The following is a 56,106-nucleotide window of genomic DNA, read 5'->3' on the forward strand; positions in this document are numbered from 1 at the left end:
TCTGACATCTCCTGAGCATCGTCACATGTGAGAGGGCGGGAACGCATCAGGGCGCTCCCTGACTCCTGCCCTGAGGGCTCGGGGACGAGTCAGGGGTTCCCCGGATGGTGAGGCGGCCCCCCGACCGGCCACGATGGTTTCATGACCGAACCAGGCGGTGCCGGCACGGCGCGGGACACGGGCGCCGACCCGGGCGAGCGGCGCGTCCTCCAGCGTAGCGACGAGGGACGCATGCTCACGGGCGTGTGCGCCGGGCTCGGCCGCGCCACCGGGATGGACCCCGTGATCTTCCGGGTGGGCTTCGCCGTCCTCGTCGTGGGCTCGGGCATCGGCATCATGCTGTACGTCGCGGCGTTCCTTCTCATGCGGAGCGCGAACGGCGGCCCCGGGTACGTCGAGCAGTGGAGCCGCAGGTCCTTCGACACCGAGACCGTGATGGCGCTGCTGGCCGCGATCTTCGCGCTCGGCCTGGTGATCAACCTGGCGGCCGACGGCATCGGCACCGCCACCGTCGTCGTGGGCACGCTGCTCGCCATCGCGCTCCTCGCGGCGCACGCGCGCGGCGTGGACCTGCTGGCCCTGGCCAAGAGCCTGCCCGAGCGGGTGAGGCGGCGGGGCGAAGAGCCGGTCGGCGACTTCCAGCTCAGCGGCTCCCTGCTGGGCCGGCCGTTCGGGCAGGCCTCCACGGCCGGGTTCGCCCAGGCCGCCGCTCCGGCGGACGCCCCCGGCGCGCCCCCCTCGGACGCCCCGCGCCCGTACACGCCCCCCTCGGACGCACCCGTCCGGGACGCGTCCCTTTCGGACGCGCCCGTCGCGGACGCGCCCCTTCAGGACGCGCCGCCGCCCGGCCAAGGGCCGAGGACGCCGGGAGACTTCCGGCAGGCGGCGCCCGGCGCGGCGCCCCGTCCGGCGTACGAGCGGCCCGCCCCGGAGTACCGCCGCCTGTCCGACCTCGCGCGGGAGGCCCGCCCCGGCGGGTTCGACTCCTCCGGCGAGCCTTTCGCCCCGCACGGCCCGTACGGCTTCCGGGGCCCCAACCTGCCGTACGAGCCGCACGACTGGGCTCACGGCGGGCGCGCCCCCGCCGCGCCGGCGCGGCCCAAGCGCCCGAAGTCGTTCATCGGCGGCATAACGATGCTCGCCGCGTTCGTGGTCGGAGGAATCATGGTCGCAACGCAGTCGCCCGCGGGCACGCTGAACTTCCCCGTCGTCGGGGCCTCCGTCCTGATCACCATCGGCGCGGGGCTGCTGGTCGCGGCCTGGTTCGGCAGGGGCGTGGGCCTCGTGGCGACCGGCACGCTGATGGCGGTCGTCCTGGTCGCCGGGTCGACGGTGAACAGCATCCCGAAGAGGATCGGCAGCTACACCTGGCAGCCCACCGACGCCGCCGTGGCCGTGCGCGCCTACGACGTGGGCATCGGCGACGGCACCCTGGACCTGCGCGACACCAAGTTCGCGCCAGGGTCACGGACGCGCTTCGACGCCTCGGTGGGCATCGGCGAGATGAAGGTGATCGTGCCGCCGACGGCCCGGGTGGAGGTGTTCGGCCGCACCAGGCTCGGCGACGTGAAGATCGAGCACGTGGTGCAGGGCGGGACGGACGTCCGGCACGACAAGGTCCTGGAGCCGGACGTCACGCCGCCGGGCAGCCCCGCGGTCATCGAGCTGCACGTCAAGGCGGGCATCGGCGACGTGGAGGTGCGCCGTGCGGCATAAGACGGACTGGCTTTCGCTGCTGTGCGGCCTGCTGTTCATCGGCCTCGGCGTCCGCTACCTCACCCGTCCCGCGCCCGACACGGCGCTCATGGGTCTGATCCTCGTGGCCGGCCTGGGCTTCGCCGGGTTCGTCGCGGTGATCGCCAAGGCCGCGCGCAAGCGCTGACCCGGCGGCGGCGCCCGTTCGCGGCGGGCCCGCGCGTGGGTATGCCCAGGCGAGGGCCCACCTGACCGGGGAGCCGCCGTGACGACGTCGTTGAGGCCGCCGTTCACCGAGGAGACCGCGCGCGCGAAGGTCCAGGCCGCCGAGGACGCCTGGAACACCCGCGACCCGCGCCGCGTCGCCCTCGCGTACACGCCCGGCTCGGTGTGGCGCAACCGGTCGGAGTTCGTGACCGGCCGGGAGGAGATCATCCGGTTCCTCACCGCGAAGTGGGCCAGGGAGCTCGACTACGCGCTGCGCAAGGAGCTGTGGGCGTTCACCGATGACCGTATCGCCGTGCGCTTCCAGTACGAATGCCGCGACGCGGCCGGCCAGTGGTGGCGCAGCTACGGCAACGAGCTGTGGGAGTTCGACGCGGACGGGCTGATGCGGCGGCGCGAGGCCAGCATCAACGACGTCCCGATCGGGGAGGCGGACCGGCGCGTCTTCGGGTCCAGGCCCTCGGCGGAGCTGGGACGCCCGTTTCCCCTCCGGTGAACGCGCCACGGCGGTCCGGAATGGGCGGGGCTGGGGAGACGCGGGGCAACGGCGGCGTGTCCTGGGCCCTGGGGGGTTGACCTCGCACGTCAGGGGCGTACGTTCACAATGTCGGCTCCCGCCCCGGCGAGTGCCCGCGGGGGCGCGCACGATGCCGCGCACGGCGACGGAAGCACACGGCCACCTGTCCTGGAGGTCCAATGACCCGTATCACCGTCACGGTCGACGGCGTCGCCTACGAGGAGGAGGTGGAGCCCCGCCTGCTCCTCGTCCACTTCCTGCGCGACCGGCTCGGCAAGGTGGGCACGCCCATCGGCTGTGACACGAGCAACTGCGGCGCGTGCACGGTCCTGCTGGACGGCAGGAGCGCCAAGAGCTGCGCGGTCCTCGCCGTGCAGGCCGACGGCGGCGACGTCCTCACCATCGAAGGGCTCGCGGACGGCGACACCTGGCACCCCATGCAGCGGGCCTTCCACGAGGAGCACGGGCTGCAGTGCGGCTACTGCACGCCCGGCATGATCATGGCCGCCCTCGACCTGCTCAAGGACGACCCCGACCCCTCCGAGGAGGCGATCCGCTCGGGCCTGGAGGGCAACCTGTGCCGGTGCACCGGCTACACCAACATCGTCAGGTCCGTGCGCCGCGGCGCCCGGGACATGAGCGGCCGTGAGGTGACGCCGTGACCGAGCTCGACGCCGGGGTGATCGCCCGGCACGTCGCCGAGAGCGGCGACCTCGGCGAGCCCGCGCGCGGCGGGCCGGAGATCGGCGCGGCGCGCAGGCGCAAGGAGGACGCCCGGCTGGTGACCGGGCGCACGCGCTGGACCGACAACATCCAGCTCCCCGGCATGCTGCACGTCGCGTTCCTGCGCAGCCCGCTCGCCCACGCCCGCGTCCTGCGCGCCGACGCCTCCCCCGCCCTGGGCAGGCCCGGGGTCGTCGCCGCCTTCACCGGCCGCGACCTGGCGGGGGAACTGGGCGGCCTGCCGTGCGCCTGGCCGGTCACCGAGGACATCGTCATGCCCGACCACCCCCCGATGGCGGCGGACGAGGTCAGGTACGCGGGCGAGGCGGTGGCCTGCGTGATCGCCACCGACCGGTACAAGGCCCACGACGCGCTGGAGTACATCGAGATCGACTACGACCCCCTGCCGGCCGTCGTGGACCTGACCGCCGCCCTCGCCGAGGGCTCCCCCACCGTCCACGACGCCGGCAACCGGGCGTACGTGTGGAAGTTCAGCGCCGGCGACACCGAGGCCGCGTTCCGCGACGCGCCCGTGGTGATCGAACGCGCCTACCTCCAGCAGCGGCTGATCCCCGCCGCCATGGAGCCCCGCGCAGTCGTCGCGCAGACCGACGGCGAGACCTTCACGCTGTACTCCTCCACGCAGATCCCGCACGTCCTGCGCGTGATGCTGGCCCAGGTCACCGGCATCCCCGAGCACAGGCTGCGCGTCATCGCGCCCGACGTCGGCGGCGGCTTCGGCTCCAAGCTGCAGGTCACGGCGGAGGAGGCGCTGGCGCTCCTGCTCACCCGCAGGCTCGGCAAGCCGGTGAAGTGGACCGAGTCCCGCACCGAGGGCAACCTGTCCGTCCACCACGGCCGCGGCCAGCTCCAGCGCGTCGCGATCGCCGCGGAGGCCGACGGGCGCCTCAGAGGGCTGCGCGTCGACCTGCTGGCCGACCTCGGTGCCTACCTCATGCTGATCACGCCCGGCGTGCCCGTGCTCGGCGGGTTCATGTACCCGGGCATCTACAAGATGGACGCCTACGACTTCACCTGCACCGGCGTGTTCACGACCAAGATGCCGACCGACGCCTACCGGGGCGCGGGCCGTCCCGAGGCCACGTTCGCCATCGAACGGCTCATGGACGAGCTGGCCGCCGAACTGGGCCTGGACCCCGTCGAGGTGCGGCGGCGCAACTGGATCGCCCACGAGGAGTTCCCGCACACCACGATCGCCGGCATGACGTACGACAGCGGCAACTACGAGGCCGCGACCGAGAAGGCGCTCACGCTGTTCGGATACGACGCGCTGCGGGCCGAGCAGGCCCGCCGCCGCGACCGCGGCGACCCCGTGCAGCTCGGCATCGGCGTGTCCACGTTCACCGAGATGTGCGGCCTGGCCCCGAGCCGGGTGCTCGGCTCGCTCAGCTTCGGCGCCGGAGGGTGGGAGCACGCCGCCGTCCGCATGCTGCCCACCGGCAAGGTCGAGGTCGTGACCGGCACCAGCCCGCACGGCCAGGGGCACGTGACCGCCTGGAGCCAGATCGTCGCCGACGCGCTCGGCGTGCCGTTCGAGGACGTGTCCGTCCTGCACGGCGACACCGCCGTCGCCCCCAAGGGCATGGACACCTACGGCTCCCGTTCGCTCGCGATCGGCGGGGTGGCGCTGCTCCAGGCGTGCGACAAGGTCAAGGAGAAGGCCCGGCACGTCGCCGCCCACATGCTGGAGGCGTCCGCCGACGACATCGAGTTCTCCCAGGGCGTGTTCCGGGTGCGCGGCACCGGGTCGGGCACGACGATCCAGGAGGTCGCGCTCGCGGTGTTCGGCGCGCACGACCTGCCCGACGGCGCCGAGCCGAGCCTGGACTCCGACGCGACCTACGACCCGGTGAACTTCTCCTTCCCGCACGGCACCCACCTGTGCGCGGTGGAGGTCGACACCGAGACCGGCGCCACCACGATCAGGTCGTACGTCGCCGTGGACGACGTCGGCAAGGTGATCAACCCGCTGATCGTCGAAGGGCAGGTCCACGGCGGCCTCGCCCAGGGCATCGCGCAGGCCCTGTTCGAGGAGGCCGTCTACGACGCCGAGGGCAACCTGCTCACCGCCACGCTGGCCGACTACCTGGTGCCGTCCGCCGCCGACCTGCCCGGCTTCGTCACCGCCAGGACCGAGACGCCCGCCACCAGCAACCCGCTCGGCGTCAAGGGCGTCGGCGAGGCGGGCACGATCGCCTCCACGCCCGCCGTGGTCAACGCCGTCGTGGACGCGCTGCGGCCCTACGGCGTCCACGACGTCCCCATGCCGTGCACTCCCGAACGGGTATGGCGCGCCCTCCAGGGCGGAACCGGCGCGGCCCACCGAACCACTGTCCCGGAGGGTGGCTCATGATCCCCGCGGCCTTCGATTACGTGCGCCCGTCCTCACTGGAGGAGGCCGTCGAGGTGCTGGAGGACGCCGGCGACGAGGGCAAGGTGCTGTCCGGCGGGCAGTCCCTGCTGCCCTTGCTGCGGCTGCGCCTGGCCTACCCGAGCGTGCTCGTCGACATCGGCCGGCTGCCCGGGCTGAGCGGCGTCCACGACGAGGGCGGCCACGTCCACATCGGCGCCACCACCACGCACGACGAGATCGTCCGCTCGCCGGTCGTCAACGCCGCGTGCCCGCTGGTCGCGCTGGCCACCGCGACCGTCGCCGACCCCGCCGTACGGCACCGGGGAACGTTCGGCGGGTCCATGGCCCACGCCGACCCCGCCGGAGACCTTCCCGCCGTCGCCCTGGCCCTCGACATGGAGTTCGTGCTCCGGTCCGGCTCGGGCGAGCGGGTCGTCGCCGCCCGGGACTTCTTCACCGACTACCTGGAGACCGCGCTCGAACCCGGCGAGATCCTCACCGGCGTCCGCGTGCCCAAGCTGGGCGAGGGCTGGGGGTTCCACTACGAGAAGTTCCACCGTACGGCCCAGGCGTGGGCGATCGTCGGCGTGGCGGCGGCGGTCCGGGTCTCGGGCGACGGGCCACGCGTCGAGGAGGCCCGCGTGGCCCTCACCAACATGGGGCCCACGCCCATACGCGCCACCGCCGTCGAATCCGCCGCCCGCGGCGCCGCCCTCACCACCTCCTCCGCCCTGAACGGCTTCACCCCGGCGAACCCGGGCGCCGCACGTGATCCGGGCGCTCCGGGCGCGTCCAACGGGCTGCGCGACGCGCTGCGCGAGGCGGCCTCCCACGCCGACGAGGGCACCTCCCCCACCGCCGACCTGCACGCCACCCCCGACTACCGGCGGCACCTGGCCCGCGTCCTGACCTACCGCGCCCTGAGATCCGCCGCCACGGCCGCCCGGCGGCTCCCGCCTTCCTGACGCGACGGCGGGCGAGGGCCGGGTCAGGAAGGCTGGCTCCAGCCGAGGCCGGTGGTGGCTCTGAGGGCCAGCTTCCGCGCTCCGGCGCGCCCGCCGCCGGGCAGGACCTCCAGCGCCCCCGCGCCGTACACGCCGGGAAGCCCTGCGATCAGGTCGGCGCGGGCGTCGCCGACCACGTCGGCCAGGCGCAGGCTCGTGCCGTACCTGGTCTCGTAGGCGTCGTGCGCGTACGTCCGGACCGGCCGCGCTGTCACGCCGGTGGAGGTGCCCGCGTGCAGGACGGCCCGGTCGTGGTCGCCTTCGCCCGCGACATGGACGGCCAGGTCGGCGCGCCCGTCCCCGGTGACGTCGCCGAGCGCGACGCCGGCCGGGTGGTCGTCCCCGTACGCCAGTGCCTGGGCGGGCCCGAACCCGGTGCCCGTGCCGAGCTGGACGATCACCCGGAACGCCGGGTTCGCCGCGTCGGCGGAGGTGACGCGGACCAGGTCGGCCCTGCGGTCGCCGTTGACGTCCCCCACGGCGAGGGCGCGGGCGGCCCGCTCCGCCGGAGTGATCGACCAGGCCCTCTTCAGCGACAGCCCGGACCTGGACCCGGGCACGACGGTGATCCGCTGCGGCCCCACCGGGTCGGGAGGGGCCGGACGCCGCTCGGTCGCCACGAGATCGGCGAGCCCGTCGCCGGTCACGTCCCCGGCCGTGAGGTGCGCGCCGAACCGCTGGGCGCCGTTGGCGAGACCGGCCATGCGCAGGCCTCTTTTGCCGCCACGCAGCACGACGATCCGCTCGTCCCCGGTGACGGCCGCGTCCCCGTACCCGTCGCCGTCGAAGTCGGCGGCGGCCATGGCGGGCTCGGCGACCGGCCACGGGATCACCAGCGCGGGCTTCCCGCGCAGCCCGCCCTCAGAGCCCCGGAAGAGCACCAGCCTCCTCCGCGCGGACGCCAGAACGTCGGCATACCCGTCCCTGTCGAAGTCCGCCGTCACGAGCACCCGCCCGAGGTTCTCCTTCGCGACGGGATCCCCCACCGTGACGACCCGCGCCCTGGAGGAAACCGCCTTCGCTCCCCCGAGGTAGACGACCACGCCCCCGGCGTCGCTCTTCCCCTTCACCTTCAGCAGATGAACCCCGGCGATCACGTCACTCCGCCCGTCCCCGTTGACGTCCCCCGCCCGCGCACCCGCCGCCGACGCGCCCCCGGACGTCCCGAGGACCGGCCGGAGCGCCGCCGCCTCAGCGGGGACGAGCCCGCCCGGCCAGACGAGCCCCGCCACGACGACCGCCGCGAGCCCGCCCTTCCCCATCCCCGTGATCCCCTTGTCGCTGACACGCATGACCGGCTCCTTCGGCGTAGACGACCAGTCCGCCACCGCCAGTCAGACACCGCCCCGGACCGCGAAGCCGGCGAAGCCCGAAGAATTCACCTCCCGACCACCGGATGGCAACCGGCGCCGAAGCGGTCGGCGACGCGCCCCCTTGCCCATGGCCTCCCGGAGAAGCGTGACCGCGGTATGAGGGGTAGCAAGGTACTGGGAGGAGTTGGGCGGTCATAATGGCGCGAGGGCGACAACGGCCGTTCAGTCGTTCTTCGGCTGGTACTCATACAGGAGCGGCGCGATGGCGATGCGGTTCGAGCACGACTTCACGGTTCCCGTGCCGGTCGAGCAGGCGTGGTCGGTGCTCCTCGACGTGGAGCGGGTGGCCTCGTGCCTGCCGGGGGCGACGCTGGACGGCGTGGAGGGTGACGTCTTCACCGGGCGGATGAAGGTGAAGGTGGGGCCGATCACCGTCACCTACCGCGGGGAGGCGTCGTTCACGTCGGTGGACAAGGACGCGCACACGCTCAGCCTCAAGGCGTCCGGCAAGGAGGCGAGGGGCACCGGCACCGCCGGCGCGGTGGTCACCGCGACGCTGGCGGGTGAGGGCCCGCGCACGCGGGTCACGGTCGAGACGTCGTTCACCGTCACCGGACGTCCCGCGCAGTTCGGGCGGGGGGTCATGGCCGAGGTCGGCGCCAAGCTGATCGACCGGTTCGCCGAGAACCTCGCCGCCCTGCTCCGCGAGGCGCCCGAGGAGGCGGGGACCGAGACCACGGCGGCCGACGCCGCCACGGCCGGGATCGCCGCGGCGGCCGAAGTACGCGAGGGTGAGATCGCCGAGGTCGCCGAGAGTGAGGTCGCCGCGCCCGGCACCACCCCGTTCAACGCGCCGGCCGTGCCGTCCTCAGCCGAGCCGTCCGGTCCCGGGCCCGAGGAGGTCCCCGTTCCGGGGTCCGAGGGCAGGGAGGCGGGGCAGCGGCATCTCACCGCCGTTCCGGATTCCTATGGGGAGGCGCGTTCCGGGGAGGCGGCGTCCTGGGAGGCGCACCCGGCGGGGACGACCCGGACGTCCCGCACCGCCGAGGAGGAGGCGCTGGACCTGCTGCGCATCGCCGGCGTGCCGATGCTCAAGCGCGTGGCCCCGCTGGTCGCGGCCCTGACCGCCGTGGCGGTCCTGGCCTGGCTGGTGCGCCGGGGCCTCAAGCGCCGCTGACGCCGACACCATCCGCCGAGGCGATCCGGCGTCGGCCATGCCCCCTTGCCGGCCGCGATTCCGTCTGCCGCGCCTGGTGGGCGCAGCTCGCCGGCTACTTCGGTAAAAGTCGGAAATGAGCTGGTCAGCAGTCCTCTTTGCGGGGCAGAGCGGGGGATTGCGGGGGAATACACCCGGGCAGCGTCGGTGCGGACTCGGGGGAACGAACCATGCAGCCGGATGTCAGCGTTGTCCTTGTCACGTGCGACGACCCGGCCGGCCTGCGGCGCGCGATCGACTCGGTTCTCGGCCAGTCCCTGCGCGACCTCGAACTGATCGTCGTGGACGACGCGAGCGCCGGCGACACGCCCCGCGTGGTCGCCCGCTTCGACGACCCGCGCGTGCGTTACCTGCGCAGGCAGGCGCCCGGCGACGGCCAGGGCGCGTCGCGCAACAGCGGCGCGGACGCGGCCCGCGCCCCGTACGTGATGTTCCTCGACGGCGGCGACGAGCTGCCCCGGCACGCGTGCAAGAGCCTGCTGGAGGAGATCGAGCGCACGGACGCCGAGTTCGTGGCGGGCCAGCTCTCGCGGGTCCTGACGGCGACCGGCCCCGCGCGGGGCGACCGGCGCGCGCGGGGCGCGGCGCGCACGCAGCGGTACCGGCCCGCCCTGTACGGCCCGCGGCGGGTGGTCGAGGGCATCCGGGCCGAGCCGGGGTTCTTCCTCGACGGGTTCGCGACGAACAAGCTGTACCGGGCGGACTTCCTGCGCGAGCACGCGCTGAGGTTCGAGGAGGGCGTCCGGTACGAGGACCACGTCTTCACCGCCGCCGTGTACTGCGCGGCGCGCCGGTTCGCCGTGGTGCCCTGGGTGGTCTACCTGTGGCGCGGCCTGCCGGGGACGGCGTCCGGGGACGAGATCGACGACGTGCGGGCCCGGGTGCGGGCGGCGCAGCTCGGCGACGCGGTCCTGCGCGAGCGCGGGCACGCCGACCTGGTCGGGGCGCGCCAGGACCGTTTCCTGCGGCAGGACCTGCGCGTCCACCTGGAACGGCTCCCCGGGCGCCCGGCGGTGCGGGTGAAGGAGTTCGCCGCGGTGACGCGGCCCTACCTGGACGAGCTGGAGCCGGGCGTGGCCGACCGGGCCGACCCGCTGGTGCGGGTGTGCTGCCATCTGATCCGCACCGGCCGCCCGGAGGACCTGGTGGTCGCGGCGCGGTCGCTGACCGGCCCGAAGGCGGCCCCCCGGCACGCGCTGCGCGTGGACGGCCGCACGTACTGGGGGACGCGCGCCGATCCGGCGATGGACATCACCGCGCTGCGGCTGGGAGAGCTGCCGTTCTCGGCGGCGCGGATCCGGCACGAGGTGACGGAGGTGTCGTGCGCGGGGACGGTGGTGTCGCTGACGGTCCGCACCTATGACCCGTTCGCGGTGCTGCGGCGCTGGAAGACGCGGGCCGAGCTGGTGGTCAAGGGCCTGCGGGTGCCGCTGGAGCCGGCGCGGCAGTCGGACGGCAGCTACCTGACGCGGGTGGAGCTCGACCTGGCCCGGGTCAGGCCGGGCAGGGGCCGCCGCGATCCCCGCGTGTCGTACGTCCGCGCGGACGGGCACCGCACGAGCGACCGGCTGCTGGTGGACCCGGCCACGGCGCCGCTGACGTGCGCCGTGGCCGGGCACGAGGTGACGGTGGGCCCGGTGGGCGACGCCGCGGTGCTGGCGGTGACCTGGCGGCCGGCGCCGCGCCGGGTCTCGCGGCTGCGCGCGGCGGCGTCGGGCGCGGACCTGAAGCTGTGGGCGTACCGGTGGCTGGTCCGCGTGGTGCCGCGCCGCCGCGACCTGGCGTTGTTCGAGTCGGAGAACGGCGCGGCGTACACGGGCAACCCGCGGTACGTCTACGAGGAGATCCGCGGCAGGGGCATGCCGGTGCGGGTGTGGTGGTCGGTGCGCGGCGACGCGTCCGGTTTCCCGGCGGACGTGCCGCTGGTGCCCCGGATGAGCTGGCGGCACGTCTGGATCATGGCCCGGGCGGCGTACTGGGTGGACAGCCACGGTTTCCCCGAGGGCTTCCCCAAGCCGAAGGGCACGCGCTACCTGCAGACCTGGCACGGGCAGGCGCTCAAGACGGTCGGGTTCGACTCCCCCGCCCTGCGCGGCGACCTGCCCGGGCCGCGCGAGCGGTGGCGCGCGTCCGTGGCGCGGTGGGACGCGCTGGTGAGCCCGGGCGCGGAGTTCGAGCGGGTCTTCGTGCCGTCCAACGAATACGCGGGCACCGTGCTGCGTTTCGGCTCGCCGCGGTGCGACGTGCTGGTGAACGGCGACCCGTCGGCCGAGGCGCGGGTGCGCGAGGCCCTGGAGATCCCGGCGGACCGCAGGATCCTGCTGTACGCGCCGACGTACCGCGAGGGGGCGATCGGCGCGTCGGTGCGGGCGGACCTCGACGCGCTCGGCGAGGCCCTGGCCGACGAGTGGGTCGTGGTGCTGCGCCCGCACCCGGCCGAGCGGTTCCGCGTGCCCGAGCGGGTGCGCCACTTCGTCCGGGCCGCGGGCTCGTACCCGGAGGTGAACGACCTGATCCTCGCCTCGGACGCGCTGCTGAGCGACTATTCCTCGATCATCTGCGACTACGCGTGCACCGGCCGCCCGATCCTGCTCTACGCCGACGACTACGACGCCTACGCGCGGGTGGAGCGGGGGCTGAACTACGACCTGCGCGAGATCGGGCCCGGCCCGGTGCTCGCCACCACCGAGGAGCTGGTGGCCGCGCTGCGTGACCTGCCGGCCGTCGCCGCCGAGCACGCGGGCCGGTACGCCGACTTCGTCGCCCTGTTCTGCGCCGAGGAGACGGGGAAGGCCGCGCCGCGGGTGGTGGACGCCTTCTTCCACGGGACCGGGCCGCGGCCATGACGTCCCGGGCCGCGGCGTCCGGGCGTGGACAGGCGGTGGTGTTCGCCTGCATGGACGCCGACACGCTGGGCGGGGTGCAGCAGGTGACGCACACCGTCGCCCAAGGGCTGGCCCTGCGCGGCCATGACGTGCACGTGGTGGGCCTGCACCGCTCGCCCGACCCGTTCCGCTTCGTCGAACGCCCGTTGTACGAGCGGCACGTGGTGCAGCGGCGGCCGCTCGGCGCGGGGCGGGTCTGGGCGGCGCGGGGACGGGTGTCCCGGCTGCTGTCCTCGCTCGGGCAGGGGTACGCGGTGCTCACCTCGCCCGCGGTGGTGTCGTGGCTGGCGGGCGCGCTGCCGTCCCGGTTCCCGGCGATCGGCCAGTACCACGGGTCGTACGAGCACGCCCGGGGCACGTGGCACTTCGCCTCGGTGCGCCGCCACTACGGCGACCTGGCCCGGTCGGTGTTCCTCAGCCCTGAGGACGCGGCGCGGTTCGCCGAGCAGGCGCTGCTGCCGAACGCCGACGACGTGCCGAACCCGCTGCGGGCCTGGCCGGAGGCGCCGTCGTTCCTGGACGTGCCGCGCGTGCTCGGCGTCGGCAGGCTGGCCTGGGTGAAGCGCTTCGACCGGCTGATCACGGCGTTCGCCCGGGCGGCGCGCACGCGGCAGGACTGGCAGCTCCACCTGGTCGGCGAGGGCCCGGAGCTGCCGCGCCTGCGCGCGCACGCGGCGTCGCTGGGCATGGCGGGCCGCGTGGTGTTCCGGGGCAGGGTGCCCGCGGCGGAGATCGGCCGCGAGTACCTCAACGGGGCCGTCCTCGGCCTCACCAGCGAGCACGAAGGGTTCCCGCTGGTGGTGGCCGAGGCGGCCTCGTACGGCATGCCCGCGGTGGCGTTCGACGTCTCCGGAGGGGTGCGCGCGCTGGTCCGGCACGGCACGACGGGCGTGCTCGTGCCGCCCGCGGACCTGGACGCGCTGACCGGCGCGCTGGCGGGCCTGATGGCCGACCACGCGCGGCGGCGGCGGCTCGGCGCGGCGGCGCGGGCCCACGCCGAGGCGTTCCGGCTGGAGCGGGTGCTGGACCGCTGGGAGGAGGTCTTCGCGCGGATCAGCCGGTGAGGACGGTCAGCGGTCGACGAGCCGGCTTGAGGCGGCACGGGGGCGGGGGACGCCGACGTGGGAGAGCTGCCCGGAGGTGAGCATCGCGGCGAGGGGGCCGGGCTCGCGCATGCGGTTGACCCGGTCGCGTGCCACCTGCTCGGCCCGGGACAGCGCGCGCCGCGCGGCGGTCCTGCGGTAGGCGAGCAGGTGCCGGACGGACGCCCCGGAGCCGCCCGGGACGTCGTAGCCGTAGGCCCGCAGGCGGCGGCCGAGCACCTCCTCGCACAGCGCGATCTCCCACGGCGCCAGGCGGGTGCTCCAGGTGCCGACCCGGGCCTGGGTGACGGCGTGGTGGGTGTTGCTGTGCCAGACCTTGCGCGCGGGCACCGCGACCCGCGCGACGCGGCTCGGCTCGCACATGGCGGGGTCGTAGTCCTCGCCGAGGAACGCGCAGACCTTGGCCAGCTCGGTCGCCGGGTCGGCGGTGAGGTCCTCGTAGCGCAGCTCGTGGTAGGCGTCGGCGGGCAGCCGCGCGGCGTGGCGGCGGCCGTGGTCGATGGTGGCCGCCCAGATGGCGATGGCGTGGTAGACGTCCAGCGTGAACCAGGGCATCTCCTTCAGCGAGGCGACGCAGTCGCGCCCGTCCCTGATCAGGTGGATGAACTGGGCGTCGGGGAACAGGCGCAGCACGACGTCCACGTGCTTGGAGTAGCTCGGCCGCTTGTCGCCCCAGCGGGGCTTGCGGAAGCGCTCGGCGTACCCGCGGAACACCTCGCCGATCACCGAGCCGAGCGAGCCGGGGCCGTCGGCGGCCTTGCGGATGTAGGCGTCGCGGTCGACGCCGAGCTCGCGGAACTTGGTGCTCTTGTCGGTGGCGATCCACTCGGCGAGCGCCCGCCGGTTGCCGGGCACGCGCATGTCCCCGTGGATCCGCCGGTGGTAGTAGGCCTGGAGCAGGAAGCGCGTCTCGGGCGGCACGGCGATGCGCGGGTGCGCGTGCAGCATGAGCTGCAGCATCGTCGTGCCGGAGCGCGGGCAGCCGATGATGAAGACGGGCCGGTCTGAGCGCATCGATCTACACCCCCGTGAAGAAAGGATCGGTCCGCACGTGCCGCTGGTCGTCCTCGCCGGAGGCGCCCGGCGCGGCCTTTCCGAGCGCCCGGGTGGACTGCCACATGCGGTAGACAAGAAAGATCTCGTTGGCGACGAGCAGGCCGCCCGCGAGCGCGGTGACGGGAAGCAGCGCGGCCGGGCCGATGACCGGCGCCACGACGAACACGGCGGCGTGGAACTCGATGCCGCTCATCAGGTGGGTGCGCACCCGGTGCCGGGCCAGGAAGTGGCCGACGCGCCGCCGCGGGCCCACCGGCCCCTCGCCCTCCCCCGGCGGCTGGGGCGGCGCCTGGTCGTACCCTTCCGCCTCGTACCTGCGGACGTACTCGGGCAGGTCGCCGGCCATGTCCGACTCCTGGTCGTACACCTCGTCGCGGGGCGGGGGCGGAAGGATGCGGGGCATGGGCGCGGGAACGGGCCCGGGAATGGGCCCAAGAATGGGCGCGGTGGCGGCGAGGGAGTCCGGGGAGCCGGACGCCTGCCGGGGAATGGCCGGGCCGTCCCAGGCGGCGCCGGGGGCCTGGGCACGCGGCGCCGGCGCCTCGCCGTCGAGGCAGGGGTCGGGGGCGGGCGGGTAGTCCAGCGGGCCGTGCGGTGGAAGCGGGTAGTCGTGGAACTCCTCGGCGGTCGCGGCGTGGTCGTCGTAGGCGACCACGGCCCTGGCGTCGCCGGGGTCCCGGGCGAGCGAGTCGACGGCCATCGCCTCGCGCACCGCGGTCAGTTCGTCGCGGCGGGCGGCGCGGCGCCTGGCCTTGACGGTCTGGCGTACTCGTTTCATCTGCGGGGCGTTGACGTAGCGGAACAGGTCCAGGATCGCGATGCCGGCGCCGAGCAGGACGAAGGCGAGGCGGCCGGTGGCGGCGTACTGCCCGTAGGCGATGCCGGCGGCGCAGCAGACGACGCGGATGCGGTCGCCGACGTAGTCGAGCCAGAGCCCGAACGGCGTGCCGGTGCCCTTGAGCCGCGCGATCTTGCCGTCCACACAGTCGATCATGAAGCTGACGTAGAAGAGCGCCGCGCCGAGGACGAGCCGGTTCGCGGCGAAGCAGGCCGCCGAGGCCATGCCGAGGATCAGGGAGAGGCGGGTCAGGGCGTTGGGCGTGATCTCGGTGCGATTCGCTACGAACAGTGCCACCCGGCACGCGACCGGGTCGACCATGAACACCGTCCACCATGAGTCTCTGCGTTTGCGCGTCGCGAGCACGTCATCCAGCGAATAGGACCTCATGGCTGCCAGCATGGCGACGTGAAGCCACCGAAATCCGACCGTCTGTAACTAACATGAGATCTCTAGATGGTTTCTTGACCGCCCCCGGCGACTGCCCCCGGCGGCTTGACCTCCCGCCACACGATCGCTTCCCGCGCGCTCGACCGCGCGCCCGTTCCTGGAACGTTTAATGCTGATTTGGTGTGATTTTTACGGTCCATTGGAAAGCGGAGTAGGGTTTGCGCGGCGTCGGCGAAGGAGGAGGACCATGGGCCCCGCACAGCGAGCTCGGCGGATGATGCGACGGTTCGTCCCGATCGCCGCGGCGACCGCCCTGATGGCGGCGGCGCTGCCCGCCTCGGCCGAGGAGCCCGCGTCCGCGCGTGCCAAGGGCGTCGACTGCGCCCGGGTGAAGTGCATCGCGCTGACCTTCGACGACGGCCCCGGCCCCTACACCGCCAAGCTGCTGGACATCCTGCGCGCCCACCGCACCAAGGTCACGTTCTTCCTCATCGGCGGGCGCGTCGAGAAGGACCCGAGGACGGCGCGCGCGATCGCGCGGCAGGGTCACCAGGTCGGCAACCACACCTACGACCACCCGCACCTCACCACCCTGTTCGACGACGAGATCCGCGACGAGATCGCCCGCGCCCAGGACGCCATCCAGGCGGCCACCGGACGGCGGCCCGACATCCTGCGGCCCCCGTACGGCGACACCGACGCGCGGGTGGGCGCCATCGCCGCCGAGTTCGGCCTGTCGCAGATCGTGTGGAACGGCAGCTCGCGCGACTGGGAGCTCCAGAACGCCGTGGCGATCCGCGAGAAGGTGCTGGGCCTGGCCAAGCGCGACCGCGTGGTGCTGATGCACGACATCCAGCCCGCGACGGTCACGGCCATGCCGAAGATCCTCACCGCGTTGGAGAAGAAGGGCTACCACGTGGTGACCGTCGAGAAGCTGCTGCGCGGCCGGCGGCTGAACGCCGGCGAGACCTTCCCCGTCGGCGGCTGGAACTGACGATCGGCGGAATCGCTTGCGCCGCCGCCCCGCGCCGGTCTTAAGGTGGGACGAGGCCGCGGCCAGGCGCGACATCGCCTGGATTCCGGCGGCGTCTTCCCCGATCCGTCATGGCCGTTTCCCGGCCGTCACACGAGGAGACCACGAGCGATGAGCGACGTACAGCAGAAGGCCGAGCTCTACGCCATGGACATCTCGGACGCGACCTGGCTGAGCGCCCCCGGGAGCACCTCCGAGGACCGTATCGAGATCGCCTACCTGCCCGGCGGCGCGGTCGCCATGCGCAACCCGTCCGACCCCGCGGGCACCGTCCTGCGCTACACGGCCGCCGAGTGGAACGCCTTCGTCCTCGGCGTCCGCGACGGCGAGTTCGACGACTGACCCGCCGCCTCAGGGCCCGGCGGCATCGGAGCGCCCGCGCGCGCCGCTCAGGCGGCGCGCCGGGCGCTCCACGTACCGGTAGGTCAGCGCGCTCACGCCGAGCACGACGGCGACGAAGGCGAGGGCGAGCAGGGCCTGCACGAGCAGCGGGCGCCCGCCCGGGTCGCCGAAGAGGGCCACGAACAGCTTCAGCAGCGGGACGTGCACCAGGTACACCGAGTAGCTGATCAGCCCGAGCCAGGCGAGCGGGCGAGGCACGGCGCGGTGGCGCAGGGCCATGCCGGCGGCGAACGTCGCCCCGGCGAGCGCGACCGTGGTCATCCAGACGTGCGGGTACGCCCACCATCCCGTCCGGTAGGCGAAGAACGGCACGATCAGGAGCAGCGCCGTCACCACCGCGACCGCGCCCGTGGCGGACGCCTGCCCACGCTCCCAGCGGTACAGGACGGTGCCGGTGAACATCACCGCGAGGATCCCGGGGCCGAGCCACGGCGTCCGGCCGCCGAGCAGCAGCAGCGTCACGCCGAGCGCCCCGAGCGCGAGCGCGCCCGCCGTGCGCGCCCGGCCCCGGCCCGCGAACACGCACCAGAACCCGGCCGCGAAGACGGCCAGCGAGACGAAGGCCGCCGGACCGCGGGGCAGCACGGGGCCCGCCAGCAGCAGCCCCACGACGACCGCGACGCCCGCGAAGACCACGGCCCACAGGGCGCTGCGCCGGTGCAGCCCGGTCGCGAACAGCGCGGTGACGACCAGGTAGAAGACCATCTCGTAGGACAGCGTCCACATCGGCTCGGTGACCCCGCCGGACCCGACCACGTCCAGGAGCATGGTGACGTGCGCGGCGACGGTGGCCAGGTCCGGCGTGACCTCGGCGCGGATCGGCACGATCGGCGCCAGCGCGAGCACCAGGCAGACGACCACGATGTACAGCGGGTAGAGCCGGAGGAACCTGCCCACCCAGAACGCGCGCACGTCGCCGTGCCGCTCCAGCGACGCGGGGATGATGTAGCCGCTGACCAGGAAGAACACCAGCACGCCGTACATGCCGAGGCTGAACCAGCGGGGGCTGAGCCCGGGCGTGAAGCGGTACAGCATGTGCTCCAGGAGCACGGCGGTGGCGCCCAGGCCCCGAAGGGCGTCCAGCCACGCCAGCCTGGAGCTCCTCTGGGCGGCGCTGTGCGGCGCGCCCGTCCCGGCCGTAAGCATTGGACGGAATTTACCGGAGCATGAACCCGCCCGGCCGTATCACGGACCTTTGTCCTGTGCAGTCCGATTGGGCGGGTTCACGTCCTGCCGGGGGTCACTCCCACTCGATGGTGCCCGGCGGCTTGCTCGTGACGTCCAGGACCACGCGGTTGATCTCGCGGACCTCGTTGGTGACGCGGGTGGAGATGCGGGCCAGCACGTCGTACGGGACGCGGGACCAGTCGGCCGTCATGGCGTCCTCGCTGGTGACCGGGCGCAGCACGACCGGGTGGCCGTAGGTGCGGCCGTCGCCCTGGACGCCGACGGAGCGGACGTCGGCGAGCAGCACGACCGGGCACTGCCAGATGTCCCGGTCGAGACCGGCGCGCGACAGCTCCTCGCGGGCGATGGCGTCGGCCTCGCGCAGCACGTCCAGGCGGTCCTGGGTGACCTCGCCGATGATGCGGATGCCGAGCCCCGGGCCGGGGAACGGCTGGCGCCACACCATGGCCGGGGGCAGGCCCAGCTCTTCGCCCGCGCGGCGCACCTCGTCCTTGAAGAGCGTGCGCAGCGGCTCGACCAGGGAGAACCGCAGGTCGTCCGGGAGGCCGCCGACGTTGTGGTGGGACTTGATGTTGGCCGTGCCGGTGCCGCCGCCGGACTCGACGACGTCGGGGTAGAGCGTGCCCTGGACCAGGAAGTCGACCGGGCCGTCGGCGATGATGGCGCGCTGCTCGTCCTCGAAGACGCGGATGAACTCACGCCCGATGATCTTGCGCTTCTCCTCCGGGTCGGTCACCCCGGCCAGCGCCTTCAGGAAGCGCTCCTGGGCGTCCACGACGCGGAGCCTGACGCCGGTGGCGGCGACGAAGTCGCGCTCGACCTGCTCGGCCTCGCCCTTGCGCAGCAGACCGTGGTCGACGAAGACGCACGTGAGACGGTCGCCGATGGCCCGCTGGACGATCGCGGCGGCCACCGCCGAGTCGACGCCGCCGGACAGGGCGCAGATCGCGCGGCCCTCGGGGCCGATCTGGGCGCGGACGGCCTCGACGGCGTCCTCGACGATGTTGAGCATGGTCCAGGTGGGACGGCACCCGGCCGCGTCCAGGAAGTGCTTCATGACGGCCTGGCCGTGCTCGGAGTGCAGCACCTCGGGGTGGAACTGCACGCCGTACAGCCCCTTGCCGGGGTGCTCCATGGCGGCGACCGGCGTGTCGGGCGTCCAGGCCGTGACCGCGAAGCCCTCGGGGGCCGCGACGACGCTGTCGCCGTGCGACATCCACACCGACTGGGCCGCGGGCAGGCCGGCGAACAGCACGCCCTCGGCGCCGACGGTGAGCCGCGTGCCGCCGTACTCGGCGATGCCGGTCTGCGCGACCTGGCCGCCGAGCGCCCGGGCCATCTCCTGGAAGCCGTAGCAGATGCCGAAGGTCGGGACCCCGGTCTCGAACAGCCCCTCGGGGGCGGCGGGCGCCCCCTCGGCGTAGACGGACGAGGGCCCGCCGGAGAGGATGATCGCCTTGGGCTTCTTGGCGAGCATGTCGGACACCGGCATCGTCGAGGGGACGATCTCGGAGTACACGTGGCACTCACGGACCCGTCGTGCGATCAGCTGCGCGTACTGCGCGCCGAAATCTACGACGAGGACCGTGTCGAACTCAGACACCGGAAAGACCCCCCAAAAGACGCCGCGGTCCTCACAGTTTAGCGACGCCCGGAGATGCCGACGCTGCCGGTGATCTACCTCGCGCCGACCCGGCCCTGAACCGGGCCCGGGCGTGATGCGTCGTAGGGGCATGAGGACTTCGATCGGTACGGCAGCGGCCGCCGCGCTGGCCTGCGGGCTCCTGACGGCGGCGTGCACGGGCGGCGGGGCCGCGAAGCCCTCCGCCGCCCCGCCCGTCACCCTGGGGGGGATCAAGCTCGTCTCGTACTCCGGGTGCGACGACATGCTGGAGGGCCTGCGCGGCGCCGCGGCGAAGAACGTGGGCCCCTGGGGATTCGGCGGCAACATGATCATGTTCGCCACCGGGGAGGTCACCGCGAGCCGGGACGCCAAGGCCGCCCCGGCCTACTCCACCACCAACGTGCACGAGGCCGGCGTCGACGAGCCGGACATGGTGAAGACCGACGGCGAGCGGATCATCAGCTACGCCGCCGGGGTGCTGCGCGTCGTGGACGTGGCGACCAGGAAGGAGACCGGCACGCTGCGCCTGGTGCCAGAAGAGCAGCGCTGGGCGCCCGGCGAGCTGCTCGTCCACGGCGACCGCGCGCTGGTGATCTTCAGTGCGGGCGACGTGGTGCCCTTCGGCGCGACGGCCAAGCGGGCCGCCGTGTCCGGCCCCCGGTACGTGCTGGTCGACCTGAAGGACATGAAGCCGCTCGGGACGATCACGCCGAAGGGGTCGCACGTCGACGCCCGGATGACCGGCTCCACCGTCCGCCTGGTGGTCAGGTCGCAGCCGGACATCACCTTCCCCGAGTCGCGCCCGAACCAGAGCGAGGACGATCTCACCCGGCGCAACCAGGACATCGTGCGCAAGGCGCCCATCGACGCCTGGCTGCCCACCTACGAGGTGTCGGCGGCCGGGCAGCCGGCCCGCACGGAGAAGCTGAAGTGCGAGCAGGTCAGCCACCCGGACGACTACACCGGCACCTCGCTGCTGAGCGTGCACACCATCGACCTGGAGGCCGGGCTCGCCTCCGGCGACCCGATCGCCGTGGCCGCCGACGGCGACACGGTGTACGCGACGCCGACGAGCCTGTACGTCACGAGCAACCCGCGGTACTGGTGGCCGCGCCCGATCGACGCGCGCCCGATCGAGGACACGCCCCCCGTGGAGGCCACCCCCGCGCCGGCGACCCCCGCCCCCGTCTCGCCGGGGGCCGCGCCGGCGGATTCCCCGACGGTCGTCGCGCCGCGCGACCCGGTCACCTCGCCGCCCGCCGAGAAGGTGGAGCCGTCCGCCGATCCCTCGATGCCGACCCTGCTCCCCGAGCCGACCCCGTCGCCCTCGGCCCCTGAGTCCCCCACCGCCACGCCGACCGCGGTGACGCCGTCGCCGGACAAGAGCGGGTCCCCAGAGGACGAGGCGCCGCCGGACCGGACCGAGGTGCACCGCTTCGACATCAGCGGCGCCGGCGCGCCCCGCTACGTCGCCTCCGGGGCCGTCCCCGGGCGGCTGCTCAACCAGTACTCGCTGTCGGACTTCGACGGGCACCTGCGGGTGGCCACCACGATCGACGCCCCCATGGGCGGCGCGAACGCGTCGGCCGCTTCCAGCGGGGTATACGTGCTGAAGGCGGACACGCTCGCCCAGGTCGGGCAGGTCACCGGCCTCGGCAAGGGCGAGCGCATCTACTCCGTGCGCTTCATCGGCCCGGTGGGCTACGTGGTGACGTTCAAGCAGGTGGACCCGCTGTACACGCTCGACCTGCGCGACCCGGCGCGGCCCGCGGTGCGCGGCGAGCTGAAGATCACCGGCTACTCGGCCTACCTGCACCCCGCCGGCGACGGGCGGCTGCTCGGCATAGGCCAGGAGGCGAGCACGCAGGGCAGGACGCTCGGCATGCAGGTCTCGCTGTTCGACGTCGGCGACCCGGCCGCGCCCAAGCGGTTGTCGCGGTTCCACCAGAAGGAGTCCGCGTCCGAGGCCGAGTGGGACCCGCACGCGTTCCTGTACTGGCCCGAGTCCGGGCTGGCCGTGCTGCCGGTGAGCAGCTGGGGCGGGAGCGAGGCCGGGGAGTCCGACATGGCGGCCATGGTGCTGAAGGTCGGCGACGACGCGATCACCCAGGCCGGGCTGGTCAGGCACCCGAAGCCCGCCAAGAGCCAGGACCCGGTCCAGTTCGACGCCCGGATCCAGCGCTGCCTGATCATCGGCGACACCCTGTGGACGCTGTCCGGCGCGGGTCTCAAGGCGAGCGACGCGACCAGCCTGGCCGACCAGGCGTGGATTCCCTTCCGGGTATAACGTTTCCAGGGGCTTTTCCGGCTTCCGGGCCGTATCGCGCAGTACGGCCCGGAGCGCCCCGGCCGCGCGGCCCGTGCTTCCCGGTGACGGGGCCGGCGCCGCGCGGCCGAGCGGCGAACGTCAGCTCCTCTTGGCCGCCGGCCGCCTCGCGGTCGTCTCGCCGACCGGGACGATCTCGGGGGCGCCCAGGCGGATCGCGTCGGCCTCCTGGTCGGTGTCCTGCTCCTGGGAGGCCCGCTCGGCCTCGACCCGCTTGGTGTAGTACTCGACCTCGCGCTTGACCTGCTCGTCGTCCCATCCGAGCGGCCCGGCCATCAGCTCGGCGGCCTCCTGCGCGACGGCGGTGCCCCGGTGGAAGGTCTCGATCGAGATGCGCGTGCGGCGGGTGAGGACGTCGTTCAGGTGGCGCGCGCCCTCGTGGGTGGCCGCGTACACGACCTCGGCCCTCAGGTAGTCGTCGGCGCCCGACAGCGGGCGGCCCAGCGAGGGGTCCTCCCGGACCAGGTCGAGCACCTCGTCGATCATTGAGCCGTACCGCTGCAGGAGGTGCTCGATGCGGGCGACGTGCAGGCCGGAGGCGCGCGCCAGCCGGTGGCGCTGGTTCCACAGCGCCTGGTACCCCTCGCCGCCGAGCAGCGGGACCGCGTCGGTGCAGGACGGCGGCACCCGCTGGTCCAGGCCGTGCGCGACCGCGTCCACGGCGTCCTTGGCCATGACCCGGTACGTCGTGTACTTGCCGCCCGCGATCATCACCAGGCCCGGGACCGGGTGGGTGACGACGTGCTCGCGCGACAGCTTGGAGGTCTCCTCGGACTCGCCGGCGAGCAGGGGGCGCAGGCCCGCGTACACGCCTTCGACGTCGTCGCGGGTGAGCGGCACCGAGAGCACGGCGTTGACGTGGTCGAGCACGTAGTCGATGTCCTGGCGGGAGGCCGCGGGGTGGACCTTGTCGAGGGACCAGTGGGTGTCGGTGGTGCCGACGATCCAGTGCCGGCCCCACGGAATCACGAAGAGCACCGATTTCTCGGTGCGAAGGATGATTCCGGTGAGCGAGTGGATCCGGTCCCGCGGGACCACCAGGTGCACGCCCTTGGAGGCCCGCACGTGGATCTGGCCCCGCCCGCCCACCATCTCCTGGATCTCGTCGGTCCACACGCCGGTCGCGTTGACCACCTGCCGGGCGCGGATGTCGTACTCCGCGGTGCTCTCCAGGTCGCGGACCCGCACGCCCGTGACGCGCTCGCCCTCCCGCAGGAAGCCGATGACCTGCGTGCGCGAGACGACGTGCGCGCCGTAGGAGGCGGCGGTGCGCAGCATGGTGGCGACGTAGCGGGCGTCGTCCACCTGGGCGTCCCAGTACTGCACGGCGCCGGTGAGCGCCGACCTGCGCAGCGCGGGCGCCAGGCGCAGGGCGCGGCGGCGCGACAGGTGGCGGTGGCCGGGCATGCCCCGGGTGAGGCCCGTCGAGAAGCCGAGCGTGTCGTAGAGGGTGAGGCCCGCGCCCACGTACGGCCGCTCCCACACGTGGTGGGTGAGCGGGAACAGGAAGGGCACCGGGCGCACCAGATGGGGGGCGATCCGCTGGAGCAGCAGCGCGCGTTCCTGCAGCGCCTCGCGCACGAGGTCGAAGTTGAGCTGTTCGAGGTAGCGCAGCCCGCCGTGGATCAGCTTGGACGAGCGCGAGGAGGTGCCGGACGCGAAGTCGCGGGCCTCGACCAGGCCCACCGACAGCCCGCGGGTGACGGCGTCCAGAGCGACGCCGGACCCGACCACGCCGCCGCCGACCACGATGAGGTCGAGCTCGTGCGCGGGGTCGGCCATGCGGGCCAGCGCGGCCGCTCTCTCCGCCGGCCCGAGCCGGGCGGAGTGCGTGCCGCCGCCCTCCCTGGCCAGGGGATGGGAGTCCGCGCGCCGGGCGCCGGCCTCCCCCTCCCGCGCCGCCCGTTCCCTCGCACCGTCCTGGCTGTCCATCGCGCTCCCCCTGGGGTGCGGCCGTCGCGCCTGCGTCCCGTTCCTACCCGAGAGTAGATACCTGCATGCCCGGGCGGGCCTCCGGCGGGCACGACGCCTCTCGCGGGCGTGGACCGCCGACGACCTGCCTTCTCCTCGTCAACGAGGGGTCGGCTCACCGCCATCCCCTCGCCGGTAGATCTTTCCGCTCCCGGTGGGCGGGACACGATTCCCGACGGCCTGTGTGATCTCCGGCCGCGGAGACGATTCCCGGTCAGGCGGAGGTCACACCCGCAGGACCTCAACACCCCTGTCGGTGAACGCGGCGACGGCGGCGTCCGAGAGTCCGGCGTCGGTGATCAGCGTGTGGATCCGGTCGATGCCGCAGATGCGCGCGAAGGCCCGGCGGCCGATCTTGGAGGCGTCCGCCACCGCCACGACGCGCCCGGCCCGTCCGATCATCAGGTTGTTGACGCTGGCCTCGCCCTCGTGGTGCGCGGAGGCGCCCGCCTCGGCGTCGATGCCGTCCACGCCGAGGAAGGCGATGTCCAGCGTCACCTGCTCCAGCACCCCCGAGGCCAGCGGGCCGATCAGCTCGTACGACTGCGGCCTGGCCACCCCGCCCGTGACGACGATCTTGACGTGCTGCCGCACGGTCAGCTCGGCGGCGATGTTCAGCGCGTTGGTCACGACGGTGAGGCGCGCGCCGGGGTCGGCGCGGGCGGCGAGGGTTCTGGCGACTTCGGAGGTCGTGGTGCCGCCGTTCAGCCCGACGACGCCGCCCGGCTGCACCATCTCGGCCGCCGCCTCGGCGATGCGCTGCTTCTCTCCCTCGTGCCGGGCCGTCTTGTACCGCAGGGGGAGGTCGTAGCTGACGCTCTGCGCGACGGCGCCGCCGCGCGTGCGCATGAGCATCTGCTGCTGGGCGAGCTCGTCGAAGTCGCGCCGGATCGTCGCCGTGGAGACGTCGAGCGTCTCCGCGGCCTCCTCGACCGTCAGACGCCCCTGCTGGGCGAGGAGCTCCAGGAGCGAGTTCCAGCGTTCGTAACGGCTCATGAGCACAAAGCGTGGCACAAGAACGCCGCGTGTCACGGCACCACCGGAGTCCCGGTCTGGCACTGCACAATCTTGCTCATTAGTGCTATAAAAAATGCAGAAGATGACATAACTGGAGGCTATGAGCATGACGGCGTACACCGAAAGTGAGATCGCCTCACAACCCGCCTGCTGGCGCCGCGCCGTCGAGCTGGCGGCGGCCGCCCCCCTGCCCCGGCCCGGTGAGCGCGTCGCCGTCGTCGGCTGCGGCACCTCCTGGTTCATCGCCCAGTCCTACGCCGCGCTCCGCGAGCGCGCCGGCCACGGCGAGACCGACGCCTTCCCCGCCTCCGAGGCCCCCCTCGGCCTCCCGCACTCGACGCGGCGCTACGACCGCGTGCTCGCGCTCACGCGGTCCGGGACGACGACCGAGGTCCTCGACCTGCTGCGGCGGCTCGACGGCACCCCCGCCACCGCCATCACCGCCGACCCCGCCACCCCCGTCATGGACCTGGCCGGCGACGTCGTCGTCCTGGACTTCGCCGACGAGAGATCCGTCGTCCAGACCCGGTTCGCCACCACCCAGCTCGCGCTGCTGCGCGCCCACCTCGGCGAGGACCTCGCCCCCGCCGTCGCCGACGCCGAGAAGGCGCTCGCAGAACCGCTGCCGTCCGCGCCGGTCGAGGCCGAGCAGATCGCCTTCCTCGGCTCCGGATGGGTGTACGGCCTGGCCCAGGAGGCCGCGCTCAAGATGCGCGAGGCCGCCCGCGCCTGGACCGAGGCCTACCCCGCGATGGAGTACCGCCACGGCCCGATCAGCATCGCCGGACCCGGCCGGGTCACCTGGATGCTCGGCCCCCCACCCGACGGCCTCGCCGGCGACGTACGGCGGGCGGGCGGCGCCTTCTTCCACCGCGACGCCGACCCGATGGCCGAGCTGGTGCTGGCGCAGCGGGTCGCGGTGGCGCGGGCGCACGCCCGCGGACTGGACCCCGACCAGCCGATGCACCTGACCCGATCTGTGATCCTGTCCTCATGAGCATCACACTCGCCGACGCCCGCGTCGTCACCCCCGGCGGCGTGCACGAGGGCTGGATCACCATCGAGGACGGCCGCTTCACCCACATCGGGCACGGGACGGCCCCCAGGGACGGCCTCGGCCTGGGCGGACGGTACGTCGTCCCCGGGTTCGTCGACATCCACAACCACGGCGGGGCGGGAGGCTCGTTCCCCTCCGGGGACCCCGAGGAGGCGCGGCGCATCGCCGCGTTCCACGCCCGGCACGGCACCACGACGATGATCGCCAGCCTCGTCACCGCCGCGCTCCCCGACCTCGCCCGCGCCACCTCCGCGCTCGCCGACCTGTGCGACGACGGCCTGCTGGCCGGCATCCACTTCGAGGGGCCGTACATCGCGAGGTCCCGCTGCGGCGCGCACGACCCCGCGCTGCTGCGCGAGCCCTCCACGGCGGAGCTGTCCGAACTGTTCAAGGCGGGGCGCGGTCACGTGCGCATGCTCACCATCGCCGCCGAACTGCCCGGCGGCATGGACGCGGTGCGCGCGGCGGTCTCCGAAGGGGTGATCGCCGCCCTCGGGCACAGCGACGCCACCTACGAGCAGGCCCTGGAGGCCATCGACGAGGGGTGCACGGTCGCCACCCACCTGTACAACGCGATGCGGCCGCTGCACCACCGCGACCCCGGGCCCATCGCCGCGCTGCTGCAGGACGAGCGCATCACGGTCGAGCTCGTCAACGACGGCGTGCACCTCCACCCGGCGATGGTCCGGCTGGCCCACACGGCCGCAGGGACGAGCCGCACGGCGCTCATCACCGACGCCATGGGCGCGGCCGGCATGGGCGACGGCGTCTACCGCCTCGGCTCCATGGACGTCGAGGTCTCCGGCGGCGCGGCGCGCCTGGTCGAGGGCCGCGCCATCGCGGGCAGCACGCTCACCATGGACGTCGCCCTGCGCCGCACGGTCGAGCAGGTCGGCCTCACCCTCACCGAGGCCTCGATCATGGCCTCCCTCACCCCCGCCCGCGTCCTCGGCCTCGACGACCGCGTCGGCTCCATCACCGTCGGCAAGAACGCCGACCTGGTCGTCCTCAACGACGACCTGACCGTCCACTCCGTCATGCACCAAGGCGCTTGGCTCCCCAGCTCATGACCCCGCCTCCCCCCGCCCGCCCGCGCCTCACTCCCGCGCCCGGCGACCCCGGCGCGGTCCGTGGAGTGCCGGCGTGATCCTGACCGTGACGCCGAACACGGCGCTGGACGTGACGTACACGGTGGACGGGGTGGACTGGGACGGGGTCAACCGTGTCCGGGTCGTGCACCGGCGGGCCGGGGGCAAGGGCGTGAACGTCGCACGCGTGCTGGCGGCCCTCGGCGAGGACGTCGTCGTCGCGGGATTCGGCGGAGGCCTCACCGGCGCGGCCATCGAGGCCGACCTGTCCGCCGCCGCGCTCCCCACCGCACTGACCCGCATACGCGACGAATCCCGCACCACCGTCGCCATCACCACCGCCCCTCAGACGCCCCCTACCACGGCCGGACCACCTTCCCCCGGTCCCGGGGAGGCACCCGCTTCCCTCGGTCCCGGAGAAACGCGTGCGTCACCCCGCCCTGGGGAGGCGCACGGTTCACCCGGTCCGGAACGGTCGCACGCTTCACCCGGTCCCGGGGAGGCGCGCGGATCGCGGGACACGCCCGCTCCGGCGCCGCGAACGGCGCTGTTCAATGAGCCTGGGCCGGAGGTGACGCCAGAGGAGCTTGGTCGATTTATGGCCACTTTTCAGGATTTAGCGGCGCGGGCGGACGCCGTCGTCCTCGCGGGAAGCCTGCCGCGCGGCGTTCCCCTCGACCTCTACGCCACGCTCGCCCAGGGCGCCCGCGACCTCGGCGTCCCGGTGATCGTGGACTGCGACGGCGCCCCGCTGCGGCTCGCCCCCGCGGGACGCCCGTCGATCCTCAAGCCCAACGCCGCAGAACTCGCCGGCGCCCTCTCCCCCGGCTCCCCGCCGTCCGGCGGCGTCGCCGCGGCGCTCGCGGGCGCCGAAGCCCTGCGAAGGGCCGGCGGCGAGGCCGTGGTCGTGTCGATGGGGCAGGACGGCCTCGTCGCCGTCACCGGCGAGGGCTCCTGGCGGGCCCGGATGCCGTACGCGGTGCCGGGCAACCCGACCGGCGCGGGAGACGCCCTGGTCGCCGGGCTCGCCCGCGGCCTCGTCAGACAGACGCCATGGCCGGAGCGGCTGCGCGCGGCCGCCGCGCTCGGCGCCGCCGCCGCGGCGACCCCCGTCGCCGGGGACGTCGACCTGCGGATCTACCGGGCGGTTCGCGATGAGATCGGAGTGGAACCATGCCCCTCGTGAGGACCGGAGACATCATGGCCACGGCGCCCGCGGGCGTCGGCGCCTTCAACGTGATCCAGCTGGAGCACGCCGAGGCGATCGTCTCCGGCGCGGAGGCCGCGGGCGCGCCCGTGGTGCTGCAGATCAGCGAGAACTGCGTCCGCTACCACCAAGCGCTCAAGCCGATCGCCCTCGCCTGCCTGGCCGTCGCGGAGTCCTCGGCCGCGCCCGTCGCCGTCCACCTCGACCACGCGACCGACCGGGCGCTGGTCGAGGAGGCCGTGCGGCTGGGCGTCGGCTCGGTGATGTACGACGCCTCCGCCCTCCCGGACGCGGCGAACGTGGCCGCGACGGCGGAGGTGGCGGCCTGGTGCCACCAGCGCGGCGCGTGGATCGAGGCCGAGCTGGGCGAGATCGGCGGCAAGGACGGCGTGCACGCGCCGGGCGCGCGCACCGACCCCGGGAAGGCCGCGTCCTACGTGGCCGCGACCGGGGTGGACGCCCTCGCGGTGGCGGTCGGCACCTCCCACGCCATGACCTCCAAGGACGCCGTGCTCGACCTGGCGCTGATCGCCGAGCTGCACCGGGCCGTGCCGGTCCCGCTCGTGTTGCACGGCTCCTCGGGCGTCCCCGACGCGTCGCTGCGCGAGGCGGTGCGGCACGGCATGAAGAAGATCAACATCGCGACCCACCTCAACCGCGCGTTCACCGGCGCCGTCCGCGACCACCTGACCGCCGACGCCACGGTGGTCGACTCCCGCAAGTACCTCGCCCGCGCCAGAACCGCCGTGACCCAAGAGGTCACCCACCTCCTGACCCTCCTCACCACCTGACCCAGAACCCCACCACCCCACCCGTCCATTACGGGGTGGATAGGAAGCGGCGGCGGATGAGCCGGGGCGAGGTCGCCTCGATGGGCCTGCGGCTGACCCGGGCACGTCGTGGGGCGTGCCCGGGTGGTGGGAGTGGGGTCAGTGGAGCTGGGGGGCGACGACTACCTCGACGCGCTGGAATTCCTTCAGGTCGGAGTAGCCCGCGGTGGCCATGGTGCGGCGCAGGGCGCCCATGAGGTTCATCGAACCGTCCGCGACGGTGGACGGGCCGTGGAGGATCTCCGCCATCGTGCCGATGGTGCCGACCTCCACCCGCGCGCCGCGCGGCAGCTCGCCGTGGTGGGCCTCCGAGCCCCAGTGGTGCCCGCGCCCCGGCGCCTCGGCCGCCCGGGCGAGCGGCGAGCCGACCATGACGGCGTCCGAGCCGCACGCGATGGCCTTGGCGATGTCGCCGGAGCTGGTCATGCCGCCGTCGGCGATGACGTGGACGTACCGGCCGCCGGACTCGTCGAGGTAGTCGCGGCGGGCGGCGGCGACGTCGCCGATCGCGGTCGCCATCGGGACGGCCACGCCGAGCACGGTGCGGGTGGTGTGCCCGGAGCCGCCGCCGAAGCCCACGAGGACGCCCGCGGCGCCGGTGCGCATCAGGTGCAGGGCGGCGGTGTAGGTGGCGCAGCCGCCGACGATCACGGGCACGTCGAGCTCGTAGATGAACTGCTTGAGGTTCAGCGGCTCGGCCCGGCCGGAGACGTGCTCGGCCGAGACCGTGGTGCCGCGGATGACGAAGATGTCGACCCCGGCGTCGATCACGGCCTTGTGGTGCTGCGCGGTGCGCTGTGGCGACAGGCGGGCGGCGGTGGTGACGCCGGCGGACCTGATCTCTTCGATGCGGCGCCCGATGAGCTCGTCGCTGATCGGCGCGGCGTAGATCTCCTGCAGGCGCTTGGTCGCCGCCTCGCCGCGCATCTCGGCGACCTCGGACAGCAGCGACGCGGGGTCCTCGTAGCGCGTCCAGAGACCTTCGAGGTCGAGCACGGCGAGCCCGCCGAGCCGTCCGATCTCGATGGCGGTCTTCGGCGACACGACGCTGTCCATCGGGCTCACCACGACCGGCAGCTCGAAGCGGTAGGCGTCGATCTGCCAGGAGATCGAGACCTCTTCGGGGTCGCGCGTACGCCGTGAGGGCACGATGCCGATCTCGTCCAGCGCGTAACCCCGGCGCCCGCTCTTGCCGCGCCCGATTTCAACCTGAGTCATGCTGTCGCCGTTCCCGTCTCGGAAAACCCGTTGTGCTTGAGAAGCTTACGAACCCGCCCCAACCCCACCTTTGGCCCCCGCCCTATCGGCCCCGTGGGACCGCCCCGGCTCGGCTCACATCACGAGCAGGCGGCAGGACCACGGCGCCATTGCCGTTGTTCCCGTCGCCGGGCCGGCCACCCGCGAGGGCGCCACCCGACGTCGCGGACAAGCCCGTGGCGCGCGCGGGGTGGCGGGGACGTCGTGGCGAGCGGGTCAGCGGCCGTGGTAGTTCGGGGCTTCTACGGTCATCTGGATGTCGTGGGGGTGGCTCTCCTTGAGGCCGGCGGCGGTGATGGGCATCAGGAGGCCGTTCTCGTGGAGCTCGTCGATCGTGCGGGCGCCGGTGTACCACATGCCCTGGCGCAGGCCGCCGACGAGCTGGTGGGCGACGGCGGCGACCGGGCCGCGGTAGGGGACCTGGCCTTCGATGCCCTCGGGGATGTACTTGTCCTCGCTGGAGACGGCCTCCTGGGAGTAGCGGTCCTTGCTGAAGGACCCGCCGCGCTCGCGGTTGCGCACCGCGCCCAGGGAGCCCATACCCCGGTAGGACTTGAACTGCTTGCCGTTGATGAAGATCAGCTCGCCGGGGGACTCCTCGCAGCCGGCCAGCAGCGAGCCCAGCATCACGGTGTTCGCCCCGGCCGCGAGGGCCTTGACGATGTCGCCCGAGTACTGGAGGCCGCCGTCGCCGATGACGGGCACGCCCGCGGGGCCGCAGGCCAGGGACGCCTCGTGGATCGCGGTGACCTGCGGCGCGCCCACGCCCGCGACGACGCGGGTGGTGCAGATGGAGCCGGGCCCGACCCCGACCTTGACGGCGTCGGCCCCCGCGTCGATCAGCGCCTGCGCGCCCGCCCGCGTGGCGATGTTGCCGCCGATGACGTCCACCCGGCCGTTGGCCTTGATCTTGGCGACCATGTCGCAGACGCCGCGCGAGTGGCCGTGGGCGGTGTCGACGACGATGACGTCGACACCGGCGTCGATCAGGGCCATCGCGCGCTGCTCGGCGTCGCCGGCCACGCCCACGGCGGCCCCGACGACCAGGCGGCCGTCGGCGTCCTTGGTGGCGAGAGGATATTGCTCGCTCTTGGTGAAGTCTTTGACCGTGATGAGGCCGCGCAGCCGCCCGTCGGGGTCGACGAGGGGGAGCTTCTCGACCTTGTTGTGGCGCAGGAGGCGGAACGCCTCGTCGCGCGACACGCCGACCGGGGCCGTGACCAGGGGCATGGGGGTCATGACCTCGCGCACGGGCCGGTCGTGGTCGCTCTCGAAGCGCATGTCGCGGTTGGTCACGATGCCGACGAGGACGCCGTCGTCGTCGGTGACCGGCACCCCCGAGATGCGGTACTTGGCGCACAGGGCCTCGACGTCGGCGAGGGAGTCGTCAGGGGAGCACGTCACGGGGTTGGTGACCATGCCGGCCTCGGAGCGCTTCACGAGATCGACCTGCTGGGCCTGGTCGGCGATGGACAGGTTGCGGTGCAGGACGCCGAGACCCCCTTGGCGCGCCATCGCCACGGCCATGCGGGCCTCGGTCACCGTGTCCATGGCGGCGGACACCAGCGGGATGCGCAAGGTGATCGAGCGGGAGAGCCGGGTGGTGGTGTCGGCCTCTCCCGGTGCCAGGTCGGAATAGGCGGGCACCAAGAGCACGTCGTCGAACGTGAGCCCGGGCTCGGTGAACTTTGCCATCTGCGACCCTCCTGCCATGGCGCTCTTCGAGACGGGGAAAGGCGCCGGCCCCCGCAGTCAGTTTAGTGGCCCGCTGGTGACGGCCTCGGCGTCCTGTGGATAACCTGAGCGCGACCGCATGGTCACCGCTTGCCTACAGGCGCCCCTCATCAGGGTAGGTCGTATCACTGCTACGCCACCACTTGCCCTCATCAGGGTAGGTGGGGGTCATAAGGTGGAAAGCGTGCTGGAAGACGTCCCCCGCGACCCATTCGCGGACGATCCGAACGACCCCGCCGCGGCGATGGGCGAACTCGACGACTCCGAGCCGCTGACCTTGGCCGAGCGGGACGAGGCGCTGACCGACCTCGCCGACGTGGAGGTCTTCCGTTCCCTCCTGGAGCCGCAGGGCGTGCTCGGGCTCGTGCTCGACTGCCCCGAGTGTGGCGAGCAGCACTACTTCGACTGGGACCTGCTGCGCGGCAACCTGCGGCAGATGATCGACCACGGCCGTCCACAGGTGCACGAGCCGGCGTTCGAGCCCGACCCGGCCCACTACGTGAGCTGGGAGTACGCCCGCGGCTACGTGGACGGCGTGATCGACACCGAGGAGAGCCGCTGATCGACGTCCTCGGTGAGGGCGCGGAGCAGGCTCACGACGATGTCGTCCTGCTCGCCGGCCGGCTCCCGGCGCGCGAGCGCGTCGATGATCGCGTCCGTCCCGAGAACCTGGGGGTCGGTCTCGGCCCCACGTTGTCGCAGTGAACGCGCCGGATGGACGGCGGTCAAGCTATCGACTCCATGTCGGCCATCGCCCGAAGCCTTGCCAGCGCCCGATGCTGGGCCACGCGAACCGCACCTGGTGACATACCGAGTACGTTACCCGTCTCTTCGGCGGACAGTCCCGACACGACCCGGAGGATGATCAGCTCGCGCTGGTTCTCGGGAAGGCGTGACAGCAGCTCGCGGGCGTGCGCGGCCTCGATGTACCGCACGACGGTCTCCTCCGGCCCGGGGCCCTGGTCGGGGCCGTCGGGGAGGTCCTGGGTGGGCACGGCCGAGCGCACGGAGCTGCGCAGGGCGTCGGCGACCTTGTGAGAGGCGATGCCGAAGACGAACGAGGCGAAGGGCCGGCCCATGTCCCGGTAGCGCGGCAGGGCGGCGAGCACCGCGATGCACACTTCCTGGGCCACGTCGTCGGCGATGTGGTAATGACCGGAGACCCGGCCCAATCGAGCACGGCAATAGCGCACCACCATCGGGCGCAACTGCCCCAGCAATGATTCGATCGCGGTGCGATCCCCCTGGACGGCAAGGCTCGTCAGATCCCTGAGGTCGGACTCATCCGATCTCGTCGCAAGCCTTACCCCAGTCTTGGCGTCGGCGACGCATCCCTCGGTCACGTTAGGCATGATGCCCGCCACGATCGCGCATGTCGTCATGGTGAACGGATACGGATTGGTCACATTGACGCGACGATAACCCTGCGTAATCGAACGCACACAGTAGCGTTTGCGTATTTCCCCCGCGCCCCGAATTCGAGTGATATTCGCCCGATGTCGCGGCAGCTCGCGGGCCCGCCGACGCCCCGGCGCCGCGATCGGTTTACCGCCGCCTCAAATCGGCCGAAGTGAAAATCGATTCAACCCAAAAAGCACGGCCCGCGTCCCGGGCGGGACGCGGGCCGTGCGCGGCGCGGAAGCCGGCCGGTGGCCGGATCAGTGGCCGTGACCGTGGCCGTGGCCCTGGCCCGCGGCGGCCGGAGCCTCCTCCTCGGGCTTGTCGACCACGAGGGCCTCGGTCGTGAGCAGCATGCCGGCGATGGACGCGGCGTTCTGCACGGCCGAGCGGGTCACCTTGACCGGGTCGATGACGCCCTGGGCGATCAGGTCGCCGTACTCGCCCGTGGCGGCGTTGAGGCCGTGGCCCACCGGCAGGTCGGTGATCTTGGAGGTGACGACGTACCCCTCCTGGCCGGCGTTCTCGGCGATCCAGCGGGCCGGCTCGACGAGCGCCCGGCGGACGATGGAGACGCCGGTGGCCTCGTCGCCCGTCAGGCCGAGGTCGTCGAGGTCCTTGGAGAGGTGCACGAGCGCGGAGCCACCGCCGGAGACGATGCCCTCCTCGATCGCGGCACGGGTCGCCGAGATGGCGTCCTCAAGGCGGTGCTTCTTCTCCTTGAGCTCGACCTCGGTGGCCGCGCCGACGCGCAGGATGCAGATGCCGCCGGAGAGCTTGGCGAGGCGCTCCTGGAGCTTCTCGCGGTCCCAGTCGGAGTCGGTCTGCTCGATCGCGTACTGGATCTCGCGGACGCGGTCGGAGACGGCCTGCGGGTCGCCCGCGCCGTCCACGATCGTGGTGGTGTCCTTGGTGACCACGATGCGGCGGGCGGTGCCGAGCACCTCGGTGCCGACGTTCTCCAGCTTGAGACCCAGCTCCTCGGAGACCACCTGGCCGCCGGTCAGGATCGCGATGTCCTGCAGCATGGCCTTGCGCCGGTCGCCGAAGCCGGGGGCCTTGACGGCGACGGAGGTGAAGGTGCCGCGGATCTTGTTGGTGACCAGGACGGCCAGGGCCTCGCCCTCGACGTCCTCGGCGACCACGAACAGCGGCTTCTTGGTCTGGGCGACCTTCTCCAGCAGCGGCAGGAAGTCGGCGATCGAGGCGATCTTGCTCTGGTGCAGCAGCACGTAGGCGTCTTCGAGGACGGCCTCCATGCGCTCGGGGTCGGTCACCATGTACGGCGACAGGTACCCCTTGTCGAACTGGAGACCCTCGGTGAACTCCAGTTCGAGGCCCATGGTGTTGGACTCCTCGACGGTGATCACGCCGTCCTTGCCCACCTTGTCGAACGCCTCGGCGATGAGCTCGCCGATCTTGGCGTCCTGCGCGGAGATGGTGGCGACGTTCGCGATCTCCTTCTTGTCCTCGACGGGACGGGCCCGCTCAAGGAGGAGGTCGCTGACGGCGCGGGCGGCCAGGTCGATGCCGCGCTTGAGCGACAGCGGGGACGCGCCGGCGGCGACGTTGCGCAGACCCTCGCGCACCATGGCCTGGGCCAGCACGGTGGCGGTGGTGGTGCCGTCACCCGCGATGTCGTTGGTCTTGGTCGCGACTTCCTTGGCGAGCTGGGCGCCGAGGTTCTCGTACGGCTTGTCGAGCTCCACCTCGCGCGCGATGGTGACACCGTCGTTGGTGATGGTGGGGGCACCGAACTTCTTGTCGATGACGACGTTACGGCCGCGCGGCCCGAGGGTCACCTTGACGGCGTCCGCGAGGGCGTTCACGCCACGCTCGAGAGCGCGCCGCGCGTCCTCGTCGAACTCCAGGATCTTGGGCATTTAAGGTCCTCTCAGCGTCAGAGGCCCCGGGGCCTAGGGACAGGCCCCGGGGCGTGACACGCAAAATTCGTAAGGCTCCGGACTGGTGGTCGCTGGCGCGCTCCGGGACTTACTTCTCGATGATCGCGAGAACGTCACGGGCGGAGAGCACGAGGTACTCCTCGCCGCCGTACTTGACCTCGGTGCCGCCGTACTTGCTGTAGAGGACGACGTCCCCTTCCTTGACGTCGAGCGGGATGCGCTTCTCGCCGTCCTCGTCCCAGTTGCCGGGGCCCACCGCGAGGACCTTGCCCTCCTGCGGCTTCTCCTTGGCGGTGTCCGGGATCACCAGACCGGAAGCGGTCGTCTGCTCGGCCTCAAGCGGCTGGACCACGATGCGGTCGCCGAGCGGCTTAACGGGAACCTTGGTGGCGGTCGTCACGTCGGACCTCCCCTTCAGATATTCGATGATTGCTGAAGAGGCGACCAGCGGCCTGCCGTCGCGGGTGTCAGACCTGCCTCGTCGCATTTTCGTCTTGGCACTCTCAATAGGCGAGTGCCAACACTGAACAGTATGCAAGGCCGCCGACTCAGTCAACACGAGGTGTACCAGTGGCGCGTAAGAGGTCTCCGAGGGCGTCGGACCAGGCCGCGCCCGGAGGGCGGTAGCGTCGGGCGGCGTGGATGTCGATGCCTTTCGTGAGCTGCTGACGCCGGACGGGCAGGAGGCGTTGCGGCGGGCCGCGGCGGGGCTGGCTGCCGGCGAGGAGGGCCTGCGGGTCGTGACCGGGCTGCGCAGGTCGTTCGGGCCGGGGCTCAGCGGGGCGGCGCTCACGCAGGCGACGCTGCGGGCGCGCGGGGCCGCCAAGTTCGGCGCGGACGCGGCCGTCATGTACTTCACCGGCGACGGCCTGGAGCAGGCGACCCGCGCCGAGGTGGCCGCGCACCGCGCCCGCCGCTTCGCCGAGGGGGCCGCCGAGGTGACCACGGTGGCGGACGTCTGCTGCGGCATCGGCGGGGACATGATCGCGCTGGCCCGCGAGGGCCGCCGGGTGGACGCGGTGGACGCCGACCCGCTCACGGCCGAGGTCGCGCGGGCGAACGCGGCGGCTCTGGGCCTAGCCGGGCTGGTGACCGTGCGGGTGGGCGAGGCGTCCCTGGTCGAGCCGGAGGGGTACGACGCGCTGTTCGCCGACCCGGCGCGGCGCTCGACCGGCCGGCGGGTCTTCGACCCGATGGCCTATTCGCCGCCCTGGCCGCGGGTCGTCGCCCTCGCGGCGCGGGCGCGCGCGGCCTGCCTGAAGGTCGCGCCCGGCCTCCCGTACGAGCTGATCCCCGAGGACGCCGAGGCCGAGTGGGTGTCCTACCGGGGCGAGGTCAAGGAGGCCGTCCTGTGGACGGGCGCCTTCGCCGCGCGCCCGGGCCGCCGCGCGACCATGCTGCCCTCCGGCGAGACGCTGACCGCCGATCCTTCCCTCGGGCCCGCGCCGCACGGGCCGATCGCCCGGTACCTGTACGAGCCCGACGGCGCGGCCGTGCGCGCCCACCTGGTGGCCGAGGTCGCCGCGCTGCTGGGCGGCCACCTGGTCGACCCGCACATCGCCTACATCACGGCCGGCTCCCCGGCGTCCACTCCGTGGGCCGCGCGGTACGAGGTGCTGGAGGCGCTGCCCTTCTCGCTGAAACGCCTGCGGGCGGCGTTGCGGGAACGCGGGATCGGCACGGTGACGCTGAAGAAACGCGGCTCGGCGATCGATCTGGAGCGCTTGAGGAAGGATCTCCGCCTTTCCGGTGATAAATCGTGCGTCGTGGTGCTCACCCGCATCGGCACGGACCCGTTCGCGTTCATCTGCCGGCCATCCTGACCTGCCCGAACGCGATAATCCCCCCAAACCCACCGCAATCACGAAGTTTTAAAGTCGGCCCCGAAAACGTTCCGCCGAGCCACTACAGTTGGCCAGCGCGGGATTTTGGGCTGATCAATGGCCGACCCGCCTTATTCGCCGCGTATTCGTCCCCGCGACGACTCAGGACCCACCCCACCGCCGTGCGGCGACCGCCCGCGAGTCAAGGAGCTTCCGGTGGATCACTCCAACCACGCCCTCCTCCAGGCGGGCGGCCAGACCGCCATCTCCGACCGGATGCGCGATCTCCTCGCCCGAGCGGCCCAGGACCACGTCTACGAGCAGCGCACGCAAGGCGCGGTCCTCGACGAGATACGCCAGCGCCTCGAAGGCATGGAATGGCTGCTGCGCGAGGTGCGCGAACGCGAACTGGGCGGCCTCAACGGCGCGCTGGAGGGGATGAACGGCCGGCTGGGCGAGCTGGCCACCCGGCCGCCCGCCTGGGCCGAGGGCCTGGCCCAGCACGTGGAGGCCCTGCGCGACCGGGTGGACCTCGTGGGCGACCGGGTGGCGGGGCTCGGCGACCGCGTCGAGGCCGTGGGCGACCGGGTGAAGCCCATCACCGAGCTCTCCGGCCTGTGGACCGACCTCGGCGCCGTACGGGAGGGGGTCGCCGAGGCCCTCAAGCGCCTCCAGGCCGTCCTGGAGAGCGGCCAGGCGCTCCCCGAGCGCATGGCCGAGTTCGCGCGCCGCCTGGAGCACCTGGCGTCCGGCATGGAGGCCGCCGCGGGCCGGTTCACCCGCGTCGACAAGGCCCTGCACGACCTCACCCAGCGCACCGAGCGGCTGGAAGGCGGCGTCCTCGACCTCAGCGAGGGCCTGGACGAGATGCTGCCCTCGGCCGTCGAACGCCTCAACGGCTCGGTCGAGCGGCTCACCGAGAGGCTGGAGGGCATGGCCACCCGGCTGGCCGAGGCCGAGACACGGCTCGGCGACCGTCTCGACGGCCTGGACGGGCGGGTCGCCGGCGTCGAGGGCACTCTGTCCACCGTGTCCACCATCCCGGGCCGGTTCGACGACGTGGACAGCCACCTGGGGGCCGTCCAGGGTCGCCTGGACACCGTGGACGTCCGGCTCCAGAGCCTGCACGACCGGGTCGAGACCGCCGGGGCCGGCCTCGCCGCGCTGGACGGCCTCGACGGGCGGTTCACCGAGGTGGACGACGCCCTGACCGGCCTCGACGGCCGCCTGACCGGCGTCGACCAGCGGCTCACGGGCATCGACGGCGCGCTGTCCCGGCACGACGAGCGGTTCACCGCGATCGGCGCGAGCTTCGAGGACGTCAGCGAGCGGCTCGAAATGGTGGACGACCGCGTGGAGGCCGTCAACCAGCGCGTCGGCCAGCTCCCCGGCCTGCTGGAGGTCGGCGAGGTGCACAAGCGGGTGGGCGAGCTCATCGACGCCCAGGGGGGCGCGCAGGGCAAGCGGTTCGACGAGATCGACCGCCGGCTGTCCGAGACCGTCGCGTCCCTGCCGCCGCTGGCCGAGCTGCTGGAGCTGGTGCGGGCGCGGCCCGACCGCGGCCAGCTCTCCGAGACCGTCGGCGAGGTGATCCAGCCCGCGCACGACGACCTCACCCGCAGGCTGAGCGCCCTGGAGGAGACGATGCTCGCCCTCGCCGAGGCGCTCCTGCGCCCGGCGCGCCCCGTCAAGGACTGACGCCGCCCGGCCTCACACGTGGACGGTGGTGATCGGCAGCGAGGAGTCGGCCGGGATGTCCAGGGCGGAGGGCCCGATGCCCGAGGCCACCAGCTCCGACCCCAGCGCCGCGATCATGGCCCCGTTGTCGGTGCACAGCCCCGGCCTCGGGACGCGCAGCCGCACCCCCGCCGCGTCGCACCGCTCCTGAGCCAGCGCCCGCAGCCGCGAGTTCGCCGCGACGCCGCCGCCGATCAGCAGGTCCTGGACGCCGTACTGCCGGCACGCCTGCAGGGCCTTGCGGGTGAGCACGTCCACCACGGCCTCCTGGAAGGACGCGGCGACGTCCGCCACCGGCACGGACCCGCCCTCGCGCTCCTTGGCCTCGACCCAGCGGGCCACCGCGGTCTTCAGGCCGGAGAACGAGAAGTCCAGCGTGCCGTCGTCGTACTTGCCGCGCGGGAAGGCGACCGCCGTCCCCGACCCCTGCGTGGCGGCCCTGTCGATGTGCGGCCCGCCGGGGAAGGGCAGCCCGAGCACCCGCGCCACCTTGTCGAACGCCTCGCCCGCCGCGTCGTCCACCGTGGAGCCGAGCGAGATCACGTCCTTGGCGACGTCGGGCACCAGCAGCAGCGATGAGTGCCCTCCTGAGACCAGCAGGGCGATGGTGGGCTTGGGCAGCGGCCCGTGCTCCAACTGGTCCACCGCGACGTGCGCGGCGAGGTGGTTGACGCCGTACAGCGGCACGCCGAGCCCCATGGCGTACGCCTTGGCCGCGGCGACGCCGACGAGCAGCGCGCCCGCCAGGCCCGGCCCGGCGGTCACGGCGACGGCGTCGATGTCGGAGAACCGCACCCCCGCCTGCTCCAGGGCGCGCTCGACGGTCGGCGTCATGGCCTCCAGGTGGGCGCGCGAGGCGACCTCGGGCACGACGCCGCCGAACCTGGCGTGCTCCTCGACGCTGGAGGCGATGGCGTTGGCGAGCAACGTGCTGCCGCGGACCAGGCCCACGCCGGTCTCGTCACACGAGGTCTCGATGCCCAGCACCAACGGCTCGTCAGCCATCTCGATCGCCTCCCTGACCGTTCAGCGACCGCATCATCATGATCGCGTCGGTTCCGTCGTCGTAGTAGTCGCGGCGCAGGCCGATGCGCTCGAACCCGAACCTCTCGTACATCGCCTGCGCGGGCGGGTTGTCGGCCCGGACCTCCAGGAACACCGCGGTCGCGCCCCGGCGTACGGCCTCGGCGAGCAGCTCGGAGAGCATGGCGCTGCCGATGCCGGCGCGCTGGCTGGCCGTGCGCACCGCGATGGTCTGCACGTCGGCCTGGTCGCCGGCCGCCGCGAGACCGGCGTACCCGACGATCTCGCCCCCGGCCACGGCCACGATGTAGTGGCGGGTGCGCGGCTGGTCGGCCAGCTCGCCCCGCAGCATGCCCTCGCTCCACGCGTCGAACGGGAACGTCGCGCGTTCGATGGAGAGGACGGCGGGAAGGTCGGCCTCGGTCATCTGCCGGAGCGTGGCCACGCTCACGCCGTCACCTTCTTGGGCGGACCCGGCTCGCGGGCGTCCGGGCGGCGCAGGTAGATCGGGCGGGGCGAGGTGAGCACGGCGTCGCCGTCCACGCCCTGGCCGGCGGCCAGGCGCTCGGCTGCCAGCGCGGCCAGCGCGCCCGCCGACGGGTACTCCGGGGCGCCCGGCGCCAGACGGTGTTCGCCGACGATCGCCGCGTACATGCGCGCGCCCGCCCCGACCAGCGGCGGCCCCGCGGGCAGGTCGCCGGGGTGGTCCACGGCGGGCTCGGTGACGCGGGTGCGCGCGTCGGCGTACTCGGCCCAGAACACCTCTTTGCGCCGCGCGTCCGTGGCCACCACGAACGGCTCGCTCAGCCCCGCGGCGTAGGCGAGGACGTCCAGCGTGCAGACGCCGTACGCCGGGGCGCCGGCCGTGGCGGCCAGGGCCTGGGCGGTCATCAGCCCGACGCGCAGCCCCGTGTACGGCCCGGGACCCGCTCCCGCGACGATCGCGGTGACGTCCCCCAGCGCGGCGCCCGCCTGGCGCAGAACCTCACGGATCGAGGGAACCAGCAGCTCACCATGCCTGCGGGCGTCGATCGTCGTCGACTCGGCGAGAACCCGGTCACCATCGTGCAACGCGGCGGTGACGGCCGGTGTCGCGGTATCAAAGGCCAAGACCAGCACAAACGCCAAGCCTAGTAGGTCTTGCGGGTGCCCATGGCGCTCCCCCGGTTCCCGACGCGTTCCCGGCGGCGGGCGTCACGCCGCGTCGGGGAAGGGGGCGCCGATCAGGCTCGTGTAGATGATGACGTTGTCCAGGTACTCATGGGTCCTGCGGTCGAAGGCGCCGCCGCAGGTGACGAGGCGCAGGCCGTCGTCGGCGTAGACGCGTTCGGCGGGGAAGCGGTCCTTGGGGACCTGTTCGATCGCGTTGACGCGGTACTGGGCGGTCCTGCCGTCGCTGCGCCGGACCTTGACGAGCGCGCCCTTCTTGAGCTCGCGCAGGCGGTAGAAGACGGCGGGGGCCGTCTTGGTGTCCACGTGGCCGATGATCACCGAGGGGCCCGCGTCGCCGGGGACGACGCTCTGGTCGAACCAGCCCGCCGTGGACGGCTTCTCGTACGGCGGCAGCTCGACCTCTCCGTCGCCGGCGAGGCCCAGCTTCATCAGGGGGGCCTTCAGGCCGAGCGAGGGGATGTCGAGCCGCTCGGGGACGGCGGCCTTGACGCGGCGCGGCTCGGACTCGCGCCCGGGGCCACCGGTGATCGCGTAGAGGACGGCGCCGGTGACGACCCCGGCGACCACGATCCTCAGCCACTTGGGGGTGTCGGCCATGGGGGGAGCGCGGGCGGGACGGTCAGCGCGTCCGGGACCTGTGCCGCGCCAGCGCGATGCCGCCGCCGAGCGCCCCGAGCAGCACCACCACGGTCACCGCCGTGGGGATGCCGGACGGCTCGTCCATCGCGCCCGCGGCCGTGCCGCCGCCCCCGGCCCGCGGCGCCCGGGTGGGCACGACGCGGGTTCTGGTGGGGGTGGGCTCGGAGCGCTTGGCGGTGAGGGTGAGCGTGGCCCTGCCGGTGTCGTTGGTGCCGTCGCACTTGACGTCGACCTCGTAGCGGCCGGGCCGGGCGTCCTCGTCGATGAGGGCGAAGCCGTGGACCTCAGGCGAGGGGGCCGTCGTGGTGACCGGGGTGGAGGACACCGCGGGAGTGGACAGCGGCGGCTGGGTCAGCGTGACCACGCCGGTGAAGGAGTTGGACCGTGCCGTCGCCCGGTAGTCGGTGCCGCCCTGCGGCACGGGGCAGAAGGCGCGGACGCGGATCGAGCGCGTCCCCCCGCTCTGCACCTTGCTCGGCACGAGCTGGACGCGGATGTCCTGCCTGCTGAGGGTCGGCGCAGGGGTGGGATCGGCCGTCCCTCCGGTCTGGGCCGAGGCGGTGCACGCGACCCCGCCCAAGAGAACGAACGCACCCGACAACGCGACCCGCCCGACCCTGTGCACCGTCGCACTCCACTTCGCCGTACGATCCGACCCCGCCCGACACGACCACACCTGGGCTTTACCCAACCTGGCATACCCAGAAATGACAGGCCAACCCATTGGAACGATCTTCATTCCGATGATTCACAGGAACTCAGGAGTGCGTCAAGAAAGGCAAGATTACCGGTCTAGATCGGCGAAAGTCGGCTGATCGCCTCGTTCCACCGTGCCCCGACCGCACGCAGTTCGACGACGCGCTCCTCGCCCGCGTCGGCGCGCCGGATCGCGATCTCCAGACGGTCGTCGGCGAGGCCCTCCACCAGGCCCTCGCCCCACTCCACGACGGTCACCGAGTCGTCCAGGGATGCGTCCAGGTCGAGGTCGTCGACCTCCAGCGCGCCGCCGAGGCGGTAGGCGTCCGCGTGGACCAGGGCCGGGCCGCCGGCGAGCGGGGGGTGGACGCGGGCGATCACGAACGTCGGCGAGGTGATCGGCCCGCGCACCTTCAGACCCTCGGCGACGCCCTGGACGAGGGTGGTCTTGCCCGCGCCGAGCGGGCCCGACAGCACCACCAGGTCGCCGGGACCGAACAGGCGCGCGACCTCCTCCCCCAGCGCGCGCATGTCCTCGGTCGTGGCCACGTGTCGGGTCACGTGTCCGGTCGTCTGGTTCATACGGCCTCTCCCATCGCGTCTCCGGCGCCGGCCTCAAGGGCTCGCTCGACCAGCCGGGCGATCGCCCCGGTCACGGTCTCGGGCTCCTCCAGCAGTACCAGATGGGAGGCGCCCTCGATCTCGGTGAGCCGTGCGGTGGGCAGGCTCGCGTGGATGGCCCTGCTGTGCTCGGGAGGAGTGAGCCAGTCCTTGTCGCCGACGATGATCTCGGTGGGCACCTTGTCCAGCACGCCGAGGGCGGACAGCTTGTCGTGGGACATCAGGGCCGGGTAGAAGTCCGCGATGACGTCCGTGGGGGTGGAGCGGATCATCGACTCGGCGAAGTCGACCACCGTGGGGCTGATCTTGGTCGCGTCGCCGAACCCCAGGTAGCGCAGCACCAGGAACGACACGTCGTTGCCCGCCTGCCTGCCCTTGTCGACCAGCGCCGCGCGCCGCCCGAGCAGGGAGACCGCGGGCGCGGCGGCGCGGTGGACGACCTTGGAGAACAGCGCGGGCAGGCCCAGGGTGAGCTCGGCGAGCTTGCCCGCGGAGGTGGAGATCAGCGCCACGCCGCGCACCTTGTCCCCGAACAGCTCGGGGTGCCGTTCGGCCAGCGCCATCACCGTCATGCCGCCCATGGAGTGCCCGACGAGCACGCACGGGCCTGGCACCAGCGTCCTGAGCACCTCGGCCAGGTCGGCGCCGAGCCGGTCGATCGTGCAGTCCTCGGCGGGGGTGCGGGTGGAGCGGCCGTGGCAGCGCTGGTCCCAGAACACCAGCCGGTGGGTGTCGCGCAGGTCGCGCCGCTGGTAGTGCCAGGAGTCGAGGTTGAGGGTGTAGCCGTGGCAGAAGACGATCGTCAGCGGGGCGTCCTCGGGGCCGTCGACCTCGGCGTACAGCTCGACGCCGTCGGAGGTCCGCACGGTGGCGGGCCGCCCGCGCAGCTCGCCGAAGGGCTCGCTCGCCTCAAGGTCCGCCCGCAGGCGGATGCGGCCCACGGCGTACCTCTTGGCCAGGGCGGCCGCCGCCACGCCCGCCGACGCGGCGCCGACGACCGCCCCGGCGATGCCGACCCTGCGGCGTGTGGGCATCCGTACCTCCTTCTAACGGTGCCTTTCAACGGTGAACGCGCGGCACGCGCGCACCGATCCTCGTCACGATCTCATGAGTGATCGTGCCGAGGGAATCGGCCCATTCCTGTGCGGTGGGCTCCCCGTGGGCGCCCGGCCCGAACAGGACGACCTCGTCCCCCTCGGTGATCGGGTCGTCCCCTACGTCGATCATGAACTGGTCCATGCAGACCCGGCCCGCGACCCTGCGACGGCGGCCGGCGGCGAGGACCTCCGCGCGGTTGGTGGCGCCGCGCAGCACGCCGTCGGCGTACCCGAGCGGCACCAGGGCCATGGTGGTCTCGTGATCGGTCGTGTAGAGGTGCCCGTAGGAGACGCCGGTGCCGGCGGGCACGCGCTTGGCCATGGCGACGCGGGCGGTGAGCGTCATCGCGGGGCGCAGGCCGAAGTCGCCGAGCTCGGGGATCGGGCTCAGCCCGTACACGGCGATGCCCGGCCGCACCATGTCGTAGTGGGCGCCGGGCAGCGAGACCGTCGCGGCGGAGTTGGCGATGTGGCGCAGGACGTGCGAGCCGGTGACCCCGGCCTTGTCGGCGACGGCCAGGGCCTCGTCGAACTCGGTGAGCTGGCGGGCGATCGAAGGGTGGCCCGGGATGTCGGCGCAGGCGAAGTGCGACCACAGCCCGGCGATCTCGACGGTGCCCTCGGCCTGGGCGGCCAGCGCCCGGTCCAGCAGCTCGGGCCACGCGCGGGCGGTGGCGCCGCCGCGGGTGATGCCGGTGTCGGCCTTGAGGTGGAGCCGCGCGGTGCGGCCGGTCCTGCGGGCGGCGGCGACGATCGCGTCCACCAGCCAGACGGCTCCCGAGGACAGCTCGACGTCCGCCGTCAGCGCCTCGTCCAGCGGCTCGTCCGGGGTGAGGATCCAGGACAGGACGGGCGCGGTGACCCCGGCGGCGCGCAGCTCCAGGGCCTCGCGGACGTAGGCCGTGCCGAGGCGCGTGGCGCCGCCTTCGAGCGCGGCGCGGGCGCAGGGCACAAGGCCGTGGCCGTAGGCGTCGGCCTTGACGGCCACCATCATCTCGGCGGCGCGGGAGTGTTCGCGCAGCACGGACACGTTGTGCCTGATCGCCGACAGGTCGACCCGGGCCTCGGCGGGCGTGGCCACGCGGCCGTGGACATCGGGAATAGGGAAGCTCACCCTCTCAGTCTCGCAGTATCGCGCCCGTGCGGGGCAGGTTCGTCCCACGGCCCCCGCGGGCCGGGACATGTGCCCTGTCCTGCACGAACAGTGCCCTACCCCTGACGGGTAAACCTGTCAGCCGGCCGTGAGGGAGCGGAGCGCCGCGGGGAGCTCCAGTGCGACGTCGAGCGCCGCGATGGGCGCCTCGCCCTCGCCCGGGCCGCCGGCCGCCATGCGGGCGGCGAGGCCGTGGACGTGGGCCGCGCACGAGGCGGCCTCGTAGCAGGTCATGCCCGCCGCGAGGAAGGCTCCCGCGATGCCGGCGAGCACGTCGCCCGTGCCGCCGGTGGCCAGCCAGGGGGTGCCCGTGAGGTTCACGCGGACCGGCCTGCCGTCCTCGGCGACCAGCGTAGTCGACCCCTTGACCAGCACGGTCACGCCCAGTTCCTCGGCGGCCCGCCGCGCGTGACGCAGCCGGGCGGCCTCGATCTCGCCGGAAGGGACGCCGAGCAGGCGGCCGAGCTCGCCGGTGTGCGGGGTGAGCAGCGTGGGGGCCTCACGGCGCAGCAGGGAGCGGTCCTGGGAGACGAGGGTGAGGCCGTCGGCGTCCACGAGCACGGGCACGTCGCTGGCGAGCACGGACCTGGCGAGCGCGTGGGCGTCCTCATCGGTGCCCATGCCGGGGCCGAGCACCCACGCCTGCACCCGCCCCACCTCGCCGACGCCCTCCCCCGGCGCGAGGACCTTGGTCACGGCCTCGGGCCAGCGGGCCCGGACCCGCGCGACGGGCTCGGCGGAGCTCGCGAAGCGCACCAGCCCCGCCCCCGCGCGCACGGCCCCGCCCACGGCCAGCACGGCGGCGCCGGTGAAGCGGTCGCTGCCCGCGACGACGCCGACCACACCCCTGCGGTACTTGTCGGACTCCGGGCCCGGCCGCGGAAGGCGGGCGGCGACGTCGGCGCCGGTGAGCGCGACCACGCCCGGCTCGGGCAGCCAGGGGCGAAGGCCGATGTCGAAGGGGGTGAGCGCGCCCACGTGGGCCGCCCCCGGGTCGATCAGCAGACCGGCCTTGACCGCTCCGAAGGTCACCGTGACGCCGGCGCGCACGGCCTCGCCCGCGACCTCGCCGGTGCTCGCGTCCACGCCGCTCGGCACGTCCACCGCGACGACGACGCCCTCGGCCCGCCGGCACAGCCGGGCCAGCGTCGCGTACGGCTCGCGCAGCGGCCCGGCGCCGCCGATGCCCGCCAGGCCGTCCATGACCAGGTCGGCCCGGACGATCAGGTCCTCCAGCAGGACGGCGTCCCCGGATCGGGCCTCGACGACGCGTCCGCCCGCGCGGCGCATCTCGCCGAGCCCGCCCTCGTGCGCCGTGCGCCCGGCGAGGATCGCGTGGACCCGCGCCCCCCTGCGCGCCAGCGCCGCCCCCGCGTACAGGGCGTCGCCGCCGTTGTCGCCGCCGCCCGCCAGCACGACGACGCGCCCGCCGTACACGCGGGGAAGCAGGCCGGCGCACGTGGCCGCGAGGCCGGTGGCGGCCCGCCGCATGAGCGTGCCCTCGGGAAGGCGTGCCATGAGTTCCCGCTCGGCGGCCCTGATCTCGTCGGAGGTGTACGCGCTCAGCATTCCACCGAATCTAGCTTTCCCCGATCACCCGGGTGAACGCCACCCGCCGGGGCGCGGGTCACCCTTCGGCGACCACGTACGCGATCGCGAACCCGCCGTCGTGGCTGAGCGAGACGTGCCACCACCGCACGCCGAGTTCGCGCGCCAGTTCGTCGACCCGGCCCCTGAGCCTGAGGATGGGACGCCCGAGGGCCGCCGTGGTGATCTCGGCGTCCTTGTGCGCCAGGCCGGGCGGCGCGCCGAGCGCCTTGGCCGCGGCCTCCTTGGCGGCGAAGCGCGCGGCCAGCGAGGCGATGGGCAGCCCCATCTCGACCTCGGTGAACAGACGCTCGCGGAGCTTAGGGGTACGTTCCAACGCGGCGTCGAGGCGGGCGATCTCGACGATGTCCACGCCGATGCCGACGATCACGTCTCGGCCCTCCGCGGCCGGCGCCCGCGACGGGCGCGCGACGGGATCGGCTCGCGGTGCGGGGCCCGCGCGTCAACGGGTGTGCCAACGCTCCGGCGCGCCGGGGCGGCAGGTGGCGGCCAGTGCGTCACGGCACAATCTTGCCGCACCGCGGCGGCCGTGGTCTCCTCGCAGTGCCCCCCGGTATCACTCCACTTCACCCCCTAGACACCTGGTCACGGGATTGTCACGGCCACCCCACGCCCAGGGGAACGCCGCGTCCGGGGGTGCCCCGGGGCCGTCCGCGGGGCGCTCAGTAGAGTTTGCGGCCATGGAGGCACCTAGTCCGTACGTCGAGCTCAGCCGCGAGGAATGGCGGGAGCTGCGCAGGAACACGCCTCTCACGCTGACGGCCGGGGAACTGGAAGAGCTGCGCGGCGTGGACGACCCGATCGACCTGACCGAGGTCACCGACATCTACCTTCCGCTGACCCGGCTGCTGAACCTGCACTTCACCGGCGCCCGGCAGCGCAGCGCGGCGGTCAACACCTTCCTCGGCGACGACCAGGCCCCGCCGCCGTACATCCTCGGCATCGCGGGCAGCGTCGCGGTGGGCAAGTCGACGACCGCGCGGCTGCTGCACACGCTGCTGGCCCGCTGGCCCGAGCACTCCCGGGTGGACCTGATCACCACCGACTCCTTCCTGTACCCCAACAAGGTGCTGGAGGACCGGGGCATCTCCCACCGCAAGGGCTTCCCGGAGAGCTACGACCGCAGGGCGCTGGTCCGCTTCGTCGCCGAGGTCAAGGCCGGGGTCCCCGAGGTCCACGCCCCGATCTACAGCCACCTGGAGTACGACATCGTGCCCGGGGCCGTGCAGACGGTGCGCAGACCGGACATCCTCCTCGTCGAGGGGCTGAACGTCCTGCAGCCCGCTCCCCCGGCGGCACTGGCCGTCAACGACTACTTCGACTTCTCCATCTACGTGGATGCCAAGGTCGAGGACATCCGCACCTGGTACGTCGACCGGTTCCACAAGCTGCGGCGCACCGCCTTCGCCGACCCGAAGTCCTACTTCTCCTACATCGCCGAGCTGTCGGACGAGGAGGCGACCCGCTTCGCCCGCGACGTCTGGCGAGACGTCAACGAGCTCAACCTGGTCGAGAACATCGCCCCCACGCGCGGGCGGGCCGGGCTCGTCCTGCACAAGGGCGGCGACCACGCCGTGCGCAGGGTCCGCCTGCGCCGCACCTAGGGCGTGTTTCGAAGACAGGTGAGCCAGTCGTTGATGGCGGCGATGTGGGCGGTGGCCTCGTAGCGGACGGCGAGTTTGTCGTACCTGGTTGCGATGGCACGGTTGCGTTTGAGCAGGTTGATGCCGCATTCCACGGCGTGGCGGGCGCGGTAGAGCGCCGGGTCGAACTGTGGAGGACGGCCGCCGCGGCTGCCGCGCCGCAGCCGGGCGGCGATCCGGTCGGCAGGCTCAGGGATGACGCACCCGATCCGGCGCCGGCGCAAGTGAGCACGGATCGCCCGCGATGAGTACGCCTTGTCGGCCAGCACCACATCGGGCCGGGTACGAGGCCGCCCCGGTCCCGGCCGGGACACGCCGATCCCGGCCATGACCGCGTCGAACTGCGGTGCATCCCCGCGTTGCCCGGCCGTCACCACCAGCGACAGCAACCTTCGGCCCCGCTCACACGCCAGGTGCAGCTTGGTCGACAACCCGCCCCGCGAGCGCCCCAGAGCGTGATCGGCCGGCTCGGTCCGCACCCCGCCAGGCGGTTCGGCCTGCAACGTCGCATCCTTGCGAGCACCGGCCGCGTGCTGGTGCGCACGCACGATCGTGGAGTCCACCCCGACCTGCCAGCCGATCAGCTGTGCGGCATCGGCCATCGCCTGCAGGCCGGTCACGATGCCGTACCAGGCGCCGGAACGCTGCCAGCGGCGAAACAACCCGTACACCGCCTGCCAGGAGCCGTAACACTCCGGCACATCCCGCCAGGGCGCTCCCACCCGTGCCCGCCAGCGGATCCCATCGATGAGCTGCCGCTTGCTCCACTTCGACGGCCGTCCTGATCTCCTTGGCGCGGGCAGCAGCGGCTCCAGGCGTGCCCATTGCGCATCGGTCAGGTCAAACCGCCTCGTCACCGCTAAGGTGGCCACGAGGTCTCCGGTGTGAAGGTTCTTCTTGGTCGATCAACCTTCTATCGGAGACCTCACTGCATGTCCGGACATGACACGCCGTCACACAGCGGACTTCGAAACAGGCCCTAGGCCCCGCACCCGGCCGCCGCGGCGGTGGACGCCCGGTCGTAGGCTTTTGCGGTGCTGCACTTGAGGATCATCTGCCCGTGCGACCGCTCCGCCGAGGTCACCGGGATGCTGGAGTCCGCGACGGGGGTGACCAACGTCGTCGTGCTCCCGGGGGCGGGCCGCCGTCCCGAGGGCGACGTGATCCTCTTCGACGTGGCCAGGGAGGCCGCCAACGAGGTCCTGGCCCGCCTGAAGGAGCTCGGCGTGGCCGAGGAGGGCTCGATCGCGGTGGAGCGCGTGGACCTGTCCCTGTCCCGGGTCGCCGAGGAGGCCGAGGCGGAGGCCCCCGGCGCGCCCGAGGACGCGGTGGTCTGGGACGAGCTGGCCAGGCAGGTCTCGGCCGACGCCCGCATCACCTGGGCGTACCTGGCGTTCCTCGTCATCGCCACCCAGATCGCCGCGATCGGCGTGCTGCTCCCCTCGCTCATCCTCATCGTGGGCGCGATGGTCCTCGGGCCCGAGTTCGGGGCGGTGGCCGCCATCTCGTTCGGCCTGCTGCGCCGGGAGCCGCGGCTGATGGTGGCCGCCGCCCGCACGCTGGTGATCGGGTTCGCGGTCGCGATCGCCGTCACCTGCGCGTGCGCGCTGGCGGTGCGCGGGCTGGGGTGGATCGGCCCCGGCAGCCTGAACGGGCACGACGAGGTGACCTTCATCGTGAAGCCGGACAAGTGGGCGTTCATCGTGGCGCTGCTCGCCGGGGCGGCCGGGGTGCTGTCGGTGACGGCGGGCAAATCGTCGGCCCTGGTCGGCGTCTTCATCTCGGTCACGACCGTCCCCGCGGCCGGGTACGCGGCGGTCGCCGTCGCGCTCGGCAGGTGGCAGGAGGTCGCGGGCTCGGCGACGCAGTTGCTGGTGAACATCGCGGGCATGGCGACCGCGGGCACGATCACCCTGCTCGCGCAGCGGTTCTTCTGGGCCAGGTACGGCCTGCGTATCGCCCCACCCGCCAGGCGGATGAGGCGGAATTCCTCCGTCTGACGGAGGAACCGCGGTCCGGCGGTTGGATAGTGTCCGGTCATGACCATCCTCGCCACCGAGGGACTCACCAAACGCTTTCCGCGCGTGACGGCGCTGGACCGGCTCACCGTCACCGCCGGGGCCGGCGTCACCGGCCTGGTCGGGGCCAACGGCGCGGGAAAGTCCACACTCATCAAGATCTTGCTGGGGCTGCTGCCGCCCACCGAGGGCAGTGCGACGGTGCTCGGCCTGAGCCCCGCCACGCAGGCGCTGGAGATCCGCAGGTCCGTCGGCTACATGCCCGAGCACGACTGCCTCCCGCCCGACGTGTCCGCCACCGAGTTCACGGTGCACATGGCCCAGATGTCCGGCCTGCCGCGCAGCGCCGCCCGCGAGCGCGCCGCCGACACGCTGCGCCACGTCGGGCTGTACGAGGAGCGCTACCGGCCCATCGGCGGCTACTCCACCGGCATGCGTCAGCGGGTCAAGCTGGCCCAGGCCCTCGTCCACGACCCCCGGCTGGTCTTCCTGGACGAGCCCACCAACGGCCTCGACCCGCAGGGCCGCGACGAGATGCTCGCCCTGATCCGGCGCATCGGCGCCGAGTTCGGCATCAGCGTGGTCGTCACGTCCCACCTGCTCGGCGAGCTGGAGCGCGTCTGCGACCACGTGATCGTCATCGACGGGGGCCGCCTGCTGCGCTCGTCGGCCATCGGCGAGTTCACCCAGGCCACCCGGTCGATCACCGTCGAGGTCGAGGAGGGGCTGGAGGCCCTGGCCGAGCGGCTGACCTCCCTCGGGCAGTCCGTCACCGCGCACGGGCGCCTGCTGAGCGTGGACGCCGGCGCGCCCGCCACCTTCGACGTCGTCCGCGACGCCGTCGTCGACCTGGGCCTGTCCCTGGTCCGGCTGGAGCAGGGCCGCCACCGCATCGAGGACGTCTTCAGGGAGGAGTCCGCCAGTGTCTGAGCCGTCCCCCGCGGCGACGGTCCCCGGGTCCCCCGCCGCGCCCACCGGAGTCATCCACGACATCGGCTACCGCCACTACGAGGGCCGGCGGCTCGGCCGGGGCGCCTCGCTCGCCGCGCTGACCCTCCACAGCCTGCGTGGCCTGTTCGGGCTCGGCCGCACCGCACGCGCCAAGATCATGCCGTTCCTGCTGGCCGGGGTCATGATGCTGCCGGCCGTCGTGTCCATCGCGATCATGGTCGTGGTGAAGCAGCAGGGCGTCGCCTATCCGACGTTCGCGGTGGCCATGCAGGCCGTGCTCGCGGTCTTCCTCGCCGCGCAGGCGCCGTACCTGGTCGCGCCGGACCTGCGGTTCCGCGTGCTGCCGCTGTACCTGTCGCGCCCGGTGACGAGGGCCGACTACATCACGGCCAAGCTCGCCGCCATGGCGATCGCGATGTTCCTGCTCCTCGCCCTGCCGATCACCGTCACCTACATCGGCGAGCTGCTGGTCGACCTGCCCGGCCCGCCGCACACCAAGGAGTACTTCGCCGCGCTCGCCGGCGCGGTCGTCTTCGCGGTGCTGCTGGCGTGCGTGGGGGTCGCGATCGCCTCGTTCACCCCACGGCGCGGGCTCGGCGTCGCGGCGGTCATCGCGGTGTACCTGCTGGCCTCCGGCATCTCCGTCGTGCTCGTCGGCGTGCTGATGTCGGTCAGCCGTGACTCCGCCGCGGCCTGGGCGTGGCTGGTCAACCCGTTCTTCCTGGTGGACTGCCTCCAGGTCTGGCTGTTCGGCACCACGCCCAACAACGACGTCGGCTATCCCCCGGACATCGGCGGGCCCGTCGCCCTGGCGGCCATCGTGGCGTTGATCGCCCTGAGCGTGACCGCCCTCGTCCTCCGCTATCGCAAGGCGGCCGCATCATGATCATCGAACTCGGGCAGGTCTCCCGCTGGTACGGCAACGTGGTGGCGGTCAACGACGTCACGATGACCATCGGCCCCGGGGTGACCGGGCTGCTCGGCCCGAACGGCGCGGGAAAGTCCACGCTGCTGCACATGATGGCCGGCTTCCTGGCGCCCTCCACCGGCACGGCGACCCTCGACGGGAAGGCGATCTGGCGCAACCACCAGATCTACCGCTCCATCGGGCTGGTCCCCGAGCGCGAGGGCGTGTACGGCTTCCTGACCGGCTGGCAGTTCGTGCTGTCCAGCGCCCGCCTGCACCGCCTGCCGTCCCCGGAGGACGCCGCGGCCAAGGCCCTGGCCATGGTCGAGATGGAGGGCGCGAAGGACCGCCGCGTCGAGACCTACTCCAAGGGCATGCGCCAGCGGGTCAAGGTCGCCGCCGCGCTGGTCCACGACCCCAAGGTCCTGCTGTTGGACGAGCCGTTCAACGGCATGGACCCGCGCCAGCGCCTCCACCTGATGGACCTGGTCAGGGACCTCGGCGCCGCCGGGCGCACCATCCTGTTCAGCAGCCACATCCTGGAGGAGGTCGAGCGGGTCGCCCAGCACATCGAGGTGCTCGTCGCCGGACGCCACGCCGCCTCCGGCGACTTCCGCGAGATCCGCCGCCGCATGACCGACCGGCCCCACCTGTTCCGCGTGCGCTCCAGCGACGACCGGCGGCTGGCCGCCGCGCTGATCGCCGACGCCTCCTCGGGCGCGGTCTCCCTGGGCGCGGACGGCCTGGAGGTCCAGGCCGTGGACTTCCGCAGGTTCACCTGGCTGCTGCCGCGGGTCGCCCGCGACGCCGGCGTCTCGGTCTGGCAGGTCTCCCCCGCCGACGAGGACCTTGAGAGCGTCTTCTCCTACCTGATCTCCGGGAGCACCCGATGAACTCCGTCGTCGCCGGAATCACCTACCGCGCCGTGCTCGGGCGCCGCAGGGTGCTGTTGCTGCTCCTGCTGCCGCTCCTGCTCATCGGCCTGGCGATCCTGCTGCGCGCGCTCGGCAGCACCAGCGAGGACGCCGCCGTCCGCCTCATGCAGGTGTACGCCGTGGGCACGATGCTGCCGCTGCTCGGGCTGATCGCCGGGACCGGCACCATCGCGCCCGAGATCGACGACGGCACGATCATCCACCTGCTGTCCAAGCCGATCTCGCGGCCCGTGATCGCCGTCACCAAGTTCGCCGTGGCGGCCTCGCTGCTCGCGCTCTTCGCCGCCGTCCCCACCTACGTCGCCGGGTACATCATCCTCGGTAACGAGGCCGGCATCGCGGCGGGCTTCGCGCTCGGCGCGCTGGTCGGCGGCATCGCCTACGCGGGGGTGTTCCTGTTCCTCGGCGTCGTCACCCGGCACGCCGTCACCGTCGGCATCATCTACGCCGTGGTGTGGGAGAACCTCGTCGGCGGCTACGTGCAGGGCGCCAAGAACCTCTCGATCCAGCAGTGGGCGCAGACCATCGCCGCGCAGGTCAGCACGTCGAGCTTCTTCGAGGCCACGGTGAGCGCCGGCTTCGCCGTCCCCGCCGTGCTGATCGTCACGGTCGGCTCGGTGCTGTGGGCGGGCCGGCGGCTGCGCAGCGTCTCGCTCGCCGGCGAGGAGTGACGGCGCTCACCTGCGGAACATGAGGCGCACGCAGACGCCGATGGCGACGCAGCCGACCGCGAAGACCAGCAGCACGCTGGAGGCCACGAACCCCACCGCCCACAGCCCGGGGGTGTCGGCCGTCCGCGGCGACACCCCCTGCCACACCGCCAGGACGGGCTGGGGCGCCACGAACGGCACCAGCGCCGCCACGGCGGTCTTGACGGGCACGAACACGCCGAGCACGACTCCGGTGATGAGCACGGCGGCGAACATCCACGGGTACAGCAGGGAGCGGAAGAAGTAGCCGTCGGTTCCGGTGGCGGCGAGGATCCAGGTCGAAAGGGCCCCCGCGGCGAGCGAAACGACGGCGATCAACTGATGCCTGTACCGGTGGACCACGAGCATTCACCCTAAGGGACGCCGCCCCGCCCCCGAGCCGCCGGTACGGGAGAAAAGGCGCTTGAGTCTCCACCTACTGGAGGGTGGAGGGTTGCTCCTCGAAGGCATGACCCGACCGAGAGGAGATGACGATCATGGCGGATTCCGCGCGGGAAAGACGGCGGATCATCGACGCGTTCGTGGACGAGGCGTTCGCCGGCATCGCGCCGGACGCGCCGGGGGCGCGCATCGCCGAGGGCATGCGGGTGCTGCCCGACGAGCCGGACCGGCTCGGCCCCGAGAAGGCTCGGGCCTGGGAGGAGCTGGCCGAGTTGGTGGCGGACGACGACTTCCGTCGCCGCGTGCGCCAGATGGCCGTCGAGGGCGCCGAGGGCGGCGACGGCCAGGGGTACGACGTGCAGCCGGTCATCGAGCACGCGGGCGGCGCCGTGGCCGCGGGGGTCGCGCCCGGCTCCCCCGAGGGGCAGGAGATCCTCGGGAAGCTCATCCCGGCCGGAACTCCGGCGGCCGAGCGCGACCGCATGGCCACGCGGGTGGAGGTCTTCACCGACCGGCGGGTCGAGCGGTTCTGGGAGCTGATGGGCGTGCTCAATGACCGGCCGCCCTTTCCGAGCGGCGTCCCGGCGTTCGAGTGGTTCGCCGCCGCGCTACGGGCCCACTGAGCCCCGCCGAGCGCCGGACCCGTCAGGCAGGACGACGAAAGGCGGGGCCCTCCCGGGAAGGAGGACCCCGCCTTTCGCACGGGTTCCGACGGCCCGCCGGCAGGTCAGGCGCAGGTGACGCGCACGACCTCGGCCAGCCGTCCGGCGATGCGCTCGGCCTCGTCCTGGGACTCGGCCTCGACCATCACGCGGACCATCGGCTCGGTGCCGCTCGGCCTGATCACCACGCGGCCGGAGTCGCCGAGCGAGCTCTCCGCCTCCTGGACGGCGGAGGCCAGCTCCGCGGACGTCGCGGCCTTGATCTTGGACACGTCGCGCACGTTGACCAGCACCTGCGGCAGCCGGGTCATGACCGAGGCCAGGTCTCCCAGGGAGCGGCCCGACCGCGCGACCTGCGCGAGCAGGTGCAGCGAGGTGAGGAGGCCGTCCCCGGTCGTCGCGTGGTCGAGCATCACGACATGGCCGGACTGCTCGCCGCCGAAGTTGTACCCCCCTGCCTTCATCGCCTCCAGCACGTACCGGTCGCCGACCGCGGTCTCCACCATGGTCAGCCCGGCCTTGCGCATGGCGATCTTGAAGCCGAGGTTGGACATGATCGTGGCCACGACCGTGTCCTTGGCCAGCGTGCCGTCCTCGTGCATGGCCAGCGCCAGGACCGCCATGATCTGGTCGCCGTCCACCACCTCGCCGGACGCCGTCACGGCCAGACAGCGGTCGGCGTCGCCGTCATAGGCCACGCCCGCGTCGGCGCCGCCCTCCACGACGGCCGCGCGCAGCGCGTCCAGGTGGGTGGACCCGACGCCCTCGTTGATGTTGAGGCCGTCGGGCGCGGCGCCGATGGTCTCCACCACGGCGCCCGCGCGGCGCAGCGCCTCGGGGGCGACCATGTGGGCGGCGCCGTGCGCGCAGTCGACGACCAGGCGCAGGCCTTCCAGGCGGCCTTCGACGCTCGTCAGGACGTGCGAGACATAACGGTCGGCCTCGCCGTAGGCG

The 56,106-nt window shown here is 73.0% G+C and carries 53 protein-coding genes (2 of these 53 running past the window's edge); 26 read left to right on the plus strand and 27 right to left on the minus strand.

The features are described from left to right. A protein-coding gene (locus BJ982_RS37720; protein ID WP_184888125.1) for an ATP-binding protein crosses the window boundary here: on the minus strand, nt 1-8 show its 5' end (the start). The gene continues 1,174 nt to the left of window position 1, outside the view; the window shows 8 of its 1,182 coding nt (coding positions 1-8); it begins with the start codon at nt 6-8; its stop codon lies beyond the left edge, outside the window. 133 nt (nt 9-141) lie between these two features. On the opposite strand from BJ982_RS37720, the gene BJ982_RS37725 reads away from it, so the two are divergent. From BJ982_RS37725 to BJ982_RS37750, 6 genes are all read left to right on the plus strand, one after another. Next, nucleotides 142-1,716: a PspC domain-containing protein gene (locus BJ982_RS37725; RefSeq protein ID WP_184888127.1), complete on the plus strand. Its 1,575-nt coding sequence runs from the start codon at nt 142-144 to the stop codon at nt 1,714-1,716. Then, a complete protein-coding gene (locus tag BJ982_RS37730; protein WP_184888129.1) occupies nt 1,706-1,882 on the plus strand; it encodes a hypothetical protein in 177 nt (58 codons plus the stop codon). Before BJ982_RS37725 ends, BJ982_RS37730 begins: the two co-directional genes overlap by 11 nt. Nucleotides 1,883-1,960: 78 nt before the next feature. After that, nucleotides 1,961-2,416: a nuclear transport factor 2 family protein gene (locus BJ982_RS37735; protein WP_184888131.1), complete on the plus strand. Its 456-nt coding sequence runs from the start codon at nt 1,961-1,963 to the stop codon at nt 2,414-2,416. A 200-nt stretch (nt 2,417-2,616) separates the two neighbouring features. Continuing rightward, complete coding sequence (locus BJ982_RS37740) at nt 2,617-3,099, plus strand: (2Fe-2S)-binding protein (protein ID WP_184888132.1); 483 nt, start codon at nt 2,617-2,619, stop codon at nt 3,097-3,099. A gap of 17 nt (nt 3,100-3,116) precedes the next feature. Then, the gene (locus tag BJ982_RS37745) at nt 3,117-5,534 is read left to right on the plus strand and encodes a xanthine dehydrogenase family protein molybdopterin-binding subunit (protein ID WP_373869697.1); all 2,418 of its coding nucleotides are present in this window, start codon (nt 3,117-3,119) and stop codon (nt 5,532-5,534) included. Beyond that, entirely contained in the window at nt 5,531-6,499 is a 969-nt protein-coding gene (locus BJ982_RS37750) for an FAD binding domain-containing protein (protein ID WP_184888134.1), read from the plus strand. The genes BJ982_RS37745 and BJ982_RS37750 overlap by 4 nt, the downstream gene beginning before the upstream one ends. 23 nt (nt 6,500-6,522) lie before the next feature. Here BJ982_RS37750 and BJ982_RS37755 read toward each other — a convergent pair whose 3' ends face one another. Further along, a complete protein-coding gene (locus BJ982_RS37755; RefSeq protein ID WP_184888135.1) occupies nt 6,523-7,830 on the minus strand; it encodes an FG-GAP repeat domain-containing protein in 1,308 nt (435 codons plus the stop codon). A 283-nt stretch (nt 7,831-8,113) separates the two neighbouring features. On the opposite strand from BJ982_RS37755, the gene BJ982_RS37760 reads away from it, so the two are divergent. The 3 genes from BJ982_RS37760 (at nt 8,114) to BJ982_RS37770 (ending at nt 13,016) form a co-directional block, all read left to right on the plus strand. After that, nucleotides 8,114-9,028 (plus strand): SRPBCC family protein, encoded by a 915-nt coding sequence (locus tag BJ982_RS37760; protein WP_184888136.1) that lies wholly within the window; start codon nt 8,114-8,116, stop codon nt 9,026-9,028. A 209-nt stretch (nt 9,029-9,237) separates the two neighbouring features. Next, the gene (locus tag BJ982_RS37765) at nt 9,238-11,913 is read left to right on the plus strand and encodes a bifunctional glycosyltransferase/CDP-glycerol:glycerophosphate glycerophosphotransferase (protein WP_184888137.1); all 2,676 of its coding nucleotides are present in this window, start codon (nt 9,238-9,240) and stop codon (nt 11,911-11,913) included. Next, complete coding sequence (locus BJ982_RS37770) at nt 11,910-13,016, plus strand: glycosyltransferase (RefSeq protein ID WP_184888138.1); 1,107 nt, start codon at nt 11,910-11,912, stop codon at nt 13,014-13,016. Before BJ982_RS37765 ends, BJ982_RS37770 begins: the two co-directional genes overlap by 4 nt. A 6-nt stretch (nt 13,017-13,022) precedes the next feature. On the opposite strand, the gene BJ982_RS37775 is transcribed toward BJ982_RS37770, so the two are convergent. Both BJ982_RS37775 and BJ982_RS40160 read right to left on the minus strand, forming a co-directional pair. Further along, a complete protein-coding gene (locus BJ982_RS37775; RefSeq protein ID WP_184888139.1) occupies nt 13,023-14,069 on the minus strand; it encodes a sulfotransferase family protein in 1,047 nt (348 codons plus the stop codon). Nucleotides 14,070-14,073: 4 nt separating this feature from the next. Beyond that, nucleotides 14,074-15,339, minus strand: a complete 1,266-nt coding sequence (locus BJ982_RS40160; RefSeq protein WP_239123607.1) for a CDP-alcohol phosphatidyltransferase family protein — start codon at nt 15,337-15,339, stop codon at nt 14,074-14,076. Nucleotides 15,340-15,586: 247 nt separating this feature from the next. Between BJ982_RS40160 and BJ982_RS37785 the strand changes: the two genes are divergently transcribed. Further along, nucleotides 15,587-16,333, plus strand: a complete 747-nt coding sequence (locus tag BJ982_RS37785; protein WP_184888140.1) for a polysaccharide deacetylase family protein — start codon at nt 15,587-15,589, stop codon at nt 16,331-16,333. Nucleotides 16,334-16,483: 150 nt separating this feature from the next. Beyond that, nucleotides 16,484-16,714 carry a DUF397 domain-containing protein gene (locus BJ982_RS37790; protein ID WP_184888141.1) on the plus strand — a complete coding sequence of 77 codons (231 nt, stop codon included), beginning with the start codon at nt 16,484-16,486 and terminating at the stop codon, nt 16,712-16,714. Nucleotides 16,715-16,723: 9 nt separating this feature from the next. Here BJ982_RS37790 and BJ982_RS37795 read toward each other — a convergent pair whose 3' ends face one another. Both BJ982_RS37795 and guaA read right to left on the minus strand, forming a co-directional pair. Continuing rightward, on the minus strand, nt 16,724-17,920 hold the full coding sequence (locus tag BJ982_RS37795; RefSeq protein WP_184888142.1) for an acyltransferase family protein: 1,197 nt from the start codon (nt 17,918-17,920) through the stop codon (nt 16,724-16,726). Nucleotides 17,921-18,014: 94 nt separating this feature from the next. After that, nucleotides 18,015-19,565: a glutamine-hydrolyzing GMP synthase gene (guaA, locus tag BJ982_RS37800; RefSeq protein WP_184888143.1), complete on the minus strand. Its 1,551-nt coding sequence runs from the start codon at nt 19,563-19,565 to the stop codon at nt 18,015-18,017. Between the two features lie 130 nt (nt 19,566-19,695). On the opposite strand from guaA, the gene BJ982_RS37805 reads away from it, so the two are divergent. Then, entirely contained in the window at nt 19,696-21,873 is a 2,178-nt protein-coding gene (locus BJ982_RS37805) for a beta-propeller domain-containing protein (RefSeq protein ID WP_184888144.1), read from the plus strand. A gap of 120 nt (nt 21,874-21,993) precedes the next feature. Here BJ982_RS37805 and glpD read toward each other — a convergent pair whose 3' ends face one another. Beyond that, nucleotides 21,994-23,694, minus strand: coding sequence for a glycerol-3-phosphate dehydrogenase (gene glpD, locus BJ982_RS37810; RefSeq protein WP_239123622.1), 1,701 nt, complete (start codon nt 23,692-23,694; stop codon nt 21,994-21,996). Nucleotides 23,695-24,108: 414 nt separating this feature from the next. Continuing rightward, nucleotides 24,109-24,879 (minus strand): DeoR/GlpR family DNA-binding transcription regulator, encoded by a 771-nt coding sequence (locus BJ982_RS37815; protein WP_184888147.1) that lies wholly within the window; start codon nt 24,877-24,879, stop codon nt 24,109-24,111. A 127-nt stretch (nt 24,880-25,006) separates the two neighbouring features. Here BJ982_RS37815 and BJ982_RS37820 point away from each other — a divergent pair, with 127 nt between their 5' ends. From BJ982_RS37820 to BJ982_RS37840, 4 genes are all read left to right on the plus strand, one after another. Continuing rightward, nucleotides 25,007-25,897, plus strand: coding sequence for an SIS domain-containing protein (locus BJ982_RS37820; RefSeq protein WP_203959413.1), 891 nt, complete (start codon nt 25,007-25,009; stop codon nt 25,895-25,897). Further along, nucleotides 25,894-27,027, plus strand: coding sequence for an N-acetylglucosamine-6-phosphate deacetylase (gene nagA / locus BJ982_RS37825; RefSeq protein ID WP_184888150.1), 1,134 nt, complete (start codon nt 25,894-25,896; stop codon nt 27,025-27,027). Before BJ982_RS37820 ends, nagA begins: the two co-directional genes overlap by 4 nt. Nucleotides 27,028-27,100: 73 nt before the next feature. Continuing rightward, on the plus strand, nt 27,101-28,231 hold the full coding sequence (locus BJ982_RS40165; RefSeq protein ID WP_239123605.1) for a 1-phosphofructokinase family hexose kinase: 1,131 nt from the start codon (nt 27,101-27,103) through the stop codon (nt 28,229-28,231). Further along, complete coding sequence (locus tag BJ982_RS37840; protein WP_184888152.1) at nt 28,219-29,043, plus strand: class II fructose-bisphosphate aldolase; 825 nt, start codon at nt 28,219-28,221, stop codon at nt 29,041-29,043. The genes BJ982_RS40165 and BJ982_RS37840 overlap by 13 nt, the downstream gene beginning before the upstream one ends. A 138-nt stretch (nt 29,044-29,181) precedes the next feature. On the opposite strand, the gene BJ982_RS37845 is transcribed toward BJ982_RS37840, so the two are convergent. Next, nucleotides 29,182-30,300 carry a GuaB3 family IMP dehydrogenase-related protein gene (locus BJ982_RS37845; RefSeq protein ID WP_184888153.1) on the minus strand — a complete coding sequence of 373 codons (1,119 nt, stop codon included), beginning with the start codon at nt 30,298-30,300 and terminating at the stop codon, nt 29,182-29,184. Between the two features lie 255 nt (nt 30,301-30,555). Further along, nucleotides 30,556-32,034 (minus strand): IMP dehydrogenase, encoded by a 1,479-nt coding sequence (guaB, locus tag BJ982_RS37850; protein WP_184888154.1) that lies wholly within the window; start codon nt 32,032-32,034, stop codon nt 30,556-30,558. A gap of 223 nt (nt 32,035-32,257) precedes the next feature. On the opposite strand from guaB, the gene BJ982_RS37855 reads away from it, so the two are divergent. Further along, entirely contained in the window at nt 32,258-32,635 is a 378-nt protein-coding gene (locus BJ982_RS37855; protein WP_184888155.1) for a DUF5319 domain-containing protein, read from the plus strand. Here the strand turns inward: BJ982_RS37855 and BJ982_RS37860 are convergent. From BJ982_RS37860 to groES, 4 genes are all read right to left on the minus strand, one after another. Further along, nucleotides 32,596-32,802 carry a hypothetical protein gene (locus BJ982_RS37860; RefSeq protein ID WP_184888157.1) on the minus strand — a complete coding sequence of 69 codons (207 nt, stop codon included), beginning with the start codon at nt 32,800-32,802 and terminating at the stop codon, nt 32,596-32,598. The two genes, BJ982_RS37855 and BJ982_RS37860, sit on opposite strands and share 40 nt — an antisense overlap. Continuing rightward, the gene (locus BJ982_RS37865) at nt 32,799-33,425 is read right to left on the minus strand and encodes a sigma-70 family RNA polymerase sigma factor (RefSeq protein ID WP_184615551.1); all 627 of its coding nucleotides are present in this window, start codon (nt 33,423-33,425) and stop codon (nt 32,799-32,801) included. Before BJ982_RS37865 ends, BJ982_RS37860 begins: the two co-directional genes overlap by 4 nt. 306 nt (nt 33,426-33,731) lie before the next feature. Continuing rightward, nucleotides 33,732-35,354 (minus strand): chaperonin GroEL, encoded by a 1,623-nt coding sequence (gene groL, locus BJ982_RS37870; RefSeq protein ID WP_184888159.1) that lies wholly within the window; start codon nt 35,352-35,354, stop codon nt 33,732-33,734. Nucleotides 35,355-35,463: 109 nt separating this feature from the next. After that, complete coding sequence (gene groES, locus BJ982_RS37875; protein WP_055482820.1) at nt 35,464-35,775, minus strand: co-chaperone GroES; 312 nt, start codon at nt 35,773-35,775, stop codon at nt 35,464-35,466. A 238-nt stretch (nt 35,776-36,013) separates the two neighbouring features. Here groES and BJ982_RS37880 point away from each other — a divergent pair, with 238 nt between their 5' ends. Together BJ982_RS37880 and BJ982_RS37885 are read left to right on the plus strand one after the other, a co-directional pair. After that, nucleotides 36,014-37,198 (plus strand): class I SAM-dependent methyltransferase, encoded by a 1,185-nt coding sequence (locus BJ982_RS37880; protein WP_184888161.1) that lies wholly within the window; start codon nt 36,014-36,016, stop codon nt 37,196-37,198. Nucleotides 37,199-37,414: 216 nt separating this feature from the next. Further along, a complete protein-coding gene (locus BJ982_RS37885; RefSeq protein ID WP_184888163.1) occupies nt 37,415-38,896 on the plus strand; it encodes a coiled-coil domain-containing protein in 1,482 nt (493 codons plus the stop codon). A gap of 12 nt (nt 38,897-38,908) precedes the next feature. Here BJ982_RS37885 and tsaD read toward each other — a convergent pair whose 3' ends face one another. The 10 genes from tsaD to BJ982_RS37935 form a co-directional block, all read right to left on the minus strand. After that, on the minus strand, nt 38,909-39,940 hold the full coding sequence (tsaD, locus tag BJ982_RS37890; protein WP_184888165.1) for a tRNA (adenosine(37)-N6)-threonylcarbamoyltransferase complex transferase subunit TsaD: 1,032 nt from the start codon (nt 39,938-39,940) through the stop codon (nt 38,909-38,911). After that, nucleotides 39,933-40,385, minus strand: coding sequence for a ribosomal protein S18-alanine N-acetyltransferase (gene rimI, locus BJ982_RS37895; protein WP_184889957.1), 453 nt, complete (start codon nt 40,383-40,385; stop codon nt 39,933-39,935). Before rimI ends, tsaD begins: the two co-directional genes overlap by 8 nt. A 20-nt stretch (nt 40,386-40,405) precedes the next feature. Further along, entirely contained in the window at nt 40,406-41,077 is a 672-nt protein-coding gene (tsaB, locus tag BJ982_RS37900; protein WP_184888167.1) for a tRNA (adenosine(37)-N6)-threonylcarbamoyltransferase complex dimerization subunit type 1 TsaB, read from the minus strand. Between the two features lie 75 nt (nt 41,078-41,152). After that, on the minus strand, nt 41,153-41,728 hold the full coding sequence (locus tag BJ982_RS37905) for a class F sortase (RefSeq protein ID WP_184888169.1): 576 nt from the start codon (nt 41,726-41,728) through the stop codon (nt 41,153-41,155). Between the two features lie 22 nt (nt 41,729-41,750). Beyond that, nucleotides 41,751-42,350 (minus strand): hypothetical protein, encoded by a 600-nt coding sequence (locus tag BJ982_RS37910; protein ID WP_184888171.1) that lies wholly within the window; start codon nt 42,348-42,350, stop codon nt 41,751-41,753. Nucleotides 42,351-42,562: 212 nt separating this feature from the next. After that, nucleotides 42,563-43,048: a tRNA (adenosine(37)-N6)-threonylcarbamoyltransferase complex ATPase subunit type 1 TsaE gene (gene tsaE / locus BJ982_RS37915; protein ID WP_184888173.1), complete on the minus strand. Its 486-nt coding sequence runs from the start codon at nt 43,046-43,048 to the stop codon at nt 42,563-42,565. After that, the gene (locus tag BJ982_RS37920; RefSeq protein ID WP_184888175.1) at nt 43,045-44,121 is read right to left on the minus strand and encodes an alpha/beta fold hydrolase; all 1,077 of its coding nucleotides are present in this window, start codon (nt 44,119-44,121) and stop codon (nt 43,045-43,047) included. Before BJ982_RS37920 ends, tsaE begins: the two co-directional genes overlap by 4 nt. Before the next feature lie 25 nt (nt 44,122-44,146). Continuing rightward, the gene (gene alr, locus BJ982_RS37925; RefSeq protein WP_203959415.1) at nt 44,147-45,265 is read right to left on the minus strand and encodes an alanine racemase; all 1,119 of its coding nucleotides are present in this window, start codon (nt 45,263-45,265) and stop codon (nt 44,147-44,149) included. A 150-nt stretch (nt 45,266-45,415) separates the two neighbouring features. Beyond that, nucleotides 45,416-46,906: an NAD(P)H-hydrate dehydratase gene (locus tag BJ982_RS37930; RefSeq protein ID WP_184888179.1), complete on the minus strand. Its 1,491-nt coding sequence runs from the start codon at nt 46,904-46,906 to the stop codon at nt 45,416-45,418. Between the two features lie 58 nt (nt 46,907-46,964). Then, on the minus strand, nt 46,965-47,315 hold the full coding sequence (locus tag BJ982_RS37935) for a holo-ACP synthase (RefSeq protein WP_184888181.1): 351 nt from the start codon (nt 47,313-47,315) through the stop codon (nt 46,965-46,967). 310 nt (nt 47,316-47,625) lie between these two features. On the opposite strand from BJ982_RS37935, the gene coaA reads away from it, so the two are divergent. Next, nucleotides 47,626-48,549: a type I pantothenate kinase gene (gene coaA, locus BJ982_RS37940; RefSeq protein WP_184888182.1), complete on the plus strand. Its 924-nt coding sequence runs from the start codon at nt 47,626-47,628 to the stop codon at nt 48,547-48,549. Here the strand turns inward: coaA and BJ982_RS37945 are convergent. Continuing rightward, a complete protein-coding gene (locus tag BJ982_RS37945; protein ID WP_311772216.1) occupies nt 48,546-49,445 on the minus strand; it encodes an IS5 family transposase in 900 nt (299 codons plus the stop codon). The genes coaA and BJ982_RS37945 overlap by 4 nt on opposite strands. Nucleotides 49,446-49,622: 177 nt before the next feature. Here BJ982_RS37945 and BJ982_RS37950 point away from each other — a divergent pair, with 177 nt between their 5' ends. The 5 genes from BJ982_RS37950 to BJ982_RS37970 are packed head-to-tail and all read left to right on the plus strand — an operon-like array spanning nt 49,623 to nt 54,070. Next, nucleotides 49,623-50,588: a DUF389 domain-containing protein gene (locus tag BJ982_RS37950; protein WP_184888185.1), complete on the plus strand. Its 966-nt coding sequence runs from the start codon at nt 49,623-49,625 to the stop codon at nt 50,586-50,588. A gap of 39 nt (nt 50,589-50,627) precedes the next feature. Then, nucleotides 50,628-51,536: an ABC transporter ATP-binding protein gene (locus BJ982_RS37955; protein WP_184888187.1), complete on the plus strand. Its 909-nt coding sequence runs from the start codon at nt 50,628-50,630 to the stop codon at nt 51,534-51,536. Continuing rightward, the gene (locus tag BJ982_RS37960) at nt 51,529-52,443 is read left to right on the plus strand and encodes an ABC transporter permease (protein ID WP_184888189.1); all 915 of its coding nucleotides are present in this window, start codon (nt 51,529-51,531) and stop codon (nt 52,441-52,443) included. The genes BJ982_RS37955 and BJ982_RS37960 overlap by 8 nt, the downstream gene beginning before the upstream one ends. Then, nucleotides 52,440-53,357, plus strand: coding sequence for an ABC transporter ATP-binding protein (locus tag BJ982_RS37965; RefSeq protein WP_184888191.1), 918 nt, complete (start codon nt 52,440-52,442; stop codon nt 53,355-53,357). The genes BJ982_RS37960 and BJ982_RS37965 overlap by 4 nt, the downstream gene beginning before the upstream one ends. Then, a complete protein-coding gene (locus BJ982_RS37970) occupies nt 53,354-54,070 on the plus strand; it encodes an ABC transporter permease (protein ID WP_184888193.1) in 717 nt (238 codons plus the stop codon). The genes BJ982_RS37965 and BJ982_RS37970 overlap by 4 nt, the downstream gene beginning before the upstream one ends. A 6-nt stretch (nt 54,071-54,076) precedes the next feature. Here the strand turns inward: BJ982_RS37970 and BJ982_RS37975 are convergent, their stop codons facing one another. Next, entirely contained in the window at nt 54,077-54,427 is a 351-nt protein-coding gene (locus BJ982_RS37975; protein ID WP_184888195.1) for a hypothetical protein, read from the minus strand. A 158-nt stretch (nt 54,428-54,585) separates the two neighbouring features. On the opposite strand from BJ982_RS37975, the gene BJ982_RS37980 reads away from it, so the two are divergent. After that, nucleotides 54,586-55,113 carry a hypothetical protein gene (locus BJ982_RS37980; RefSeq protein ID WP_184888197.1) on the plus strand — a complete coding sequence of 176 codons (528 nt, stop codon included), beginning with the start codon at nt 54,586-54,588 and terminating at the stop codon, nt 55,111-55,113. A gap of 104 nt (nt 55,114-55,217) precedes the next feature. On the opposite strand, the gene glmM is transcribed toward BJ982_RS37980, so the two are convergent. Beyond that, nucleotides 55,218-56,106: the 3' portion of a phosphoglucosamine mutase gene (gene glmM / locus BJ982_RS37985; protein ID WP_184888199.1), read on the minus strand. 473 nt of this gene lie beyond the right edge of the window; 889 of the gene's 1,362 nt are visible here — the last part of the coding sequence; the start codon falls outside the window, past its right edge; the stop codon is at nt 55,218-55,220.

This window comes from Sphaerisporangium siamense, assembly GCF_014205275.1.
GTDB lineage: Bacteria > Actinomycetota > Actinomycetes > Streptosporangiales > Streptosporangiaceae > Sphaerisporangium > Sphaerisporangium siamense.

Excerpts from the sequence above, each read along its gene's own strand:
- BJ982_RS37760 (WP_184888136.1), top strand. The coding sequence starts at position 8,114 with ATGGCGATGCGGTTCGAGCACGACTTCACGGTTCCCGTGCCGGTCGAG.
- BJ982_RS37765 (WP_184888137.1), top strand. The coding sequence starts at position 9,238 with ATGCAGCCGGATGTCAGCGTTGTCCTTGTCACGTGCGACGACCCGGCC.
- BJ982_RS37790 (WP_184888141.1), top strand. The coding sequence starts at position 16,484 with ATGAGCGACGTACAGCAGAAGGCCGAGCTCTACGCCATGGACATCTCG.
- BJ982_RS37865 (WP_184615551.1), bottom strand. The coding sequence starts at position 33,425 with ATGCCTAACGTGACCGAGGGATGCGTCGCCGACGCCAAGACTGGGGTA.
- BJ982_RS37750 (WP_184888134.1), top strand. The coding sequence starts at position 5,531 with ATGATCCCCGCGGCCTTCGATTACGTGCGCCCGTCCTCACTGGAGGAG.
- BJ982_RS37805 (WP_184888144.1), top strand. The coding sequence starts at position 19,696 with ATGAGGACTTCGATCGGTACGGCAGCGGCCGCCGCGCTGGCCTGCGGG.
- rimI (WP_184889957.1), bottom strand. The coding sequence starts at position 40,385 with ATGACCGAGGCCGACCTTCCCGCCGTCCTCTCCATCGAACGCGCGACG.
- BJ982_RS37965 (WP_184888191.1), top strand. The coding sequence starts at position 52,440 with ATGATCATCGAACTCGGGCAGGTCTCCCGCTGGTACGGCAACGTGGTG.
- guaB (WP_184888154.1), bottom strand. The coding sequence starts at position 32,034 with ATGGCAAAGTTCACCGAGCCCGGGCTCACGTTCGACGACGTGCTCTTG.
- tsaE (WP_184888173.1), bottom strand. The coding sequence starts at position 43,048 with ATGAACCAGACGACCGGACACGTGACCCGACACGTGGCCACGACCGAG.
- BJ982_RS37785 (WP_184888140.1), top strand. The coding sequence starts at position 15,587 with ATGGGCCCCGCACAGCGAGCTCGGCGGATGATGCGACGGTTCGTCCCG.
- groL (WP_184888159.1), bottom strand. The coding sequence starts at position 35,354 with ATGCCCAAGATCCTGGAGTTCGACGAGGACGCGCGGCGCGCTCTCGAG.
- BJ982_RS37770 (WP_184888138.1), top strand. The coding sequence starts at position 11,910 with ATGACGTCCCGGGCCGCGGCGTCCGGGCGTGGACAGGCGGTGGTGTTC.
- BJ982_RS37740 (WP_184888132.1), top strand. The coding sequence starts at position 2,617 with ATGACCCGTATCACCGTCACGGTCGACGGCGTCGCCTACGAGGAGGAG.
- BJ982_RS37795 (WP_184888142.1), bottom strand. The coding sequence starts at position 17,920 with ATGCTTACGGCCGGGACGGGCGCGCCGCACAGCGCCGCCCAGAGGAGC.
- BJ982_RS37905 (WP_184888169.1), bottom strand. The coding sequence starts at position 41,728 with ATGGCCGACACCCCCAAGTGGCTGAGGATCGTGGTCGCCGGGGTCGTC.
- BJ982_RS37970 (WP_184888193.1), top strand. The coding sequence starts at position 53,354 with ATGAACTCCGTCGTCGCCGGAATCACCTACCGCGCCGTGCTCGGGCGC.
- nagA (WP_184888150.1), top strand. The coding sequence starts at position 25,894 with ATGAGCATCACACTCGCCGACGCCCGCGTCGTCACCCCCGGCGGCGTG.
- glpD (WP_239123622.1), bottom strand. The coding sequence starts at position 23,694 with ATGGCCGACCCCGCGCACGAGCTCGACCTCATCGTGGTCGGCGGCGGC.
- tsaD (WP_184888165.1), bottom strand. The coding sequence starts at position 39,940 with ATGGCTGACGAGCCGTTGGTGCTGGGCATCGAGACCTCGTGTGACGAG.
- BJ982_RS40160 (WP_239123607.1), bottom strand. The coding sequence starts at position 15,339 with ATGAGGTCCTATTCGCTGGATGACGTGCTCGCGACGCGCAAACGCAGA.
- BJ982_RS37755 (WP_184888135.1), bottom strand. The coding sequence starts at position 7,830 with ATGCGTGTCAGCGACAAGGGGATCACGGGGATGGGGAAGGGCGGGCTC.
- coaA (WP_184888182.1), top strand. The coding sequence starts at position 47,626 with ATGGAGGCACCTAGTCCGTACGTCGAGCTCAGCCGCGAGGAATGGCGG.
- BJ982_RS37840 (WP_184888152.1), top strand. The coding sequence starts at position 28,219 with ATGCCCCTCGTGAGGACCGGAGACATCATGGCCACGGCGCCCGCGGGC.
- BJ982_RS37930 (WP_184888179.1), bottom strand. The coding sequence starts at position 46,906 with ATGCTGAGCGCGTACACCTCCGACGAGATCAGGGCCGCCGAGCGGGAA.
- BJ982_RS37725 (WP_184888127.1), top strand. The coding sequence starts at position 142 with ATGACCGAACCAGGCGGTGCCGGCACGGCGCGGGACACGGGCGCCGAC.
- BJ982_RS37980 (WP_184888197.1), top strand. The coding sequence starts at position 54,586 with ATGGCGGATTCCGCGCGGGAAAGACGGCGGATCATCGACGCGTTCGTG.
- BJ982_RS37815 (WP_184888147.1), bottom strand. The coding sequence starts at position 24,879 with ATGAGCCGTTACGAACGCTGGAACTCGCTCCTGGAGCTCCTCGCCCAG.
- BJ982_RS37920 (WP_184888175.1), bottom strand. The coding sequence starts at position 44,121 with ATGCCCACACGCCGCAGGGTCGGCATCGCCGGGGCGGTCGTCGGCGCC.
- BJ982_RS37845 (WP_184888153.1), bottom strand. The coding sequence starts at position 30,300 with ATGACTCAGGTTGAAATCGGGCGCGGCAAGAGCGGGCGCCGGGGTTAC.
- BJ982_RS37820 (WP_203959413.1), top strand. The coding sequence starts at position 25,007 with ATGACGGCGTACACCGAAAGTGAGATCGCCTCACAACCCGCCTGCTGG.
- BJ982_RS37775 (WP_184888139.1), bottom strand. The coding sequence starts at position 14,069 with ATGCGCTCAGACCGGCCCGTCTTCATCATCGGCTGCCCGCGCTCCGGC.
- BJ982_RS37955 (WP_184888187.1), top strand. The coding sequence starts at position 50,628 with ATGACCATCCTCGCCACCGAGGGACTCACCAAACGCTTTCCGCGCGTG.